Here is a 54,773-nt window from a genome sequence, read left to right on the forward strand (position 1 = left end):
CCCGACACCGCACTCGAGATCGAGGCCATCGGCGGCGGTTTCATCGACATGATCGACGTCTTCCGCAACGGCGCGCTTTTTTCCCGCATCTCGCCCGAACTCGAGCCCGCCCCGGTTGACCCCGGCGACGGGGCCACGACGGAGACCATTCTCTACGTAGAACTCGGCTGGGGCGCGCGCGGCAAGAGCCACGACTGGACTGGAACACTCAACCTCGAAGGCGGCGAGATCCTGAGTGTCGAGCCGCGCTTCCGCGGCGCCGAAATCGTCTCGCCGCTGGAGGGCGAGGATGAGGCGGCGGTGCTGCCGACGCTCGACCTGACCGAAGGCAGGGTAACCTTTTCCGTCACCGCCGCGGCCAACCCCAACAATGTCACATCGGCCACGCAGGGCTTTGCCATTCGGCTGAAAGCGCCGCCGGAAGCAAGACTGAAGGCAGAACTTTCCGGCAAGGCGCTGGACATCGCGATTGAGGACCTTTTCGAAGGCGCGGTCTCGGGCAATCTCGGCCCGATCGACAGTCCCGCCTACCGGTTCCACGCCCTGCCCCGCCCCCACCAGTGGCAGTGGCAGGGCAGAATTCCGCTCGGCGCGTTTGAGGCCGGCGAGAACATCTATGTGCGACTGCGCGAGAAAACCGGCCAGATGGCCTGGACCTCGCCGATTTTCTGCAGAAAGGAGGCGTAATCGGACCAGTCAAACTGCGCGGGTCTTCGTACCGGCGTCAACCAGGCAATCGGGGCGGAATATCGCCGGATTGCCATCAGAAAGGAAAGGCCGACCGAAACAGGCGGTATTCCAACAAGCGGGAACTTTTCAAAACCGGTCCGCACAGCGACCGGAGGGAGAACAGGCAATGAAGCATTTCAAGACATTCACCGGCGTGCTGCTGGCCGCCAGCGCCCTGATGTCCGTTTCGGCGGGCGCCGTCGAACTCAACATCGTCCATGGCGCGATCGGCAAGGACAACGAGGTCCTGCGCAAGGAGCTCGACCGTTACCAGGAGATGACAGGCAACACGGTCAACATCGTCTCCATGCCGGAATCGACGACCGACCAGTTCGGCCAGTACAAGCTCTGGCTTTCGGCCAAGTCGCCGGATATCGACGTTTACCGCATCGACGTCATCGGCGCGCCGCAGCTGGCCGACCACTTTGTCGACCTGACCGAGGCGACCGCCGACATCATCGACCAGTTCGTTCCGGCATCGGTCGAATCCCAGACCGTCGACGGCAAGCTCGTGGCCCTGCCGATGTTCCTCGGCGCACCGGCGCTCTATTACCGCAAGGACCTTCTGGAAAAATACGACCGTCCGGTTCCCGAAACCTGGGACGAGATGACCGAAACGGCCAAGATCATCATGGATGGCGAGCGGGCTGAGGGCAATGGCGACATGTGGGGCTTCGTCTTCCAGGGCGCGCCCTATGAGGGGCTGACCTGCGACGGCCAGGAATGGATCTATTCCTATGGCGGCGGTCGCATCGTCGAGCTCGACGGCTCCATCGCCATCAACAACCCGGAAGCCGCCGAAGCGCTCAACATGGCGAAATCCTGGGTCGGCACGATCGCGCCGCAGGGCGTGCTCAACTACATGGAAGAGGATGCGCGTGGCGTGTTCCAGTCGGGCAACGCCGTCTTCATGCGCAACTGGAACTATGCCTATGCGCTGGCGGACGGTCCGGATTCCCCGGTCAAGGGCAAGTTCGACGTGACCACGCTGCCCGTCGGCGGCGAAGGCGACAGTTCGGCGGCCACGCTGGGCGGCTGGCATCTGGCCGTTTCCAAATATTCGCCGAACCAGGAAGAGGCGATCGAGCTGGTGAAGTATCTCAACAACTTCGAGAACCAGAAGGAACGCGCGATCGAGACCTCGCGTCCGCCGACCGTGACCGCCGTCTACGACGATCCGGAAGTGGCAGAAGCCCAGCCCTTCATCCCGCGCTGGAAGCCGGTCGTGCTCAACGCCCTGCCGCGTCCGTCCGCCGCAACCAAGCGCAAATATAACGAAGTCTCCTCGGAGTTCTGGACCGCCGTGCATGATACGCTTTCGGGCGACGGCACCGCCGAGCAGAACCTCGCCAAGCTGGAAGCAAAGCTGAAGCGCCTGCGCGGCAACGGCTGGTAAGATCGGCCGGCGCCGCGCGGCAAACGGCCGCGCGGCGCCGTCTCAACCAATGACAAGAAGGGAACGGAACATGGCAGAACCGGTCGAAAAATCGACCCTGTCACAACAGCGGGTGATGTCCGCCTGGGTCTTCCTGGCGCCGATGCTCGCGGTGCTTGCCGTGGTCGCGGTCTATCCGCTGGTCAAGACGATCTATTTCGGCTTCACCGACGCATCGATCGATTTTCCCGGCCAGGCGCAATGGGTCGGCTTCCGCAACTATCTCGAATATCTCGATTATGGCGGCGGCGAAGGCGAATATTACGGTCTTCTGGCCGATCCGGACTGGTGGCAGGCCGTCTGGAACACGCTGCGTTTCACCTTCTTCTCGGTGCTGTTCGAAACCATTTTCGGCATGGTCATCGCGCTCGTTCTCAATACCCAGTTCTTTGGCCGCTCGCTGGTGCGCGCCGCCGTGCTGATCCCCTGGGCGATCCCCACCATCGTCTCGGCCAAGATGTGGGCCTGGATGATGCATGACCAGTTCGGGATCCTGAACGACATGCTGATGAAGCTGCATATCATCTCAGAGCCCGTCGCCTGGACCGCCGATCCCGATACCGCAATGCTTGCCGTTTTGATCGTCGACATCTGGAAAACCACGCCCTTCATGGCGCTTCTGATCCTTGCCGGCCTGCAGATGGTGCCGAAGGACATGTATGAGGCGGCAAAGCTCGACGGCATTCATCCCGTCCGCGTGTTCCGCAAGGTCACCCTGCCGCTGATCATGCCGGCCGTTCTGGTGGCGATCGTCTTCCGCGCGCTCGATGCGCTGCGCGTCTTCGATATCGTCTATGTGCTGACCCCCAACAATGCCAATACGGCCACGATGTCGGTGTTCGCCCGAGAGAACCTGTTCGATTTCGATCGTTTCGCCTATGGCTCGGCGGCCTCCACGCTGCTGTTCCTGATCATTGCGCTGCTCACGATCGGCTTCATCCGCGCCACCCGCATGAACCTTGGAGGTGAGAGATGACCATTCCCGCTCCGATCAAGCGCATTGCGTTTTACGCGCTGGTCCTCGTCATCCTCGCCCAGGCGCTGTTTCCCTTCTACTACGCCGTCCTGACATCGCTGGAGAACGGACAGGCGCTGTTCGAGGTCAACTATCTGCCGAAGGCGATCACCTTCGCCAACTACGAACACATGCTGACCGATGGCGTGTTCGGCCACCAGATCTTCAATTCGATCTTCGTCGCCACCGTGGTCGTCATTTTCTCGCTGTTCCTCGGCGTCACCGCAGCCTTTGCCTTGAGCCGTATACGGTTCAGGGGACGCGGCATGCTGCTCTTCACCATTCTTTCGGTGTCGATGTTTCCGCAGATCGCCGTGCTTTCCGGCCTGTTCGAGCTGATCCGCGCCTTCGGCCTGTTCAACTCGCTGTGGTCGCTGGTCTTCTCCTACATGATCTTCACCCTGCCGTTTACGGTCTGGGTGCTGACCACCTTCATGCGCGACATGCCGATCGAGATCGAGGAGGCGGCGATCATGGACGGGGCCTCGTCGTTTACCATCATCCGCCGCATCTTCCTGCCGCTGATGTGGCCGGCAATGGTGACGACCGGGCTTCTCGCCTTCATCCATGCCTGGAACGAGTTCCTGTTCGCCCTCACCTTTCTGTCCACCGACAGCCAGCGCACCGTGCCGGTGGCGATCGCGATGATCTCGGGCCTTTCCGAATTCGAGGTGCCGTGGGGCAATATCATGGCGGCGTCCGTGATCGTCACGGTGCCGCTGATCGCGCTCGTCCTCGTCTTCCAGCGCAAAATCGTTTCCGGCCTGACCGCCGGCGCCGTGAAAGGATAGTCTCATGGCCTCCATCGAACTTAACAAGATCTGCAAGTCCTTCGGCCATGTCGAGGTGCTGAAGGATATCGACCTCACCCTCGAAAAGGGCGAATTCATCGTCTTCGTCGGCCCCTCGGGTTGCGGCAAGTCCACGTTGCTGCGGCTGATCGCCGGCCTGGAGGATATCTCCGGCGGCGACCTGATGATCGATGGCGCGCGCGTCAACAACGTGCTGCCGGCAAAGCGCGGCATCTCCATGGTGTTCCAGTCCTATGCGCTTTATCCGCATATGACGGTCTACGAGAACATGGCCTTCGGCCTGGAACAGGCCAAGCTCGACAAGGCCGAGGCCGACAAGCGCATTCGCGAGGCCGCCGAGATGCTGCAGATCACGCCCTATCTCGACCGCAAGCCCCGCCAGCTTTCCGGTGGCCAGCGCCAGCGCGTCGCCATTGGCCGGGCGATCACCCGCCAGCCGCGCATCTTCCTGTTCGACGAGCCGCTGTCGAACCTCGACGCGGCACTCCGGGTCGATACCCGCATCGAGATCGCGGCGCTCCACAAACGCATGAAGGGCGTGACCATGATCTATGTGACCCATGATCAGGTCGAGGCGATGACGCTTGCCGACCGGATCGTGGTGCTGAACGCCGGCCGGGTGGAACAAGTCGGCACGCCGATGGATCTCTACATGAAGCCCGCCAGCCGTTTCGTCGCCGAATTCATCGGCTCGCCGCGCATGAATGTGATCGAGGGCGAGATCGCGGAGAATTTCGGCGCGGCGGCCTGCGGCATCCGCCCGGAACATCTCGCAATTTCCCGTGAAGACGGCCGCTGGGCCGGCAAGGTTCTGCTGTCCGAAGAGCTCGGCAGCGACACCTTCGTCCATGTCGAGACCGAGGATGCCGGCATGCTGAATGTGCGCGCTCCCGGCGCGCAGGATTTTTCAGCCGGCGAGACCGTCTATGTGACGCCGGACGAGGCGGCGCTGCACCGTTTCGACAAGGCGGGCGTCGCGGTTTAGGAGGCGAGCGATATGAACAGCAGCTTCAGGCCATCCGACGCGCCGTGCCCGATCGCGGTCATCGGCAATGCCAATCTCGACCTCGTCACCGGCAGCGTCGCCGATTGGCCGGAATGGGGAACGGAGGTGTTTCTGGACAAGTCCGATTTCCGCATCGGCGGCTCGGCGGCCAATACCGCGCTCGTGCTGCAGCGCCTCGGCCAGACCGTCGGCCTCGTCTCGGCAACCGGCAGCGATGCCGCGGGCGCAATGATCACGCGGCAGTTCTCCGGCCCGCTCGACAGGGTCGCGACCCGGCCCGGCCCGACCTCGATCTCCGTCGGCGTGCTGCAGACCGGCGGCGAGCGCAGTTTCTTTTCCACCAACGGCCATCTCGACGGGCTCGATGCCGCCTATTTTTCCGGCGCTCTTGAGGACTGGCCGCTGACAGGCGCGATCGCGCTCGTTTCCGGCGGTTTCGCCCTGCCGGGACTTTTCGACGAGCATACGGCCTTTCTTGAGCGCCTGAGGGCGCGCGGCGCGACCATCGCCATTGACCCCGGCTGGCCGGGCGAAGGCTGGAGCGATGCCGCAATCACCAAAGCCCGCGAATGGGTTAGCCTTGCCGACCATATCCTTCTCAACGACAAGGAAGTCCTTGGCCTTTCCGGCGAGAAGACCGTGCATGCCGCCTGCCGCGCGCTCAGCCCCTATATGCGTCCCGACGCCACCCTCGTCGTCAAGCGCGGCGCGGAAGGCGCTGCCTGCTACCATGCCCGGGACTACCTGGTCGAACATGCCGAGCCGCTCGCGGTGATCGACACGGTCGGCGCCGGCGATGCCTTCAATGCCGGCTATCTGGGCGCCGTCGCGGAAGGCGCCTCAGATCGTGCGGCGCTTCGGCGCGGCATTGATGTGGCCGGCGCGGTGATCAGCGAATTTCCCCGCAGTTCCGCCCCCCTCAGCCTTCAACGGAGCCAGCCATCATGCGCAATATCCTCCTTCTGATCGCCGACGATCTGGGGCGCATGACCGGCTGCTACGGCGAGACGGCGATCGCGACGCCCAATATCGACCGGCTTGCGGCAAGCGGCACGCGTTTCGACATGGCCTTCACCTCGACCGCCTCATGCTCAGCCAGCCGGTCGGTGATCTATACGGGGCTCCACACCCACGAAACCGGGCAATACGGCCTCAACCACGACCACCACCATTTCATGACCTTTGACCATGTGGAGACCGCGCCGGCGCTTTTGAACGCCGCCGGCATGAAGACCGGTATCATCGGCAAAATCCATGTCGGCCCGGATGCGGTCTATCCCTGGCAGGTGCGCGCGGAAAGCTGGGAGCGCGACGTACGCTGGGCCGCCGACAAGGCATCGGCCTTCTTCCACAGCGCCAGGGCTGAACAAAAATCCTTCTTCCTCACCATCGGCTTCATCGATCCGCACCGGGATGAAACCCGTGGCGGCTTCGGCAATGACCGCGCCTATCCCGACGTCGAGGATCGCGTCTTTGCGCCGGAAGACGTCACCGTGCCGCCCTTCCTGACCGACCTGCCGGAGGTGCGGCGGGAGCTTGCCGATTATTATCGCTCGATCCATCGCCTCGACCAGGGCGTCGGCGTGGTGCTGGAGGAGTTGGAGCGTTCCGGCCTTGCCGATGAGACGCTCGTCGTCTTCCTGTCCGACAATGGTTCGCCCTTCCTCAATTCCAAGACCACGCTTTACGATGCCGGCGTGCACCTGCCGCTGATCATCCGCAAGCCCGGCGGGCGGGCGGGCGTTCAAAACCCCAATCTGGTCTCCTTCACCGATATCCTGCCAACCTTTCTCGACTGGGCGGGCCACAAGCCCTCGCCCGGCGCGCGTAAGGGCCGCTCGCTGCTGCCGATCCTGGAGGCCGAGACGCTTGAGGACGACTGGCAAGCCGTGTTCGGCTCGCATACCTTCCACGAGGTGACGAATTACTGGCCGACGCGCTTCATGCGGACCACGCGCTACAAATACCACCGCAATGTCGCCTGGCAGCTCGATTTTCCCTTCTCCGGCGATCTTTACGGCTCGCTGACCTGGGAGGGGATCCGCAATCAGGACCCGGCAATGATCGGTGGTCGCTCGGTGAAAGACTATGTCCGCCGTCCGCCGGAGGAGCTTTACGATCTGGAGGCAGATCCGCACGAAGTAAACAATCTGGCCGGCGACCCGGCCCATCGCGACCGGCTGATTGAGATGCGCGCCGCGACCGAGGCCTGGCAGCGCGAAACCGGCGACCCATGGCTCTATCGCGACGGCGTGTCGCTCCGGGCCATCGAGAAACACCTTGAGGCCGGCATGGCCGTGCCCGACCGGTTCGACTTCGACCCGGATAATCCGGCATCGCGCTAGCCGATCTGATTTACAAAGCCATTGCTTTGAAAAGGCGGGGCCGCTATACGGGTCGGGTGACACACAAGACCCGATGAAGCATGGCACGCGACACCGAGACCAATCCCCAGAACAGCACTCCGAGCGCCGGCTATACGACCCGCAGCGCCGGCGACCGCATTCTCATGCAGTTGAAGATGCATGGCGGGCTGACGGCGGCCGAGCTCGGAAAGCGCCTCGGAACCACTGGCGAGGCCGCGCGCCAGCAACTGGCCCGGCTTGCAGAAACGGGGCTCGTTGCGCCCGAAAGCATCCGCGCAGGCGTCGGCCGCCCGCGCCAGGTATGGAGCCTGACGGCGGCCGGAGAGGCGCGTTTTCCCGATACCCATGCGACGCTGACGGTGGAGCTTCTGGAAAGCATTCGCGCCGAACTTGGCGAAGCGGCGCTCGAGACGGTGATCGCCGCGCGCGAACGGCGCGCCGGCAGCCTCTACGAGACCGCGATGGAGGGCTGCGACAGCCTGGATGAGAAGCTCGCCGTGCTGACGCGACTGCGCTCTGCCGAGGGCTATATGGCGGACTGGTACGCGGCGGAAGACGGCACGCGCCGTTTTGTCGAGCATCACTGCCCGATCTGCGCGGCGGCCACCGCCTGCCAGGGCTTCTGCCGCTCGGAACTCGCGATCTTCCGCCAGCTTCTCGGACCCTCCGTCGACATCCGCCGCGACGAGCATATCGTCAAGGGCGGTCGGCGCTGTACCTATGTCGTCAGCGAGACGCGATAGAGATGGGAAAGGAAAGCTGCATGCCCGCCGGAATTCGCGAGGCGCTGGAAAAACAGGTTGCCGAGGGCAAGGACAACGCGCTCTGCCGGCTGACGCTTGGCCGTATTCTGGGCGGCGAGGACCGGCTGGACGAGGCGATCGCCCATCTTGTCCGCGCGCTCGAACTTGATCCCGATTATTCCGCCGCCTATTCGGCGCTCGGCAAGGCCTATCAGCGCAAGGGCGACACCGCGCGCGCCATCGAAACATTCGGGAAGGGCGCCAACGTTGCCACCCGCAAGGGCGATCTGCAGGCCGCGCGGCAAATGCAGGTGCTGCACCGCAAGCTCAACAAGGGCTGACGTTCAGCCGAGACCCCGATAGCCGCGCCCGTGCCAGATCAGCGGCGAAGCCCCCTCCTCCCGCGCGATTTCGGCGATCGAGCCGGCGAAGAGCACATGCGTGCCGGTATTGATCCGGCCGATCACATCGCAATCGAGCGCCGTCATCGCGCCCGCAAGCTTCGGATTGCCGGAGGGCCAAGCCGTCCATGTGCCGCATTTGAAGCGGTAGGCGGGCGCGATGCGGCCGGCAAAGGCGTCCGCCACGGTCCATTGCGTCGCCGCAAGCATGGCAAGCGAGAACGCGCCCTTTTCCGCAATCAGGCCCGCCAGATGCGCTCCTGCGTCGATCGACACGAGAATGGAGGGCGGCGCGCCGCTGAGGGAGAAGACGGCGGTCGCGGTGCGGCCGGAGCGCTCCCCCTCAGAGGCCGCCCCGACGATGCAGACGGTTGCGGCAAGCGAGGCCATCGCATCGCGGAAGTCCTGTTTGTCGATCGGCGTGCGGGCCGGTTTTCCAAGCGGCATGGGCCGCGCCCCGCTTGCGGCAAAGGCATCGACCGTCATGATCCCTCTCCCGGTCTTTCGGAGAAGAGGCCGGCGCAGTCTTGGGTAAAAGCATAAGTCATCGGATCAGCGAACGCCGCGCCTGTTCAACAAAGGCGCGGCGTCCGTCCTTTCATCAGCCGAGATTGGCTTCGGCGAATTCGTAATTGGCGAGGCGATCGAGGAAGTTTCCGACATAATCGGGACGGCGGTTGCGGAAGTCGAGATAGTAGGAATGCTCCCACACATCAAGGCCGAGCAGGACCTTGCCCTCGCCGGTGGCGAGCGGATTGGAGCCGTTCGGGGTCTTCGCCGTCTTCAGCTTGCCGTCTTCGCCCAGCACCAGCCAGGCCCAGCCGGAGCCGAACTGGCCGACAGCGGCCGCCTTGAAGGCGTCCTTGAAGGCATCGACGGAGCCGAAATCTTCCACAATCTTGGCTTCCAGACGACCGGGGATGCCGCCGCCCTTGGGCGAAAGCGCGTTCCAGAAGTGCAGGTGGTTCCAGTGCTGGCCGGCATTGTTGAAGACCGGGGCGAGATCGGCCTCGTCCCTGGAAAAGGCAATGATTTCCTCAAGCGACTTGCCCTGAAGATCGGCATTCTTCTCGACGAAGCCATTGAGCGTCGTCACATAGGTCTGGTGGTGCTTGCCGTGATGCAGTTCCAGCGTCTCCTGCCCCATGCCGCGGTCGGCAAGGGCGGAATGCGCATAAGGCAGAGCAGGCAGTTCAAAAGCCATTTTGTTTCTCCCGTGATCGCGCGCCGAAGCGCGCCGGTTATTTAACAAGCAATACCTTTGAAAATCATCGACGCGAATATGTCAAGCGATGACTAGGAAAATTAGAGGGATGCGACGACGATGCCCGCTCCAGAACGATCTCCCCCTCAGGGGGAGATTGATGACCGCGACGCCAGCGCTTCGCCGCCGCCAGGACAAAAAGCCAACAGCCGGACGCCACCGAAGGCCAAAACGAAACGCGCAAGGAAAACCAATGCAGCAAACACCCATCACTGCAGCGCTGATCCGCACGGTCGTGACCGAATTCTACGCGAAAGCCCGCAAGGACGCGCCCCTCGGCCCGGTCTTCAGACGCGTGGTGCCGGATGAGCGATGGGCCGCGCATATCGCGAAGATCACCGATTTCTGGAGTTCGGTCTTCCTGAAGACGGGGCGCTACCAGGGTCGGCCAATGCCGGAACATCTGGCCATCCCAGAAATCTCCGACGTCCATTTCCGACGTTGGCTGAAACATTTCGGCGAGACGACGGAGGAGGAGTGCCCGCCCGAAACAGCCGCGCTTTTCCGGGAATGGGCCACAAAGATCGCCGACGCCATGCGCATCAATATCGCCATGCAGCGCGGAAAAAGTCTGGTGGAGTTGCGAACGCTGACAGGATGAGAGCCACGATTACGGCATCAAGGCCAACAGCCCGATAACGGCTCGAAACGAATTACCGGAGCGACCGATCCGGAGCATTCCGGACGACCCTCGCGCAATCGGGGTACGCTCCGCATAACCTTTTCAAGGGGGACATGATTCCGCAAGGTCATTCCAGCCCCCTCAACGCCGCAACGACAGAAGCAGGGCGAGACCGGCCGCGACCGCGCCGAATACACATGTTCCCGTCCAGCCCCACGCGGCATAAGCAGAACCGCCAATGCCGGCGCCGACGGCGCCGCCGGCCAGCATGGTTGCCATGAAGACGGTGTTGAGGCGGCTTCTCGCTTCGGGATCGAGCGAATAGGCCAAAGTCTGGTTGGCGACCTGCGACGATTGTACGGCAAGGTCCATTACCAGGATACCGACCACCAGCCCGGCAAGCGATCCCCGCCAGAAGCCGAAAATGACGAAGGCGAGCACGACAAGGCCGGCGCCGAGCGAGGCCACCAGTGCCGGCCCGCGTTTGTCGGCAAGGGCGCCGGCAACAGGCGCGGCCAAGGCGCCCGCAACGCCGACAAGCGCCAGCAGGCCAACGGCCGTGCCACCGAGCTGGAAGGGCGGTTCTGCCAGGAGCAGCGCAAGATTGGACCAGAAGCCGATAAACGCTGCGAAAATGAGAAACTGCACCGCGGCCACGCGTCGCAGAACGGCATGTGTCCGGGCCAATGTCCAAAGAGAGCCGATCAGACGCGGATAGCTCATATCTGTCGTCGGCGGAACGCGCGGCAGCCGGATTGCCAGAGCGATGCCGATCATGACCATAAGGGCTGCCGCAAGCCAGAACACGAAGGCCCAGCCCCAGAGGTCAGATACGATGCCGCTCAGCGTGCGGGCGAGCAGGATGCCGATGAGGATGCCGGCGGTTACCATGCCGAGCGTCCGTCCCTTCTGCGCGGCCGGCGCCAGATGTACGGCAAGCGGAACAATCTGCTGAGCCACGGTGGCAAACAGGCCCACGGCAAGACTGACCGTGGCAAGCCACACGAAACTGGTCGAAACCGCAGCGCCGATCAACGCGGCCACCAGAAAGGCGGTCGTCGCAAGGATCAGCGATTTTCGCTCCAACCGGTCTCCGAGAGGGGCAAGAAACAGCACTCCAAGCGCATTGCCGGCCTGGGTCAGCACCGGCACAATGACAGCCGTTCCGGCCGCAAGGTCGAAATCGATGGTCAGATGTCCCAGGAAAGCCTGGTTGTAGTAGCTGTTGGCAACGGCCGCCCCTGCCCCGATGGCAAGAAGGCGGACAAGGGCGGGGGAAAGCCGCTCGGAGACGGAAGGGTTTGTTTGCATGCGGATATGACATACATGCCCGGTCCGCTCATACAAATCATATCTATTGCTGAACGATTTAGTTTTGCTAAACTGTCTTCATGGTTTCACCCGTCTCCTTCGGCGCATTGCGCGCCTTCGTCGAGGTCGGCCGTCAGGGTAGCATCAAACGCGCGGCGCATGTGCTGAACGTGACCCCGGGCGCCGTCAGCCAGCAGATCAGGACACTTGAAGCGCGCTTTGACGTGACCTTGCTGGAGCGTGGAAACCGCTCGATAAAGCTTTCGCCGGATGGTCTTCGCCTGTTCGGCAAGATTGCGCCGGGTTTTGAGCAGATTGACAGCGCTGTTGCGCTTTTCGGAGATCGACGGACGCGCCCGCTCGTCATTACCACGACGCCCTCCTTCGCCGCATGCTGGCTCACGCCCCGACTCAGCCGCTTTACCACGCGGCACCCGGAGATCGAGGTTCAGATCGGAACCTCGGCGCAACTTGTCGACATGGCGAACGGGATGGCGGATATCGCGATCCGGCATGGTTCCGGAAAATATCCCGGCCTCGATAGCAAGCCGCTGTTCAGGCCCCGACTGATTGTCGTCGCGAGCCCCGAAATTCTGGTCAACGGACCGCCGGCCAGTCCTGCTGATTGTCTGCGTTACCCGCTGCTGCAGGATCGTGACAGGGCCGACTGGTCATTCTGGCTGGACGCCCACGGCGTTGCCCCGACCCGAAACGCGACAAAGGGACCGGGATATGCCGACGACGCTCTGCTGATCCAGGCGGCCATCGCCGGCCAGGGCCTCGCCGTCGTGCGCGACATCTATGCCGCAAACGCGCTGAAAGCCGGCAGCCTGGCGCTGGCGATCGACGCGCCCGTAGACCTGTCAGCAGGCTATTTTGCGGTTGTAAGGCCGGACAAGGCGAGACGCCCCGGGTCCGCTGCATTCATGCAATGGCTCCTCAACGAAGCGCGCGAACAGTAGCTCGATCAAGCACGGAAATGACGAATTCACCCCCGAAACGTCCCGTTCCGCGGAAAGCCTTTGGGTGCGATCCTTCCGGCGGTGGCGCGGTCGCCGCGCCATTCCATCAGTTCATCGACGCTGCGGGTGTGGGTGCGCCCCGCGCTGTCGGTCCAGGTGAGGCCATCTTCCAGCGCGAAGCATTTGGCGTCTGACAGACCGCCATCCTTGTAGCGTTGCAGGCGCACGCCCTTGCCGCGCGCCATCTCGGCGATCTGCGACAGCGGGAAGACGAGGAGCTTGCGGTTCTCGCCGATGACAGCGACGTGGTCGCCCTTGGCCGGCGTCAGCAGCTTCACCTCCACGGGCATCGTCACATTCATCACCTGCTTGCCCTTGCGGGTGTTGGCAACCATCTGGTCTTCGTCGATGACGAAACCGTTGCCGGCGGTGGACGCGATCAGCATCTTGCGGCCGGGCTCGTGCACGAAGGCGGTGACGACGTCCTGGTCGGCATCGATATCGACCATGATGCGCAGCGGCTCGCCATGGCCGCGCCCGCCCGGCAGCTTGTCGGCGCCGAGGGTGAAGGCCTTGCCGCCGGTGGTGACGATCAACAGCTTGTCGGTGGTCTGCGCCGGGAAGGCAAGCTTCAGGCTGTCGCCATCCTTGAACGAAAGGCCGGAGGCATCGACATGGCCCTTGAGCGCCCTCACCCAGCCCTTTTCCGAGATGACGATCGTGACCGGCTCCTTCTCGATCATCGCCTGCTGGATCGCCTCGACATCGGTCTCCGGCGCATCATCGAAGGTGGAGCGGCGGCGGCCGAGCTCGGTCGCCTTGGCGAAGGTCTTCTTCACCTCGCCGATCTCCCAGGCGACCGTCTGCCACTGCTTGTCGTCGGAGGCGAGCAGCGCCTCGATATCGGCCTTTTCCGCCGACAGCGCGTCGAATTCCTTGCGGATCTCGATTTCCTCGAGCTTGCGAAGCGCGCGCAGCCGCATGTTGAGAATGGCTTCCGCCTGCACGTCGGTGATCTCGAAACGCTCGATCATCACCTGTTTCGGCTCGTCCTCCTCGCGGATGATACGGATCACCTCGTCAAGGTTCAGATAGGCGATCAGAAGCCCGCCGAGGATTTCAAGCCGCCGCTCGATCGCCGCCAGCCGGTGGCGCGAGCGGCGCTGCAGCACCTCGCGACGGTGGCCGAGCCATTCGGTGAGAACATCGACGAGGCCCATCACCTTCGGCACCTTGCCTTGGGAAAGCACGTTCATGTTCATGGAAAAGCGGCTCTCCAGATCGGTGAGCTTGAACAGCGATTCCATCAGCAGCGCCGGGTCGACGGCGCGCGATTTCGGCACCAGGACGACGCGGATATCTTCGGCCGACTCGTCCTGGATATCTTCGAGAAGCGGCAGGCGGCGGGCGATCAGCAGTTCGGCGATCTTCTCGATCAGCCGCGATTTCTGCACCCCATAGGGAATTTCGGTGACGACGATCTGGTAATTGCCGCGCCCGAGATCCTCCTTCTCCCAGCGCGCCCGCACGCGAAAGCCGCCACGGCCCGTCTTGTAGGTTTCGACCATGGAGGCGAAATCCTCGACGATGATGCCGCCGGTCGGGAAATCCGGCCCCTGGATCATGTTCGCCTTCGGCCCGTCGGCGTTCGGCAACGTCATCAGGTCTTCGACCGTTGCGTCCGGATGCTTGATCAGGTGGATCGCCGCCTCGCACAGCTCATGAGCATTGTGCGGGGGAATGGAGGTCGCCATGCCGACGGCAATGCCGGTGGAGCCGTTGGCGAGCAGGTTCGGAAAGGCGCCGGGCATGACCACCGGCTCCTCGTCCTCCTCGTTATAGGTGGGGCGGAAGTCGACGGCATCCTCGCCGATGCCTTCCAGCATCAGCGCCGCCACATCGGTCATGCGCGCCTCGGTGTAGCGCATGGCCGCCGCGCTGTCGCCGTCGATATTGCCGAAATTGCCCTGGCCGTCGACCATCGGATAGCGCTGGGCAAAGCTCTGCGACAGGCGCACCAGCGCATCATAGATCGAGGCGTCGCCATGGGGGTGGAACTTACCCATGACATCGCCGACGATGCGGGCGCACTTCTTGTAAGCCGACCCCGGGCGCACCCCGATCTCGCTCATGCCGTGGATAATGCGGCGGTGCACGGGCTTCAGCCCGTCGCGCACATCCGGCAAGGCGCGGTGCATGATCGTCGACAGCGCATAGGCGAGATAGCGTTCTTCCAGCGCCTTGCGCAGGTCCACGGCATCGATGTGGTTGTCGCCGTCATCCGGCGGAAGAATTTCGTTTCCCATGGGGTTTTGTTAGTGGATACAACCGGCTCCCGCAAGGCGCGCGAGGGCCCAATCCCCTGAATTCACGGGCGCTCCGGCAAGTAAAGAGGCAAAGAAGCGCGTCCGCGCGCGGCCCAAGCGGCTTCATCTTTTCTGGCACAATTGCATTTCGGTCATATATGCCGAATAACACGTGTGAGAATCAAAAACCGACCTGGGAGTGACACCATGCGCACATCGCCTTTCCGCCACCTTCTCCTCGCCGGCAGCATCCTCTCGGCAAGCGCGGCTCCCGCCTTCGCGCTCGATGCCGAAGACATGCTCTCAAAGCTCAATGCCGCCGCCACCGCCCAAGGCAGCCTCAGCTTTACCTATGACGATGTCGAGGAGAGCGACGACGGCGATCTCACGGTTTCCGGCGTGGTCTTCGGCCCCGGTGCGGAAATGACGGATGCGTCGATCGAGATGGAACAGGTCGCGCCGGTGACGCTTAATTTCGAGGGCGTGCGGGAAGACGGCAATGGCGGCTACACGATCGACAAGGTCTCAACCTTCGATCTTGCCTTCTCCGCCGATGATTTCGCAATCGATATCGGCTCCTTCACCCAGGGCGACATCAAGGTTCCGGCAAGCCCGGACGCGGATATGATGTCGGGCATGAACTATGCCGGCTCCACGCAAGCCGCCGACATCACCTTCACGACCGACGGCCACCAGGTGGCGAAGATTGAAAACGTCGCCGCCGACCAGACCATCGAGAGCGGCACGAAAGCGAGCTTCCTCGGCACCGTTTCCGGCATCGCGATCGACCTATCCGGTGTCGACGACATGGAGGACGAGGCGCGCGAGACGCTGAGGGCGCTTGACCTGATGGAGATGCATGCAGCCGTGACCGTCAGCGGCGACTGGGACATGCAGTCCGGCGACATGAACTTCTCGACCTATGAGATCGCGGTCGAGGATGTCGGTACGCTCAATATCAGCTTCGGTATGACCGGTCTGACGCTCGAGACCATGGAGACGCTCCAGAAGCTGGCCGAGGAAGGGCAGAAAGCGCAAGAGATCGGCGCTTCAGAGGCCGAAGACGGGCAGAACCCCTCCCAGCAATATCTTCTCGAACTCGGCCAGAAGATCGGGCTTTCCGAACTCCGCTTGAGCTTCACCGACGATTCGATCACCACGCGGGCGCTGCAATATGCGGCCGAAAAGGAAGGCATGATCGCCGAGGAGATGGCTGACAAGATCGAGGTCGATCTCGGCGCGAGCCTTTCGGCGATGAATGTGCCGGGCCTTGCCGACATGGTGACCACCGCCGTCGGCACCTATTTCTCCGATCCGCAGAATATTTCGGTGTCGATCAAGCCGCAGATGCAGATGCCGATCCTGGCCGTCGTGATGGCCGGCGCCGCCGCCCCGCAATCGATCCCGAAACTGCTGAACCTGCAGATTACGGCAAACGAATAGGCCTTGTTGCAAGCCCCGGCAAAAAAACCGCCGGGGCTCAGACTGCTGACAAAGCCTGTTGGAGATGTAAGAAACCTGCTCCCCATTCTCCGTCACCCCGGCCTTGAGCCGGGGTCCAGGGTGCAGAGCAAGGGCCACAAGAAAACCTTTTGCCACAGTGCCCTACGCGCCACGGCCCTCGCTATTTGGCCCTGGATGCCGGCTCAAGGCCGGCATGACGGATGACAGTGAAGCACAGTTTGCTAATAAACTGAGCCCGGCAAAAGACCGCCGGGGCTTTCTTCGGTCAAAGCAGCATGCCCCCCGAGACCTCGATGCGCTGGCCGTTGACCCAGCGGTTGGCCGGTTGAAGCAGGGCCGCGATCATTGGACCGATGTCCTCCGGTTCGCCGGCCCGGCCAAGCGCCGTGTTGCCGGCGACCATGGCGTTGACCTCCGGATTGTCGCGAACCATGCCGCCGGAAAAGTCCGTCGCGATCGCGCCGGGCGCGACGGTATTGGCGGCAATGCCGCGTTCGCCGAGTTCGCGCGCCAGATAGCGGGTCAGCACTTCCACTGCGCCTTTCATTGCTGCATAGGCCGCGCTGCCGGCGAATGAAAAGCGCGTCAGCCCAGACGAGACGTTCACGATGCGGCCGCCGTCATTCATCAGCGGCAGAAGCGCCTGGGTCAGCAGGAACACGCCCTTGAAGTGAATGTTGTAGAGGGCATCAAGTTCGGCCTCGGTCGTGGCCTCGATCGGCTTGTGCAGTCCGGTTCCGGCATTGTTGACCAGATAGTCGAACCGGCCGGCGCCCACTTGGGCGAGCGCGTCGCGGACCTCCTCGAAAAAGCGGACAAAGCCCGCCGGCTCTGCCGTATCAAGCTTAAGCGCGACCGAACGGCTTCCGGCAGCCTCCGCCAGCGCCAGAACCTTGTCCGCCTCTTCGCGGTTTGATCGATAGGTGAAGATCGTCGAGACACCCTGCTTCGCAAGGCTCAGGACGGTGCTGCGGCCAAGCCCTCGGCTACCGCCGGTGATGATCGCGACCGGGCGTCGTCCGTCTGTTGTATTTTCGAAAGTCATGATGTGCTCCTTGTTGTCGGAGCCCGGAAAATACGGCCCGGGGACACGAATTCGAATGTCGGATCGACAGCGCTTCTTGCCTATTCCTGCTCAATCCCTATCTCGAATGAAAACAGGGGAGTTTCTTCGATGCTTGACCAACTGGCGGCGCGGGCCGAGCGCCTGACACGGGACAGGACGCGCGACGGCGTCTACGAAACCGGGATCGAAGGTTTTTGCCTGCTGCGGATCCCGGACGCGGACAAGGCCTCGCACACGATCCACAAGCCCGCGCTCTGCTTCGTGCTGCAGGGCGCGAAATGGACGATGTTCGGCAACAGGCGGTATGACTATCGCGCCGGCCAGGCGCTTGTCGCCTCGGTGACGATGCCCGGCAGCAGCCGCGTGGTCGCAGCCAGTGACGAAGCGCCCTATATCGCCGCCGTCATCGAGCTCGACCCTGATGCCATGCTTGCCATCCTTGAGGATATGGATGACCAGCCCCTGCCTGCCGGCGGTCCGGCGAGCGCCGCCCATGTCGTCGATTGCGGTCCAGCGCTGATCGCCAGCATCTCGCGCGCGCTTGACATTGCCGAAACGCCGGAAGAGGCCGCCATCCTCTATCCCGGCGTCATGCGGGAACTGTGCTACCGCTTGCTCAGAAGCCCGAACGGCGCGGACATCGCCCGCATCCTGCTCGGGCCGGGCCACAAGCGCGGCGTCATCGAGGCGATCCACGCGTTGAGGAACCGGTATGCGGAACCGATCCGCGTCGACGAATTGGCGACAATCGCGCGGCTCAGCCCGTCGGCCTTTCACCGCCAGTTCAAGGCGATCACCGGCATGACCCCGCTGCAATACCAGAAGCAGACGCGTCTTGTGGAAGCGCGCCGGATGATGCTTTCGGAGGGCGTCAACGCAGAGGCGGCCGCCTTTGCCGTCGGCTATGAGAGCGCATCCCAGTTCAGCCGCGAATATGCCCGCGCCTTCGGCGCGCCGCCGCGCCGCGACATCGAGGCGCAACGAAAGACGGCGGCCTGATTGCTCGGGCCGCCGTCGCATGATTTCGCTCTGATCCGAAAAATCAGTCTTTCTTCTGCGGCAGGATGCGCAGGCCCAGCTCACGAAGCTGCGCCGGGCTAGCCTCGGCAGGGGCGGACATCAAGAGGTCCTGCGCCTGCTGGTTCATCGGGAACAGCGTTACCTCGCGCAGGTTCTTCGCGCCGACGAGCAGCATCACGATGCGGTCGATGCCGGCCGCCATGCCGCCATGGGGCGGAACGCCGTACTGGAAGGCGCGGTAAAGGCCGCCGAAACGCTCCTCGACCACATCGGCGCCCAGGCCGGCATGACCGAAAGCGGCCACCATGGTTTCCGGCGAGTGGTTGCGGATGCCGCCGGAGGCGATCTCGAAGCCGTTGCAGACCATGTCGTACTGGAAGGCCTTCAACGCCAGCAGGCCTTCATCGCCGTCCGCCGCCTTCAGCGCCTCCATGCCGCCCTGGGGCATGGAGAAGGGGTTGTGGGCAAAGTCGATCCGCTTCTCGTCCTCGTTCCATTCGTAGAACGGGAAATCGACGATCCAGCACAGCGCGTAGCGGTCCTTGTCGGTCAGGCCCAGCTCGTCGCCCACACGGGTGCGCGCCTCGCCGGCAAAGCGGACGAACTGGTCCGGACGGCCGGCGACGAAGAAGCAGGCGTCGCCGTCTTCCAGGCCAAGCTGCGCGCGGATCGCATCGGTGCGTTCCGGGCCGATATTCTTGGCGAGCGGACCGGCACCAGTTACCTCTTCGCCTTCCTTGCGCCAGAAGATGTAGCCGAGACCCGGCTGGCCCTGGCTCTGCGCCCAGGAATTCATCCGGTCGCAGAAGGCGCGGGAGCCGCCGGTCTTGGCGGGAATGGCCCAGACCTCAACCTTCGGGTCCTTGGCGATCATGCCGGCGAAGACCTTGAAGCCCGAGCCGTCGAAATGCTCGGTCACGGCTTCCATCTCAATCGGGTTGCGGAGGTCCGGCTTGTCGGAACCGTATTTGCGCATGGCAACATCATAGGGGATGCGCGGGAATTCTTCGGTCACCGGCTTGCCGTCGGCAAACGCCTTGAACACGTCGCGCAGCACCGGCTCCATCGTTTCCAGAATGTCGTTCTGCTCAACGAAGCTCATTTCCAGGTCGAGCTGGTAGAATTCGCCCGGCAGGCGGTCGGCGCGCGGATCCTCGTCGCGGAAGCAGGGCGCGATCTGGAAATAGCGGTCGAAGCCGGAGGCCATCAGAAGCTGTTTGTACTGCTGCGGGGCCTGCGGCAAGGCGTAGAACTTGCCCTGATGGATGCGGCTCGGCACCAGGAAGTCGCGCGCGCCCTCAGGCGAGGAGGCCGTCAGGATCGGGGTCGAATATTCGGTGAAGCCAGCTTCTGCCATCTGCTTGCGCATTTCGGCGATGATCTTGGTGCGCTTGACGATATTGGCGTGCAGCGTTTCCCGCCGCAGATCCAGGAAGCGGTATTTCAGGCGCAGGTCTTCCGGATATTCCGGCTCGCCGAAAACCGGCAGCGGCAGTTCCTTGGCGGCCGACAGAACCTCGATTTCCTCGGCGTAAAGCTCGATCTCGCCGGTCGCCATGTTCGGGTTAACCGTCTCTTCGGTGCGTGCCCGCACCTTGCCGTCGACGCGAATCACCCACTCGCCGCGCACCTTTTCCGCGTTGGAGAAAGCGGGCGAATCCGGGTCGGCAACAACCTGGGTCATGCCATAGTGATCGCGCAGGTCGATGAAGAGCACGCCGCCATGGTCGCGCACGCGGTGCACCCAGCCGGAAAGGCGGGCGGTCTGGCCAACGTCGGACTTCTTGAGGGCGGCACAGGAATGGCTGCGATAGCGGTGCATAATCTTATCCGTAAAAGGTTCTGGAAGGCAGGCAGGCGGTATTCCGCGCCGGACTTCGCGGGTGAATTCCGGCGGAAAAGCGCATGGCAGGCCCTCTTTGTCAAGGCAAAGCCCGTTTGGACGCTGCTAAACCACATCGGGCGCGCAACAGCAAGCTTTACCGCCGGCAGGAGGCCCGCAAGCGGCGTTTTCCCTCCGGCATTTTCCGTCGCGCCTTGACATCACCGCCCTAAAGGCCAAGGAAAGATGGCGAAACCAAACGACCGATATGTCCTGATGATCGAAACCACTGCTGCTCTTGAAGAGGCCTGCGCCAAGCTCGCCAAATCCGAATTCGTCACCGTTGACACCGAATTCATCCGCGAAAGCACGTTCTGGCCTGAGCTTTGCCTGATCCAGATGGCAAGTCCGGACCTGGAAGTGCTGGTCGATCCGCTGGCCAAAGGCATCGACCTGAAGCCGTTTTTCGACCTTATGGCCGACCCGTCCGTGGTCAAGGTGTTCCACGCCGCCCGCCAGGATCTCGAGATCGTCTATCATATGGGCGGGTTACTGCCCGCGCCGCTGTTCGACACGCAGGTGGCGGCCATGGTCTGCGGCTTCGGCGATTCGATCTCCTACGACCAACTCGTCTCGCGGCTGACGGGCGCGCATATCGACAAGTCGTCGCGCTTTACCGATTGGCGTGCGCGCCCGCTCGATGACAAGCAGCTGTCCTATGCGCTGGCCGACGTCACCCATCTGCGCGACGTCTATCTGAAGCTGAAGGAAGAGCTTTCCCGCGAAGGCCGGACCGACTGGGTAGACGAGGAAATGGCGATCCTCGAATCGCCTGCAACCTATGACCTGCCGCCCGAACAGGCGTGGACGCGGCTCAAGCTCCGGATCAAGAAGCCGCTCGATTTCGCCGTGATGCAGGAAGTCGCCGCCTGGCGCGAACGCGAGGCGCGCGAACGCAATGTGCCGCGACGGCGCGTGCTGAAGGACGACGCGGTCTACGAGATCGCCCAGCAGCACCCGACGGAGCCGCAGGCGCTTGCCAAACTGCGGATGATCCCCAAGGGCTGGGAACGCTCGCAGCCCGCTTCCGGCCTGATGGAGGCCGTCAAGTCGGCGCTTGCCACCCCGAAGGCCGACCTGCCGCGCATTCCGCGCCAGCCGCAGATGCCCGAAGGCGCCGCCGCTGCCGCCGAACTCCTGAAGGTCCTGCTCAAGATCGTTGCCGAGCAGAACCAGGTCGCCGCCCGCGTCATCGCCTCTTCAGACGATCTGGACAGGATCGCTGCGGAAGGCGAGGAAGCCGATGTGGAAGCGATGAAGGGCTGGCGGCGCAAGCTCTACGGCGAACCGGCGCTGCAACTGCTGAGGGGCGAGGTCGCCTTGCGCTTCGTCGAGAAGAAGGTGGAGATGATCACGGTCTAGCGCATCGGCCCGAAAATCGGAATCGATTTTCGGAAAGCACGATGCGTAGACAAAATAGGTTAGAGCGTCCTTTGTGCGTCCGAATGGACGCACGGCGCTCTAGGTGCTTCAGGGATGCATTTTCGCACCCTTGGAGATTTTGTCCGCGACCTTTCTTTCCGCGCGAAATGCGATGCCGACGAGCTTGGCGTCTTCCCGCGAGAACTTTGCGAAGACGGCGCGATTGGCGGCATCATGGCCGGTGGAAAACATCTCCTCCACATAAACCGAGGCAGGTACGCCGCGCTCAACGGCGCGCTGCAGCGCCTTTGAGAGTATGGCCTGATTTCCGCCGAGCACTATGATCGGCTGGGCGCAGAGCGGGTAATAGACATTGCCGTCGCGGTCCCTGTAGTCTTCCCCCATCAGCCCCTCCTCGGCCGCCGCGATGCCGGTGGACAGGAAAGCGGTGACGTTGAGCTTTTGCCAGACGGCAAGGTCTTCGCGCACGATGATGACGAATTTGGTGTCGAACATGAAAACGAACTCCGGAATGGGATTTGAGGGACCGGACGACACCCTACAGCGCCGGAGGGACGGCGATCTTGAACGTTTGTGCAGAGGCGACGCCATCATCACCGCCCCGGTTGAAGACGGGATCGAGCGGATCGAGGCGCGCTTTTGCGGGAACGGCTTCTCGCCGCATCGCCACGACACCTATGCGCTGGGACTGACAATGTCCGGCGTCCAGACATTTTCCTATCGCGGGGCCACTCGCTTCTCCCTGCCCGGACGGCTGATCATTCTTCATCCGGACGAACTGCATGACGGCGGCGCCGGCGACGACGCCGGTCTGACCTATCGGATGATCTATCTCAGTCCCGAGCGGATCGGCGCGGCGCTTGAAACAATGTCGGGTTTTCGGAACCTGCCGTTCGTGCAGGCGCCGGTGATTGATGACCCGGCCTTACGCGCGACCCTGGCCGACGCGCTTGGTGAACTTGATGCGGAAATGGGAGAGCTGAAGCGCGACGGTCTGATTGCCGATATCGCTGGCCATCTTCTGCGCCTCGGAGATGCCGGAGCGGGATGCAAACCCGGGCCAGTCGCACGGCCGGCACTCCGGCGCTGCCGGGAATATCTTGCCGAAAGCGCCGGGACAGATATCGGCTCCGAAACACTTGAGGCCATCAGCGGTCTCGACCGGTTTTCGCTTGCCCGCCAGTTCCGCGCGGCCTTCGGCACCTCGCCGCACCGGTATCTGGTGCAGAGGCGACTGGAACGGGCAAAGGCGATGATTGCCGCAGGAGAAACGCTCGCAGGCGCAGCACTCTCCGCCGGTTTCGCCGACCAGAGCCATATGACCCGGCATTTCCGGAAGACCTACGGCATGACGCCGGGACGGTTTCAGACGCTGGCGGCACGACACAGGCCCTCCACTTTGTCGAAGCCTTCGACATAGCTATGGCATGCCGCGCGGGCTTCCTCGCGTGGAATGACCGGTTTGGCCAAACAGAACGGATTTCATTTAAACCTGAAGGGCTCTAAGCCCTTCGCGCTGCGGCACGCCGGCAGAACCTACTCGCCCTCGTCAAACAGCCGGAACTGGTCGATTTCCTTCGGCGGGTTGAGACCGAGATGTTTCCAGGCGGTGGCGGTCATCACCCGTCCGCGCGGGGTGCGCTGAATAAAGCCCTGCTGGATCATGTAGGGCTCGATGATATCCTCGATCGCATCGCGCGGCTCTGAAAGCCCCGCCGCGATCGTCTCGATGCCGACCGGACCGCCGCCGAAATGCTGGCAGATCATGTTGAGATAGCGCCGGTCCAACTGGTCGAGACCCATATGGTCAACTTCCAGCCGCGTCAGCGCCTCGTCGGCGATCGTGCGCGAGACTTCGGTCGCGTCGGCCACCTCGGCGAAATCGCGCACGCGCCGCAACAGCCGGCCGGCGATACGCGGCGTTCCGCGCGCGCGACGGGCGATTTCGCGCGCGCCGTCATCGCTCATGCCAAGCCCCATCAGACGCGCGCCCCGACGGATGATGCTCTCAAGCTCCTCCACCGTGTAGAAATTAAGCCTGACGGGAATGCCGAACCGGTCCCTGAGCGGCGTTGTCAGAAGCCCAAGCCGGGTGGTGGCGGCCACGAGCGTGAATTTGGACAGGTCGATCTTGACCGAACGCGCGGCGGGGCCCTCGCCGATGATCAGATCGAGTTGAAAATCCTCCATCGCCGGATAGAGGATTTCCTCCACCGCCGGGTTCAGCCGGTGGATTTCGTCGATGAACAGCACGTCGCGTTCTTCGAGATTGGTCAGGAGCGCCGCCAGATCCCCGGCCTTGGCGATCACCGGGCCAGACGTGGCGCGGAAATTGACGCCGAGTTCCTTGGCCATGATCTGCGCCAGCGTCGTCTTGCCAAGGCCCGGCGGGCCGACGAAGAGAACGTGATCCAGCGCCTCTCCGCGCCGTTTGGCCGCCTCGATGAAGATCTTCAGGTTCGCCCGCGCCTCTGCCTGTCCGGTGAAATCATCCAGCGTCTGCGGCCGCATGGCCGCATCGAGGTCTTCGACGCGGGCGTCGGGCGATATCAGGCGTTCAGGTTCGCTCATTTCAAAAGTTCCATTCCCGGAATTGCGGCCGCGGCGGCCTTGTCCAGCGTCATCGTGACGCGACATCCCGCGTGTTCGTTCCTGAGCGCGATCAGGATATCGGCAAATTCGGCACTCGTCTGCCGCATCAAATCAAGGGCGCTCTCGACCAGACGTTCATCTTCCATTTCAATGTCGCCCGCCTCGAGAAGGTCGCCGATCGCCAGCGAGACATCACCGCGCGAAATGCCAAGGCGCTTGCGCAGAAACCAGGCAAACTCCATCAGCGTGATGCAATTGATAAAGCCCGGCCCCTTCTCCGGCAATTGCCGGATGAGGTCGTTCACGGCCTGCGACTGACTTTCGTCGTCCTGCAATACAAGCCTCAGGAGGACATTTGTATCGAGACCGATCATGAACGCTCGGCCACATGCGTTGCAATTGCCTCTCCGACGATATCCTCCATCTCTTCCGCCGAAATCGTCACCCTTTCGGGATCGTGAAACCGGCCCTTGAGGTCGATCGCCCGCTTGTTCTTGGCCTTCATGACGATCTCGCCATCACGCACCACATAGCGTATGCGGTCGCCGGGGTTGAGATTGAGGATCGCCCGGATCTCGGCGGGAACAGTCGTCTGCCCCTTCGATGTCATAGTGCCGTAGTAGACGCTCATCGCCACGTGTCCTTACATCTAATGCCCTGCAAGGAAAACACTAGCATGAAAGGATTAACTCGCCAATTCCTTCAGACCCAGACGGATAAGGACGGCGCTGTCTGCCCCCTCGCCCGCCTTCTTCAGCGCGGCCGAGACCGCGCCGGCGGCCTGATCGCGCGAGTAACCAAGATTGGAGAGTGCCGAAATCGCATCCGAGACGGCGGCAGGCGCGGCCCCCTCGCCCACCTCCTGGCGAAAGGCAATCTCCGCGCTGTCGCCCATGGAGAGCCCGGCGGGCACCTTGTTCTTCAGTTCTGTGACGATACGGGTGGCGACCTTTGGCCCGACACCGGGCGCACGCGAAACGGCCGTCTTGTCGCCCAGCGCAATGGCATTGGCGATCTCGCCGGCGGTCAGGGTGGAGAGAATGGCGAGCGCAACGCGCGTGCCGACCCCCTGCACGCTTTGCAACAGATTGAACCAGCCGCGCTCCTCGGCGCTGATGAAGCCGTAAAGCTTCAGCTGGTCCTCGCGCACGAAGGTCTCGATCACCAGCGTCACCGCCTCGCCGGGCGAACCGATGCGCGAGAGCGTGCGCGCCGAACAGAAGGCCACATAGCAGACGCCATGGACATCGACGAGCACATGGTCATCGCCGATCTCGTCAATCACGCCCTTCAACTTGCCGATCATGCTGCCTAATTCCTATCCGGCCAACGCCGCTTTCATCATCCGGTTCGCACCACGGTTATGCGCGTGACAGATGGCGATCGCCAGCGCATCCGCCGCGTCGCTGCCCTTGAACTGAACCTTTGGCATCAGGACCTTCAACATCATGTGGATCTGCGCCTTGTCGCCATGGCCGACGCCGATCACCGCCTTCTTCACCGCGTTCGGCGCATATTCGGAAACATGCAGGCCGGCAAGAGAGGGCACCAGAAGCGCGATGCCGCGCGCCTGGCCAAGCTTCAGCGTCGCCACCGCATCCTTGTTGACGAAGGTCTGCTCCACCGCCGCCTCGTCCGGCCGCTGGCTGTGCACAACTTCTGAAAGCCCGTCGTGCAGTTGCCTGAGACGCGAGGCGAGATCCATCTGCCCATCCGTCGTCACCGTGCCGGAGGCGATGAATTTCAGCGAATTGCCAAGCGTCTCGATCACGCCCCAGCCGGTGCGCCGGAGGCCCGGATCAATGCCAAGAATACGAATCGTCTTTTCCATGCGCTTCACCCTATCGATGTTGGTGCAAGCCTTCCAGACAAAAGTGAACAAAACAAAAACATCCACAAAGACCGCCCGCCGCCCGGACTTTAAAAGCGAACCGCCGCGCACTATCTGGCCCCTCACATCAGGGTTTGGAAATGCGTGCCGGCCGCCGGCCGGAAGGAAAGACGATTGACGACATTCTATCTCGCGGTGATGATCTTTTCCGCGCTTGTTCTGCTTGCCGCGCTTTCCAGCGCGCTTGCCTTTCGCTTCGGCGCGCCGCTCCTGCTGCTCTTCCTCGGCGTCGGCCTTCTCGGCGGAACCGACGGTTTCGGCATCGAATTCAACAATGACGCGCTGACCTTCTATGTCGGCTCCCTCGCCCTTGCCGTGATCCTGTTCGACTCGGGCTTCGGCACCGCGTTCAAGACCTTTCGCGCCACGGCGGCGCCGGCGATCCTGCTCGCGACCCTCGGGGTTCTTCTCACCGCCGGGCTGGTTGCGGTCGCGGCAACCTTCATTCTCGGCTTCACCCTGCTCGAGGGGTTCCTGCTCGGCGCCATCGTCGCCTCCACGGATGCGGCAGCGGTGTTCTTCCTGATGCGGATCGGCGGCATTCACGTGGTCGACAAGGTGAGCTCGACGCTCGAGGTGGAATCCGGCATCAACGACCCGATGGCGATCTTTCTGACCATGACGCTCGTCTCCATGCTCTCGGTGCAGGGCTCCGGCGCCGAAGAGACGCTCACCATGGTGCTCCATTTCTTCCGCGAGATCGGCTTCGGCCTGATCTTCGGACTTGCCGGCGGCGTGCTGACCATCCTGATCGCCAATTCCTTCGGCCTCAATCGCGGCCTCGCGCCGATCCTGGTGCTCACCGTCGCGCTTCTGGTTTTTTCCGCAACGGGGGCTGCCGGCGGCAGCGGCTTCATGGCCGTCTATATCGCAGGCCTCGTGGCCGGCAACCAGCGGGTGCGCTATTCCGGCTCGATCCGCCGTTTCCAGGAGGGGATGACCTGGCTTGCGCAGATCATCATGTTCCTGCTCTTGGGCCTTCTCGCCACGCCGCGCAATTTTCCGGAAATCCTTGTTCCCGCGCTCGGGCTGGCACTGTTTCTCGTCTTCATCGCCCGGCCTATCGCCGTCTGGATCTGCCTTTCCTTCTTCGACTACCGCCCGCGCGAGACGAAATTCATCGCCTGGATCGGCCTGCGGGGCGCTGCCTCGATCCTGCTTGCCATCCTGCCGGCGATCTACGGGCTGGAGAATGCCGGCCTCTATTTCAACATCGTCTTCATCATGGTGCTGGTCTCCCTCATCCTGCAGGGCTGGCTGCTCGGACCGGTCGCCCGGCTCCTGAAGCTTGTGCGGCCGAAGGCGAGCGGCGCACTGGAAACCGTCGAGATCGACCTTCCCGGCAATGCCAAGCACGAGCTTCTCGTCTATCGCCTGGCCGAAGGCGCGCCGGTGTTGAAAGGCGCGCTCATTCCGCGCTGGGCGATCCCCTCGCTCGTCGTGCGCGATGGTCTTTCCATGCGCTATTTCTACGCCGGCGACCTGAAGGCCGGGGATTACCTCTATCTCTTCGTTGTGCCGGGCATGTCCTATCTGCTGGACCAGATATTCGCTGATCCGCAAATGGTGGGCGAAAAGGGCGAGGAGCCGATGCTTGGCACGGACGTGCTGATGCCCGACCGTCCGCTGCGCGAGCTTGGCGCGATCGATCCCGAGGTCGCCATTCCGCCCGGCCAGGAAGAAACAGCGCTTGCCGACTTCATGAAGGCCAGGCTCGGCGGCAAGCCGGAGGTTGCCGACCGGCTGCATCTCGGCCCCCTGTCGCTGATCGTGCGCGAGACCGACGACCAACACAATGTGGTTTCCGTCGGAGTCTGGCGGGAGCCCCTGGAAGACGACGCGCCGCAACTTCTGCCGCCCTTCTGGCAGCGGGCCATGCGCCGTCTTCTGCGCAAGGGGCTTTGACGAAGAGGGGCTCCTGCCGGCCCGGGTTTTCCGCTGCGCTTTTCTGACCTCTGTCATTGCCGCCTGAAGCGTTTTTGACTAGGAGTCGAAGCGCCCAAGATGATTTCTGGCGGTGCATCATGCACCCGACGTCAAGGACCGGCATGCCGAGGCCTGGGAAAAGGCCTCCGCCGGCCCGCAAAATCCCGAAGCGCCGGCCTGCCGGCCCTTCCAACCGCAAAAGAGGAAGACACCATGCCTGCCTTCAAAACTCTCGATGACCTTTCGGACCTGACCGGCAAACGCGTCCTGGTCCGCGTCGACCTGAACGTGCCTGTCAGCGAAGGCCGGGTCACCGACACGACGCGTATCGAACGGGTCGCCCCCACCATCCTGGAACTCTCCGGCAAGGGCGCCAAGGTCATCCTGATGGCCCATTTCGGCCGTCCGAAGGGCCAGGTCGTTGCCGACATGTCGCTGAAGCTGATCGTGCCGGCCGTCGAGGAAGTGCTCGATCACGCCGTGAAATTTGCAGACGACTGCATCGGCCCGGACGCCGAAAAGGCCGTCGCGGCCATGCATGACGGCGATATTCTGCTTCTGGAGAACACCCGTTTCCACAAGGGCGAGGAAAAGAACGATCCCGAATTCGTCGCCGAACTGGCGAAGAACGGCGATATCTACGTCAACGACGCCTTCTCCGCCGCCCACCGCGCCCATGCCTCGACCGAGGGCCTCGGCCACCACATGCCCGCCTATGCCGGCCGCACCATGCAGGCCGAGCTCGAGGCGCTGGAAAAGGGCCTCGGCGCTCCCAAGCGCCCGGTCGTCGCCATCGTCGGCGGCGCCAAGGTGTCCACGAAGATCGATCTCCTGGAAAACCTGATCGAGAAGGTCGACGCGCTGGTCATCGGCGGCGGCATGGCCAACACCTTCATCGCCGCCAAGGGCATCGATGTCGGCAAGTCGCTGTGCGAGCATGATCTAGCCGATACGGCGCGCGCGATCATGGCGAAGGCAGAGAAGACCGATTGCGCGATCGTTCTGCCGGTCGACGGCGTTGTCGCCCGCGAGTTCAAGGCGCATGCGGCAAACGAGACGGTGGCCATCGACGCCATTCCGGCTGATGCAATGATGCTCGATGTCGGCCCCGAATCGGTCAAGGTCGTCAACGAGTGGATCGGCAAGGCGGAAACGCTGGTCTGGAATGGCCCGCTCGGCGCCTTCGAGATCGAGCCCTTCGACGCTGCCACGGTCTCGGCCGCGAAATTCGCCGCCGAACAGACCAAGGCCGGCAAACTCACCTCGGTTGCCGGCGGCGGCGATACCGTCTCCGCGCTCAACCATGCCGGCGTCAAGGATGAATTCAGCTATGTCTCGACCGCCGGCGGCGCCTTCCTCGAATGGATGGAAGGCAAGGTCCTGCCGGGCGTCGACATTCTGAAGAAGTGAGCGTCACGACAGACAATGGCATGACGTATGGGGCGGCCCGCGCGGCCGCCTTTTTTTGGCCTCAGGACGGACGGATCATCAGGACCAACACCATCATCGCCAGGGCAAAGGGCGCGATCTTCCAGAAATCCATGCGCTTCTTCAGGCCCGGCAGGCCGAGCGGCTTGATGATCTGAACCGCCATGGCGGCAACGAGAAGCAGCGAAATCAGCTTTGCCATCAACGTCCCTGTCCGCCCGGTCGCGGGCGGTTTGTCGTGAGCCTTACCACTCTTAGCGCGCCCGAAACGGCGCGTCACCCGTAACGGATTGATTTCTTCAGTGCATTCCCGCTACGCGGTGGTAATATTGGCGGAACATGCGCAGGCCGTGCTGCGTTGCGCCTAAGCTCCCTTTATGTCTTTCATTCACCCAGGCGACTTGATGAAACGTAATCTCTTCCCTGTTTTCGCGCTGCTTCTCGGCACGCTCTTCCTTTTCTTCGGCAACGGTCTCCATGGTCTTCTTCTGCCGCTGCGCGGCACGGCGGAAGGCTACAGCGACACGGCGCTCGGCTTCATCGGCACGTCTTGGGCATCCGGTTTCGTGCTCGGCTGTCTGTTCGCGCCGAAGCTGATCATGCGCATCGGCCATGTGCGTGCCTTCGCGGGCTTCATTGCGCTGATTTGCATGGTCGCGCTGATCACCGGCGTGTTCGTCAACCAGTATGCCTGGATCGGGCTCAGGGCTGCCACCGGCTTTGCCATGGCCGGCACGCAGATGATCATCGAAAGCTGGCTGAACGAGCGGGTCGACAACAAGAGCCGCGGCACGGTCTTCACCTTCTACACCGGCATCACGCTGTTCGGCGTCGTCGGCGGCCAGCTCGCCGTCGGTTTCGGCAATCCCAACGCGCCGATCCTGTTCATGGTCGCCGGCATTGTCTACTGCATCGCAATGCTGCCGACGACGGTGTCGAACGCCGCCTCGCCGCGACCGCTTCAGGCCGTGCGGATCGACCTGAAACTGCTCTACCGCAATTCGCCGGTCGCCTTTTTCGGCGTTCTGCTCACCGGCATCGCCAATGGCGCCTTCGGCACGCTGGTGGCCGTATTCGCCGCGCGCGCTGGGCTTCCCGACAATCAGGTCGCCTTTCTGGTGACTGGCGCCATTCTCGCCGGCGCGCTGGCGCAGGTGCCCGTCGGCCGGCTGTCGGATCGGATGGATCGCCGCCACGTGATCGCGGGACTTGCCGGCATTGCCGCCGCCGCCGCCATCGCCGTTCTCATCCTCAAGCCCGGCAGCACGACGCTGATCGTCCTGATCGCGATCTACGGCGCGACGGCCAACGTGCTTTACCCGATCACGGCGTCCCATGCCAACGACTTCGCCCGGCCGGAAGACTATGTGAAGATCGCCAGCGGCCTGCTGTTCCTGTTCGGCGTCGGCACGATCATCGGCCCGACGGTCGGCGGCCCGGTGATGTCGAGCTTCGGGCCTTACGCCCTGTTCTTCGTCACGGCCACCGCGCATGTGCTGATCCTTGCCTATGCCATCATCCGCTCACGCATCCGCGCCGCCATACCCGTCGACGAGCGCGACGCCTTCACCGCGATGCCGGATGCCGCCACGCCGGTTTCAACGCCGGAAGGCGTTGCCATGAAGAACCCGAACCGCGATGCTCCCGCGCAAGAAGATCAGGACAGGAGGGAAGACCATGCCGCTTGACGACGACAACGAGGCACGCAAACCGCCGAAGGGACAGTATATCATCGGCGCGGACCTCGAAGAACATTCCGTCGAGGCGCTGGAAGGCTTTGTCGCGGATCTGCGCCGCGAGATCGAACGCCTTGAGGCAGCCATCACCAAGAAGGGCAGCGGCCGCGAGACCGCCGAAAGCTTCTTCAGAAAGAAATGACACGCGCCCGGCAGACTCCGTTAAACAGATATTAACCTTTCCAAGGTGTTATAAGGCATCCGCCATGCGGAGTCGGGATTTCTGTCTTTATTCCGATCATCACCCTTTGACTTATGAGCCGCCCATCGCGGCTCTTTTTTTTTGGGGTTGCGCGCAATCGGCGGTGGGTATTAACCCTTCATTAAGAAACGGGTTGCGGAAATACGCTACAGGTATAAGTGTTGTCGACGTTGTTGAAGACCTGCCGCACAGGCGTATCGCGGCGGTCGGCGTAGCCAGAGTATGCAGATGACCAGTACCGGGGCAAATCCGATCAATTTCGCGGGACGGGCCGCCAACTCACCCCAGTTCGAGGCCCTCTATGCCGAAGGCATGACGCTGGTCGAAGAGACGGCCGCCTATCTGGACGGCCCCGGACGGGCCGCCTCGAAACATTTGAACGCCAAGGCCGCCTCGCTCTATTCCGCTGAATCGATCCGCCTGACCACGCGGCTGATGCAGCTGGCCTCCTGGCTTCTGCTTCAGCGCTCACTCAATTCCGGCGAAATGACGCGCGAACAGGTGGTGCAGGAGCGCCGCAAGCTGAGGCTCGGCGGCGGCGGAAACGAGGACGAAATCTCCGCCTGGAGCGAACTGCCGCCGGGCTTCCGCGACCTCGCCGACCACGCGACCCGGCTGGAAACCCGCATCCGCAAGCTGGACGAAAGCCTGATGCGCGAGAACGCAACGCCCGAACCCGCGAACAACCAGGTCATCGCCCAGATCGACCTGTTGCAGACGGCCTTTGCGCGGCGATAAAGAGCGGATTTCAGGGCAACGCTTTTCTCACCCAGGCGTCGCGGTTGAACACCCCCCCTCCCTACCTATATCGGGTCATGCTCGGGCTTGACCCGAGGATCCAGGCCGCACGACAAACAGCTGCAAAAACTGTCCTGGATTCAATCATCTGAACCGCCTGGATGCTCGGGTCAAGCCCGAGCATGACGCAGGTGGAAGGATGGAGACCAAAAAGAAAACCCGACTGATGGCTAAACCGGACACCAATGGCTCAAGGCCTGGGTGACGGAGAATGGGAGCAGGCTCTTTGCTCCTTCAACGGGCTTTGTCAGCAGTTTGAGGCCGGGCGATTTCGCGTCCGGCCTCTTTCTTTTTGAATCGGTGTTAGCCGACCTCAGAATGTCTGCGTCAGCGAGATCTTGAAGGTCCGACCGGGCTCCGAATAGAAGCTCTGCGGCTGGTCCATCGTCACGTCCTGCAGTTCCAGGGCATCGTAATAGGTCTGGTCGAAGAGGTTGTAGACGCCGGCCTGCAGCGTCATGCCCTCGAAGCGTTCCGGCGCCCACCAGGCGGTGACGTCGACAATGCCGTAGCCGGGCGCCTTGAAGTCGGCTGTGGAGCCATCCGGCACCTTGGCGGAGAGGATCCAGTTCGAGTTCACGCCCCAGGTCTCGTCATTGTAGCCGCCGCCGATGACGGCCTTGAGCGGCGCCACGGACCCCAGGATTTCGTTTGTGTCCATGTTGAAGCCGCGGGCGAAGGCGAGCGAGGCACGGACGTCCCAGTTGTTGATGAACGACTTCTGGACGCTTGCCTCGACGCCGGCAATCTCGACATTGTCGATGTTGACGGTTTGGGTGATGCCGAAGGGATAAAGGCCAGAGGCGATGCCGACATCGCCGGGCTCGACGGACTGGGTGTCGATGAAGTCCTTGTAGCGGCTGTAGAAGGCCGAGATCCGGCCGCCGTCGTCGTCATCACCAAAATTGGCTCCGAGCTCGAAGCCCCAGCTCGTTTCCGGCTTGAGGTCGGGATTGCCGATCCTGAGGTAAGTGCCCGGACCGCCGTAATCGACATAGAGCTCGCCCGGCGTCGGCGCGCGGAAGGCGGTGGAGAACTGACCGTAGAGCTGGGTGAAGTCGGTCAGGTCGTAGGTGGCGAGGATCTTCGGCGAAATCCGCCAGTCGCTCTGCCCGTCCGGCAAGCCGTTGTAGTTCGGATTGTTGGTATAGGCTTGCGTTTCCTTCGGGTCATACTGGTACCAGTCGAAGCGCACGCCGGGGGTCAGCGCAAAGCCGCTGTCGCCGAAGATGATCTCGTCATGGGCGTAAAGGCCGAGGACATAGCCGTCCACATCCGGCGTATCCGCCTGGTTGGTGTGGAGGAAGTTGCAGGCGCTATAGGGCGAATAGGGCCCGGGACCGCAATTGTCCTCGCCGCTCGAATACTGGCTCGTCTGCGAATAGTAGAAATCGCCGCCGATGGTGAAATTATGGAAGAGCGAACCGGTCTCGATGCCCTTGGCGGCCCAGCCCGACCAGCCGTAACGCTCGTCATCGGTCCTCGACGTGCGCGAATAGGGGCCATAGGGCGGGGTCGGCCGCGCGCCCGGCAGACGGGTGCCGCTGGTGCCGCTCTCGCGCTCGCTCTTCAGCCAGTAGAATGTGCTGAAGGCGCTGTCGAACAAGCCATCGGCGGCGATTGCCTCGTAATTATAGTCGATCGAGACGCGGTCGCGATGCTTGATCTCGCTGCCGTTCCAGTCATCCTGCGCATAGGTGTCGCCCTGCTCGGTCAGGAGGTCGATATCCTTGTCGCGGTCATAGCGCTCCAGGGTGAGACCCAGCGTGTGGGCGCCCATGAACTGCTGGCGCAGCTTGAACAGGAGATTGTTCTCGTCAAAGCTTGCCGGGTTGGGCTCGCTGCGGGTCGCGCCATAGCCGCCGACCGTACCTTGGTTCTCCGTCTCGCTGCCCGCGCCGAGGTCGCCCTGAAACAGCATCGAGGTGTTGCCGGAGCGAATGGCGAAGGCGCCCTGCGCGTTGATGCTCTGGTCCGTGCTGTCATACATCAGCCCAGTTCGTCCGCCCCAGCCCTTTTCCGGGTCGATCAGGTCTTCCGGCTCCAGCGTGCGCAGCACCACCGTGCCGCCGAGAGAACCGCTGCCGGAGCGCGAGGAGTCCGAACCGCGAACGATGTCGATCGTCGCGATCGAATCGAAGCTGAAACTGTCCATATTGCCAACGGCATCGCCGCGCGCGGCGTCGTCGAGATAGGGAAGCTGAATGCCGTCGATGACGGTCGAGACGCGCGGCCCCTGCATGCCGCGAATATTGACCGAGCCCGAATCATCGCCGACAAAGGTGACGCCCGGCTCAAGCACGCGGGTGAAATCACCGAAATCGGAGACGATATTGGCGTCGAGCGCGTCGCGCGTCGTTTCGGTGGCAAGCGGCGTGTCGGCAATGCCGTCCTTGCCGCCGGTCGTCGTCACATTGACCGCCGGAAGCAGCGTCGTCGCATCATCGCTCGAAGCATCCTGCGCGAGTGCAGAATGTGTCAAAACAGCCGACGCCAGTGCGGTGCACGACGCCAGCAAAAAGGTGCGGGAAAGTCCCATACGCATCACCCAATCCTCTTGTTCTCTTCAGAACCTGGCTGGCTGACGCCGGGAAAATCCCGAAACGAACTGGCTGGCTGGGTATTCCGGTCCGGCGGGGCGCCGGCTTCTCGTGCCTACGGGCTATAAAACATGAGTATTATTGTCAACATAAATTGCCTGATTTCTGTCATATTTTCCGCACTGCGACAGCATGTCGGTGGATATCCCCCATCACCCGGGCTAAGTTTCGCCGAAATGCGGGCGTTAGTGGTCCGATCGCAATTCTGGAGTGAAGATGGATGGACGCAAGGGCCGTTTTGAAGCGTTGTGCTTGGTCAGCCGGAGCACTGGTGCTCGCCGCCGGAATTTACCTCGGCGGCCTGCAGCTCACCGGTAATTTTCATGAGGTCCACGCAGGCGAGCTTTATCGTTCGGCACAACCGAGCGCCGATGATCTCGCCGACTATGCGAGACGGCACGGCATCAAGACGGTGATCAACCTGCGCGGCGCGCATCCGGGCCGGGACTGGTATGATCAGGAAATCGCAGCAAGCGAGGCGCTCGGGCTCACCCATGTCGATTTCGGCATGTCCGACAGCCGGGAATTGCCGCTCGATCGCAGCCTGGAACTTCTGGCGCTGATGCGCGACGCGGAAAAGCCGCTTCTGATCCACTGCAAGGCGGGCGCCGACCGCACGGGGCTGGCTGCGGTCATGTATCTGCAGCAACTGGCAGGCATTGACGAGGAAACGGCCGAATGGCAGCTTTCCCCGATCTACGGCCACCTCAATATTCCGATGACCGGCCCGTGGGCCATGGACCAGACCTGGGAAAGGCTGGAAAAGGATTTCGGCCTGCCCAGTTGAGTTTCTTTATGCTTCATCGGCGATGAACCGCCTCCTCTCTTCCCGGAACCGCCGGGAGAGAAAGGCGCGTACCAGCGCAATGCGCGCCAGATTGCCCGTATCGGGGTGTGACAGCAGATAATAGGAGCGTCGGAACCGGATATCCGGCAGAATGCTGGCCAGCCCCGGACTGTCTCGCACGACGAAATCATGCAGGATGCCGATGCCGATGCCCGCGCGCACGGCCTCGACCTGGCCGGCAACGCCGGCGCAGCGAAACAGCCGGCCTGCGGACCGGCCGAGATGATTGGCATAGTTCAGCGAGGAGGCATAGGCATAGTCCTCCACCCCCGTCACCGCAACATGGCCGACAAGCGCGTGCTCGTCATCCGGCGTCCCGAACCGCTCCAGATAGGACCGCGCGGCATAGACGCCGAGCGTATAGTCCGTCAGCTTGGAGACGACCAGCCTGCCCTCCTCCGGCGGATCGAGCGTGATCGCAAGGTCCGCCTCGCGCTTCGACAGCGAGAATGTGCGCGGCAACGGCACAAGTTCGACGATAAGGGCGGGATGTTCCTCCTGCAGGCGGCCGAGTTCGCCCGCCAGGAAATAGGTGCCGAGGCCATCCGGCGCGCCGACCCGAACGGTGCCGGCAAGGCGCGCACCGCGCGCCCGCGTATCCTCCGCGATCCCGAGAATTTCCGTTTCGACCCGCTCGGCGACGGCAAGCAGCCGCTCGCCCGCTTCCGTCAGTGCCGAACCGGCAGGCGTGCGCTCGAACAGCGGCTCGCCGAGCGCCTCCTCCAGCGCATTGATGCGCCGCGAAACCGTGGCGTGGTTGAGCGCCAGCGCCCGGGCCGCCGCGAGGAACTGGCCATGGCGGGCGACCGCCAGAAAAACGCGCAAATGATCCCAGTCCATCGATGTCCTATAATTTCCGCACAACGGATTTGTATACTATCCTGTTTATTTGCAGAAATTAATAGGCAAGAGTGCAAATGATCGTCAAACCAAGACGTGACAGCATTCTTCCTTGCTTGTGTCACCCTTGGGCTTGACCCGAGGGTCCAGGCGGAACTGCTCCGCGACAATGGATCCTCGGGTCAAGCCCGAGGATGACGCCGAAGAGGACGGCGTGCCTGTCGCCAGTAAACACCGGAGGAACCACCATGAAATCCATCCAGCACTTCATCAACGGCACGATCGTGGCAGGCTCCGGAAGCCGCACGGTCCCGACCTACAATCCGGCCACCGGCGAACAGAGCGGCGAACTGTCGCTCGCAAACGCGGCAGATGTGCGCGCTGCCGTCGAAGCCGCAACGGCCGCCTTCCCGGCATGGGCGGAAACGACGCCGCTGCGGCGCGCCCGCATCCTCAACAAGTTCCTCGGCATTCTCGAGGACCGGACCGATGAACTGGCGAAGGTTATCACCGCCGAACACGGCAAGGTCCATTCCGATGCGCTCGGCGAAATCCAGCGGGGCATGGAAGTGGTCGAGTTCGCCACCGCCGCCCCGCAACTTCTGAAGGGCGAGTTCACCGAAAATGTCGGCACCGCCGTCGACAGCTGGTCGATGCGCCAGCCGCTCGGCGTCGTCGCCGGCATCACGCCGTTCAACTTCCCGGCCATGGTGCCGATGTGGATGTTCCCCGTGGCGCTTGCCTGCGGCAACTGCTTCATTCTGAAGCCGTCCGAACGCGACCCCTCCGCCGCCCTCTTGATTGCCGAATGGCTGAAGGAAGCGGGCCTTCCCGACGGCGTGTTCAACGTCGTCCAGGGCGACAAGGAAGCCGTCGACGCGATCCTCGCCGATCCGGATATCCAGGCCGTGAGCTTCGTCGGCTCGACCCCGATCGCGCGCTATATCTACACGACCGCAACGGCGAGCGGCAAACGCTGCCAGGCGCTCGGCGGCGCGAAGAACCACATGATCGTGATGCCCGACGCCGACATGGACCAGGCCGCAGACGCGCTGATGGGCGCGGCCTATGGCTCGGCCGGCGAGCGCTGCATGGCGATCTCGGTCGCCGTTCCCGTCGGCGACGAGACGGCCGACCGGCTGATCGACAAGCTGAAGCCCCGCATCGCCGCGCTCAAGGTCGGCCCCGGCACCGATCCGGACGCCGATATGGGACCAGTGGTGACGGCGGCCGCGCGCGACAAGATCCTCGGCCTGATCGATTCGGGCGTCGAGGAAGGCGCGGACCTCGTTGTCGACGGTCGCGGGCTGAAGCTGCAGGGCTATGAGGATGGCTATTTCGTCGGCGCGACGCTCTTTGACAAGGTCACGACCGACATGAAGATCTACAAGGAAGAGATCTTCGGACCGGTCCTCTCGGTTGCCCGCGCTTCAAGCTATGACGAGGCGGCGCAGTGGATCAACGACCACGAATATGGCAACGGCACGGCGATCTTCACCCGCGACGGCGATGCCGCGCGCGAATTCGCCCACAAGATCAAGGTCGGCATGGTCGGCATCAACGTGCCGATCCCGGTTCCGATGGCATTTCATTCCTTCGGCGGCTGGAAGGCCTCGCTCTTCGGCGACCATCACATGCACGGGCCGGAAGGCGTGCGCTTCTACACCCGCATGAAGACCATAACCAGCCGCTGGCCCAAGGGCATCCGCTCGGGCGCCGAATTCTCCATGCCGACGATGAAGTAAGCGAAAACTCTCATATCCGCCACAATTGAAAATCCGCCCTTACCGGGCGGATTTTTTCTGTTATACCGGCTGTCACAAGAGCGACAGGGGCGCCCGCTAAAGCGGGCTGAGAAGCACCCTTGGAACCTGATCCGGATCATACCGGCGGAGGGAGTCACTCGGGCCTTCTCCTCTCCGGCCCGTCCGGCTTTCCCGCTGAAACACGAAAAGGGAGACCGGCATGGCGGACGCCGATATTCTGCTGAGCGAAATGCGCGAGAAAGCGCCGCTGGTGCACTGCATCACCAATCATGTGGCGATGAACATCGCCGCCAATGTCCTGCTTGCGGCCGGCGCATCCCCAGCGATGGTTCTGGCAGAGGAAGAGGCGGGCGAATTTGCCGGGCTCGCCGATGCCTTGACGATCAATATCGGCACGCTCACATCCGAGAGACTTGCAAGCATGAAGGCGGCCACTGCCGGTGCAAGGAACAGCGGCAAACCCTGGGTTTTCGATCCCGTTGCCCATTTCGCCACCGGCTTTCGTAGACAAGCCGCGCGCGACATCCTCGATCTTGGCCCGACCGTGCTGCGCGGCAATGCCTCCGAAATCCTCGCCTTCTCCGATGCCCCGGCGAGCGGCAAGGGCGTGGACGCCGGCGACGGCGTGGAAGCCGCGGAAGAGACCGCGCGCCGCCTTGCCGCCGAGGGCAATATGGTGGTGGCGGTCACCGGCGAGACCGATTTCGTCACCGATGGCCGCCGCGCCGCGCGGGTTGCGGGCGGCTCTCCCCTGATGCCGAAGGTCACCGCGCTCGGCTGCGCGCTGACCTGCCTTGTCGGGGCCTTTGTCGGCACGCGCCCGGCCGATCCCTTTTCGGCGACGGTCGCCGCCTTCGCGCTTTACGCCGTCGCCGGCGGCAAGGCGCATCCCATGGCGCAAGGCCCCGGCTCCTTCGCCGTGCAGTTTCTCGACGCCCTCGCGGCAACGACACCGGCGGAACTGAAGGCCGGGGCCAGGGTTACGCATCTATGAGGCGGGGTATGAGCGGTTTTACCGGGGCAAGGCGCCCCGGCATCGGCCGATTGAAACACGGGAAGCCCCTTTCCACATGTCCCTCAGGCGGCCCGGCCGCCGAAAATACCAACAGGCAGCGATGGCTCTTGACCATCGGGAAGGCAAAGACATGATTGCGAATATTCTCTCGATCGCCGGATCCGATCCCTCTGGCGGCGCGGGCATTCAGGCCGACCTCAAGGCGTTTTCGGCGCGGGGAACCTACGGCATGGCGGCGATGACGGCGCTGACGGCGCAGAACACGCAGGGCGTGACCGGCGTGCACGAAGTGCCGTCCGCCTTCGTCGCCGAGCAGATCGCCGCGATCTTTGACGACATCTCCGTCAGCGCCATCAAGATCGGCATGATCGCCAACGCCAATATCGCCGTCACCATTGCCGACAGCCTGCGCCACCACGTCGAGGTCCCGGTCGTGCTCGACCCGGTGATGGTGGCTAAGGGCGGACACCGGCTCCTGCCGGAAGACGCGGTGGAAGCACTGAAGGACCACCTCCTGCCGCTGGCCGCCCTCCTGACGCCGAACCTGCCGGAGGCCGCGGCTCTCCTCGATGAAGAGGTTGCAAGCGATCGCGAGGCGATGATCGCCCAGGGTAAGGCGCTGCGCGGGCTCGGCGCCCAGGCGGTTCTGATGAAGGGCGGACATCTGGAGGGCGAGGATTGCCCGGACCTGCTGGTGTCCGCCGAAGGCCATCAATGGCTGGAAGGCGCGCGGATCGACACGGAAAACACCCACGGCACGGGCTGCACGCTGTCGAGCGCCATCGCCGCCGAAATCGGCAAGGGGACCGCGCTTTCCGAGGCCGTCAGCATCGCCAAGGACTATGTCGCCGGCGCGATCGCGGCATCGGACGCGCTGTCGGTCGGCTCGGGTCATGGCCCCACCCATCACTTCCATGCTCTGTGGCCGTGATTTCAACAAATAGTGATGGCTAACATCAGCGGACTTGCCGATTTGATCTTTCGCGGCGCGCTTACCCTACTGGCTTCCTGCCGGCGGCTGGATATACTGCTGGCGAGAAGAGAAGGAGGTCTCGATGAAGAAAAACTATCTGATCGCCGGCGCGCTGGCGCTCTGTCTGGGCGCGGGTTCGGTTATGGCACAGGACGCCCCGCAAATGCTTCGCCAGGATGACATGAAGGCCATCGGCCAGGCCATGGGCCAGCTCGGCGCCATCGCCAAGGGCCAGAAGGATTACGATCCGGTCGTCGTAGAAGGCGCTCTCTCGTCGATCGCCGATCATGCCAAGGACTTCCCGACTCATTTCCCGCCCGATTCCAAGACCGGAAACGACACGGAAGCTAGCCCGGCGATCTGGGAGAACATGGACGATTTCACCGGCCGCGCTGACAAGCTTGCCGCTGACGCGACCGCGCTTCTTGCCGACCTTCCGGCCAATCAGGCCGCCGTCGGCAAGGCGATGCAGACACTCGGCGCCAATTGCGGCTCTTGTCACGAGATCTATCGCGCCAAGAACTGACCCTGGCTGCCCTGAGCCGGGGATGAAAACGGGTATTCAAGGAGCCGAAGCGTGAGACCACGCATCACGATCGGAGTGCTGGTTGTCGCCGCGCTGTTCATGGGCGCGGCGTTCATCGTTGCGCTCACGCCGCCCAGGCTTGATCCCGTTGCGCTCAGAAGCGCCGCGGTCGCCGATACGCAAAACGGAGAGAAGATTTTCTGGGCGAGCGGCTGCGCCGGCTGCCATGCCGCTCCCGGCTCGGAAGGCGACCAGAGGCTGGTGCTCGCCGGCGGTCTGCCGATCGAGAGCGACTTCGGCACGTTTCATGCCCCGAACATCTCGCCGGACGAAGGCTATGGCATCGGCGACTGGACCTTTTACGAATTCGCCAATGCGCTGAAGAAGGGCATCGGGCGCCATGGCGAGAACCTTTACCCCGCCCTGCCCTACACATCCTATGTGCGCATGACCAACCAGGATGTGCGCGACCTGCACGGCTACATCATGACGCTGCCGAAAAGCAGCGAGCCAAGCAAGCCGCACGATATCGCCTTCCCGTTCGACATCCGACTGGCGCTTTCCTTCTGGAAGCGGCTCTATTTCTCAGATCAGCCGCGCGTCGCGCTTGCCGATGCCACGCCCGAGGTCATGCGCGGGCAATATCTGGTGGAAGGCCCGGGCCATTGCGGCGAATGCCACACCCCGCGCAATGCGCTTGGCGGCCTGAAATACAGCGACTGGCTTGCCGGCGGGCCCAATCCCGACGGCGAGGGCATGATCCCCGACATCACGCCGGGCTCGACGGCGATCGGCGACTGGACGGCGGGTCAGATCGCCGACTATCTCGAGACCGGGTTCACGCCCGATTACGATACGGTCGGCGGCTCGATGGTCGAGGTACAGCAGAATGTCTCGCACCTCACGCGCGCCGACCTCGAGGCGATCGGCGCCTATCTGAAGGCCGTGCCGGCAAAGTGAGGCCGGCCGGTTTCAGGCGAGCGACTGCAGATAGCGCATGCCCGTCACCGGCCGGGCGACAAACTCCATCTGCTGATAGAACTGGTGCGCCTTGGTGTTGCCCGTGGCGGCACTGACGGAGAGATAGGCGCAGCCGGCAGCCTTGGCGAAGTCGCGCGCGCGGGCAATCAGATGCTGGCCGACGCCATGGCTGCGATGACCGTCGCGCACGAAGAGATGATGCAGGTCCATGCCGCGCTTGCCCTGCTGGGCGCGGTAGAGAGGGGTCAAAAGCGCATAGCCCAGAAGCTGCGCTCCGCTGTCGGCGACAAGCGCCGTCACCCAGGGCGCCGGCCCGAACAGGTCGCGCTTCAGCCCTTCGGCGCTCGCCTCCACGGCGTCACCGTGAAAGGCGGCCAGAAGGCCGATCATTTCAAGCAATTGGGGAATATCGGTTTCGACCGCCCTTCTGATGGTCATCAGAGCGGGTCGTTCCAGCGAAATTTCATCGTGATCGTCAGTCATTGTCGTCCCTGGCCTTCGTTTCGAGCACCGCCGGGGACTTTGCTTCAACACCTTAGCCGCCCCCTGGCGGCCGGTGATGAACATGATCAATCGCGGCCGCTCCTATCGGAACAGCCAAAAATACGTGTGGTTGTGGGTCACGGTCTTGATCATGGATTTTCAGATGCGCCGAAACGGCAGACTTGTCAATTGAAAAATCACGCATGCTCCTCCGCGCACAGGCCGTGGTCGGCGAGCGAGCGGATGACGTAGCATTCGCCGACAGCGTCGGCGTCGCAATGACCGGCGATCCGCGCCAGTTCCGTCTCCAGCCGTTTCAGCCGCGCGATCTTCTCGCGTACGAGGGCGAGGTGGTCGCGGGCAATCGCATCGGCGCGATCACACGGTGTTTCGGGATGGGCCGACAGCTCCAGCAATTCGCGGATCGCATCAAGCGAGATGCCAAGGTCGCGGGCATGACGGATGAAGGCGAGCCGGCCTTCCTCGTCTCGTCCGTAGCGGCGCTGGTTACCCTCGGACCGTTCCGCCGGCGCAATCAGCCCGCTCTGCTCGTAATAGCGGATGGTCGGCACCTTGACGCCGGTGCGCCGGGAAAGTTCGCCGATGGAAAACATGCTTCAGAAAACCTCTTGAACCTATAGTCGCTGGAGCAATTATGGTGACCGGCATCGACAATTACAACGGGTGCGGACAATGAGCGCATGCTGCGGACAAGCCACTTTCGACGGCATGTCGGAGGCCTACAAGAAAAGACTGAAGATCGTCATCTTTCTCAATGCGGCGATGTTCGTCGTCGAAATGGCGGCGGGCCAGGCCGCACGCTCGCAGGCGCTGCAGGCCGACGCGCTCGACTTCCTCGCCGACGCACTGACCTATGGCATCTCCATGGCGGTGATCGGCGCGTCCCTCAGGACCCGGTCGATGGCCGCGGCCTTAAAGGGCGCGAGCCTGTTGCTGATGGGTCTCTTTGTGTTCGGGTCGACCGTATGGCGGGTTTTCGCCGCCGGCGTGCCGGAAGCGCCGGTGATGGGCGTGATCGGCCTGATGGCGCTTGCCGCCAACCTCGCCACGGTGCTGCTGCTCGTTCGCTACAAGGATGGCGATGCCAATGTCCGCTCCGTCTGGCTGTGCTCGCGCAATGACGCGATCGGCAATGTGGCTGTGATGGTCGCGGCGCTGGGGGTATGGGGCTCGAGCGCCGCCTGGCCTGATCTTGCGGTCGCCTTCATCATGGCAAGCCTTTTCCTCTCCTCCGCCTTCCAGATCCTGACCCAGTCATGGCGGGAGTTCCGCGCGGGGGAAGCGGAGGCGGGCGCGCTTGCCGAAAACGCATGCCGCGAAAAAGCTTGCTGCGACAGTCGAGACGATAGCGAAAGCCGGCCCGCCTGAAACAAAAAAGCCCGGACGCGCGCGTCCGGGCTTCCTGACGATCCGCCGGGCGCGGCCTATTTGCAGTTTGCCCGTGCCCAGTCCATGTAGAGTTCCATCGCCTTCTTCGCCATCGGGCCGAGATCATAGTCACGGTCATCGAGCTTGGTGACGGGGACCACCTTGTTGTAATTGCCGGTCATGAACAGCTCGTCGGCTTCCATGAAGTCCTTCACCGTCAGCGTGCGCTCCTCGGCGGCAATGCCGTTCTCGCGGAAGAGCTTGAGGATGCGGCGGCGAGTGATGCCCGCCAGGAAGCAGCCATTGTCGGCCGGCGTCATCGGGATGCCGTCCTTGACGAGGAAGATGTTGGCGGAGGCCGTTTCGGCGACATTGCCGTTCATGTCGCAGGCGAGCGCATTGTCAAAACCGCGAGCCCGGGCTTCCAGCATCATCCGGCCTGAATTCGGATAAAGACTGCCGGCCTTGGCATGGGTCATCGCCACTTCCGGCGAAGGGCGGCGGAAGGGCGACAGCGTGAGGCGCACCGGCACGGTGGAGCGCATCGGCGTCTCGAACAAGCAAAGCGCGAACCGCGTGGAGGCCGGATCGGGCGGCACGAGGCCGGCAAGACCGTGCTCGGCCCAGTACATCGGCTTGATATAGACGGCTTCCGCGCCCTTGAAGCGCTTCAGGCCTTCCCAGACCAGGGCTTCGATCTCCTCCGGCGTATGGGTCGGCTCAAGGCCGAGCGCCCGCGCCGAGCGGTTGATGCGCTTGCAGTGCTCATCGAGATCCGGCGCCATGCCCTCGAAGAAACGCGCGCCGTCGAAAACGGTCGAGGCAAGCCACATCGCATGCGAGGTCGGGCCGATCAGCGGCGGATTGCCGGGAAGCCATTCGCCATCCACATGGGTCCAGGTTTCCGATGACGGGGAAGTATCGACTGCCATTTCATTCTCCTTGCAACGCCGCCTGTCTTCACAATGCGCCTCGCAAGATCGGTCACTGGAAAAGGGGCCGGAGCGGCAGCTTGCGCCTGAAGGCGGGCGGCGGAAATTCAACGCCGCCAATCAAGACTTCGCCCGGCTGAAGGTCAAGCGGAAAATCCTGACAGATGCGCTTTCCCGGCGAATGGGCAAGATGACGGGAAGGTGCTATGGCAACTATGGCAAGATGCGGAGGAAAACGGGATGGCCTGGTCGGCAACGCAATATCTGAAATTCGAGGACGAACGCTCGCGCCCGGCGCGCGACCTGATCAACGCGCTGCCCGACATCCCGCCGGGACCGATCATCGATCTCGGCTGCGGGCCGGGAAATTCGACGGAGCTGCTGAAGGCGCGGTTTCCCGAAGCCCCGATCTCAGGGGTCGATCTCGACACGGACATGCTGGAAAAAGCCCGCACGCGTCTTCCGGATATCCCGTTCGAGCAGGCCGACCTTGCCGCATGGCAGGCGCCGGGAGAACCGGCCCTGCTCTTTTCCAATGCGACCTTCCAGTGGGTGCCAGACCACCTGGGCCAGCTCGCAAAGCTTCTCGGCGGATTGCCGTCTGGCGGCGTGCTGGCGGTGCAGATGCCCGACAATTTCAAAGAACCAAGCCATGTCGCGATGGAAGACACGGCCCACCTGGCCGATTTCGCGCCGTTCTTTTCCGGCAAGTCGCCGGCGCGCGCGCCCCTGCCGGCGGCGGAGACCTATTACGACAGGCTCCATCCGAAGAGCAGCCGCCTCGATATCTTCCGGACCACCTATCATCACCCGCTCGCGGATGCAGACGCCATTGTCGAATGGGTGAAGAGCACGGGTCTCAGGCCCTATCTCGACTGTCTTCCGGATGACCGGCAGGAGGATTTCATCGCCGCCTACCGCAAACGCATCGCGACAGACTATCCGGCAATGGGCGACGGACGCGTGCTGCTGCGCTTCCCGCGCCTCTTCATTGTCGCCACGGCGGCATGAAAAAGCCGGCGGGCAAACCGCCGACCTTGTGATCTGCCGCTGACCTTATTCGGCGAGCGAAACCGGAACCTCGTAGTTCACCCTCAGCGCGTGGCTGTAAGGGCAGACGATATGGGCCTGATGGACGAGGTTTTCCGCCGTCTCGCGGTCGAGTCCCGGAATGGCGATGGTCAGTTCCGCGGTAATGCCGAAGCCCTCGCCGTCATCACGCGGACCGACGCCGACGGTCGCCGATACGGTGGTTTCCTTCGGAAGCTCGACCTTCTTCTTGGCGGCGACATTGTGAAGCGCAGAATTGAAGCAGGCGGCATAGCCGGCGGCGAAAAGCTGTTCGGGATTGGCGCCGTCGCCGCCCGGACCGCCCATTTCCTTCGGCAAGGCGAGATTGACTTCGAATGCGCCGTCCTCGGTGCGGGCGGTGCCTTCGCGGCCGCCGGTCGAAATGGCCTTGGTGGTGTAAAGCGTCTTGATCATGGCATTGCTCCTTGTTGAGGCGGAAACCGCCTTTCTTGAGAAAACTTCCATTTCTTATACGACGCGGCGGAGCCCGATCGGTTCCGTTCCGTATCGCGTGACATCTAAATAGTGCACAATTAAATTGTTTACAATATTATTTTGCGATTTTTATCGCGCCTATTATATTGCGCCAATGACCCATGAAGACGACCGCCAGCCCCGGCTCGATGACCAGCTCTGTTTCGCCGTCTACGCGACCGAGCACGCATTCGCGCGCGCCTACAAGCCGCTCCTGTCAAAACTCGGCCTGACCTATCCGCAATATCTGGTGATGATGGTGCTGTGGGAGCATCGGACGCTGTCGGTCAACGCCATCGGCGCGCGGCTGGGGCTCGACAGCGGCACGCTGTCGCCCCTTCTGAAACGGCTGGAAACGGCGGGCCTTGTCGTAAAGCGCCGGGCAGCCGACGACGAGCGCCGCGTGGAAATCACGCTGACGCCGAAAGGCGCGGACATGCGCGAGGATGCCGAGACCGTCGGCAGGGCGATCGCCGTGAAAACGGGATGTACGGCAGAAGAGGCCCGCGCGCTTCACGCCCGGCTGAACGCGCTGAGGCAGCATCTCCTGGAGAGCGAGGAATAGCGCATCGTGCTTTCGCCTCAGGGCAGGACGGCGCGCACCCTGCCGACGTCCGTGCCGTTCCAGTTCTTCAGCCCGGAATCGGCCATCAGCCGCAGGCGCTCCGAAAGCGCCGCGTCATCGGCAAGAAGCCTTGCGAGAACGGCCGCCACCATGGCCTCGGCGGCGCGCGTCGTGCCGTCCTCGCATTTGAGCGCAATGCCGAGGCCCTGCTCCGGCAGTACCGCGCAGAAAACGCCCTCCGCCCCGGTCTTGGCGAAGATGCGGCCGGGCGCCATCTCCATCAGCGCGGTGCAGGCCCGGCCCGTGCCGGCGACATAATAGGGCTCGGCCATCGCCGCATCGATGATGCGCCGGGCAGCGCGGGCGCGGGTCGGCGAAAGCCCCTCGCCCGTCGCCATGCGGGCAAAGCCTCGGGCGAGCGCCTTCAGCGGCACCGCATAGGTGGGAATATTGCAGCCGTCGACGCCGCAGACATCAGTACCGACGAGGGCGCCGGTCACATCCGCCATCGCCTCTCGGATCTGCGCCTGAAGCGGATGATCGTAGCCGGTATAGCCTTTCGGATCGATACCCTGGTGGCAGCAGGCGCAGACGAAGCCGGCATGCTTGCCCGAGCAATTGTTGCAGAGCGCATCCGGCATCTCACGCGTGCGGGCCTGGTGGATGAGGACAGGCTGCTGGAACGACCAGTGCGCCCCGCATTCCAGATCCTCGACGCCGCGTCCTGCCCTCCCAAGCATTTCTGCCGCAAGCGCCGCATGGGCGTCTTCGCCGGAATGGGAAGAGGCTGAAAGCGCGATCTCGCGATTGCCGAAGTCATAGGCATCCGCCGCCCCGCTTTCGACAAGCGGCAGCGCCTGGATCGCCTTGCAGGCCGAACGCGGAAACACCGCCGCCTCGATATCGCCGGCGGCATAGACCAAGCCGCCCGCCGCATCGGCGACCGCGATCATGCCGCGATGGCGGCTTTCGACGAGCGCACCGCGCGTCACCTCAACCAGAACAGGATTGACCATCAGCCCGAACCTCCCCCGCAACCCGTGATGTCAGTCGAATGTCAGAACGATCTTGCCGATATGATCGCCGGCCTCCATGCGCCGGTGCGCATCGGGAGCCTCCTCGAAGGCAAAGACGCGATCGATCAGCGGCTTCACGCGGCCCTCGGCAATGAGCGGCCAGACCTTCTCGGCAAGATCGTCGCGCACGGCCTTCTTCTCGGCATCGGTGCGCGGACGCATGGTTGAGCCGGTCACCTTGAGCCGTTTGACCATGATCGGCGTCAGATTGACGTTCTCGGCCTTCGGCCCGCTCAGGAAGGCGATCATCGACAGGCAGCCATCCCTGGCAAGGGCGGAAAGATTGCGCTGGAAATAGGCCGCTCCGACCATGTCGAGGATGATATCGACCCCGCGTCCCTCCGTCGCCGCCTTCACCACCTCGACGAAATCCTGCTCATGATAGTTTATTGCGACCGTCGCGCCGAGCTTCACACAGGCATTGCATTTCTCCGTGGTGCCCGCCGTGGCGAAGACCCGGGCGCCGAACGCTTTTGCAAGCTGGATGGCCGTCGTGCCGATGCCGCTCGAGCCGCCGTGGATGAGCACATCCTGACCGTCCCGAAGGCCCGCCATCTGGAAGAGATTGGCCCAGACGGTGAAGAAGGTCTCCGGGATCGCGGCGGCGGAAACGTCATCGATGCCGTCGGGCACCGGCAGAACCTGGCCTGCCGGAAGCAGGCAGTATTCCGCGTAGCCTCCGCCATTGGCAAGGCCGCAGACGCGCGCGCCGATCTCGATGCCCTCGACATCGTCGCCCCTGGCGACGACCGTGCCGGCCACCTCCAGCCCCAGAACCGGGCTTGCGCCGGGCGGCGGCGGATAACTGCCCTGCCTCTGGGCGACATCCGGCCGGTTGACGCCGGCGGCGGCAACCTTGACCAGAACATCGTTCGCCCCGGGCTTCGGGCGCGGTCCCGTTGCCACCGACATGACCTCCGGGCCGCCAAAGCCGCTGATCGTGATGTAGCGCATCGAACCGTCTGAAGACATTGCTCTCTTGCCTCGGTTGCTCGAATTCCAGAAACCAAGAGGCCCGGCCGCGTCCGCCCGGGAACGCCGACCGGGCCTTCCTTCAACTCAACCGTTGCTGCCGGGACGCAGCGCAAGCGCGAAGACCACCATCGACACGCCGTAGACCAGGAAGTCGGCCGCGACGAACAGGCCGAGCAGCCACAGGCTGTTCTGCGGAAAGTTGGAGGCGATCAGCACGGCGGCCAGTATGAGAACCAGGCCGGAGAAGATCATGAAGCCCCAGCCCTTCAGCGGGCGCATGGTCATGCCGAGATAGAGCCTGAAGCCGCCGGCAACGGCCAGCGAGACGCCGACGATGATGGTGAACAGGCTGGAGGCCAGAACCGGATTGCGCATCAGAACGATGCCGGCCAGCACGTAAAGAAGCCCTGAGATCACCCAGAAGGCGACATGACCCTTCGAACGGTTGTAGAACAGCTGCAGAAGATGGACGACACCGGCGACGATCAGCATCGCACCGAAGAAGACCACCGAGGCGACGGTCGTCGCCACAAGATTGCCCAGAAGAATGAGGCTCAGCAGCACGAGCAGCAGGCCAAAGGCCATGACCCAGCCCCAGCGTCCCCTGATCTTGTCAATATCCGGGCCCTGATCTCCGAAAGTCGTCATGGTGGAATATCCCCTTCATCACCGCGTAAAATCGATGCGACGATAGTGATGAAGCTGAATATTAGCAACTATTCTTCGCGCGCGGGCGCGTTTTCCAAAGGGCGCCTCAATGCGCCTGGTGGCGCACCGCAGGTCGCAGATAGATGACCCAGTAGGCGATCCCGACGAACAACGCGCCGCCGATAATATTGCCGATGGTGACCGGGATCAGATTGGCAAGCACGAAATTGCTCCAGGTCAGATCGGCAAAGTCTGCCGGATTTGCACCCGATGTCGCCCAGAACTCCGGTCCGGCAAGCGTCCTGGTCAGGATCGCCATCGGGATCTGGAACATGTTGGCGACGACGTGTTCGAAGCCTGAGGCGACGAACATGGCGACAGGCAGGATGACGGCCAGGATCTTGTCGGTCGCCGTGCGTCCGGCATAGGTCATCCACACGCCGAGGCAGACAAGGACGTTGCACATGATGGCCAGCGCCACCGCCTGCAGGAAGGTGTGGTGCAGCTTGTGCTGGGCGATGTGCATGTAGTTGATGCCGAGAAGACCGCCATCACCCTCATAGTGCCGGGCAAGCTGCATGATTCCGACAAGCGTGATCGCGCCGATGAAATTGCCGACATAGACCGTCGCCCAGTTGCGAGCGAGCGCGCCCCAGCTGATCTGCCCCGTCGCCTTGCCGATGATGGTCAGCACGGTGCTGGTGAAAAGGTCGGCGCCGGTGAGCACGACGAGAACCAGCCCGAGACTGAAGGCGAGGCCGCCGATGAACTTGTTCGCGCCCCAGCCGATATCGCCATTGCCGGTTGTCACGACAGTGTAGAAGATGAACGCTATGCCGATGAAAGCGCCGGCCATCATTGCGGAGACGAGCAGCGACACGGGATCCTTTTTGACCTTTGCAATGCCCGCGGCTTCGGCCTTTTCGGCCATGACATGGGGCGGGAAGGCATCGAAATTGAAATGCTGCATGGTCAGAAAACTCCGTCGGTGGACGCTTGGGAGGCGCGTGGCCGATACCTAGCAGCCCGGAAAGTCCTTGCGTTGATCTTGATCAGTCCGACAAGGACGGCAAATCTGGGGCTGATCGCCAGGCGCGACATCTGCATAATGGCAATCATTACCGAATCATACCGGAAGGACCGTGACATGCTGAAAATATGGGGCCGCGCGACATCATCCAATGTACAAGCGTTGATGTGGACTGTCGGCGAGCTTGGACTTGAACACGAACGGTATGATGTCGGCTTCAAATTCGGCGGCACCGACACGCCGGAATTCCTGGCGATGAACCCGAACGGACTGATCCCTGTCGTCAAGGACGGCGACGATGGTGAGGCCCTGTTCGAGACAGGCGCCATCTGCCGCTACCTCGCCGCCCGCTATGCACGTGACAGCTTCTGGCCGAAAGATCCGGCAGCGCGCGCCCATGTCGACAAATGGGCCGAATGGGGCAAGGTCACCGCCGCTGCCGCCTTCACCATGCCGATCTTCTGGCCCGTGGTGCGCACGCCGGAGCAAGACCGCGACCCGGAAGCGATCGCCGGCGCGATAGCCGCCTTCGACAGGCTCCTGGGCATTGCCGAGGCCGAGCTCCAGAAACACGCCTTCCTTGCGGGCGACGACTTCACGCTGGCCGACATCATGTTCGGCCACATTCTCTACCGCTACTACACGATGGAGATCGACCGTGCCGCGCGACCGGCGGTCGAGGCCTATTATGCGGCCATGACCGAGCGGGCGGCCTATCGCGCCCATGTCATGGTTTCCTATGAGAGCCTGCGTCCCTGATGGCCGGGGAAGCAAAGAGCGGCGAAGCCCGGCAAACCGGCAACGCCCTGGCGAAGACCGTGCTTGTTGCCGGCGCGACAGGCTATCTCGGACGACATCTGGTCGCAGCGTTTCACAAATCGGGTTATCGGGTGATCGCCCTTGTGCGCGACGGAAACCGCGCGGCGCGGCTCCTGCCCGAGGCAGACCAGTTGATCGAGGCGGAAGCGACGGAGGCCGAAAGCCTCTCCGGCATCATGAACAATGTCGATATCGTGATATCCGCCCTCGGTATAACCCGGCAAAAGGACGGGCTCACCTATCACGACGTCGACTACGGCGCCAATTGCAATCTGCTGGCGGAGGCTGAACGCGCCGGCGTCTCGCGTTTTGCCTATGTCCACGTTTTCAAGGGCGATCAGTTTGCCGACGAGAGCGCGCTGGCCCGCGCCAAGCAGGATTTTGTCGACAGACTTGAGGAAAGCGCCCTGCCCTCCACGGTCATAGCCCCCACCGGTTATTTCTCGGATATGGGCGACGTCTTCAACATGGCCGCGCGCGGCCGCGTCTTTCTTTTCGGCGATGGCCAAGTGCGCGTAAACCCGATCGCCGGCGCGGACCTTGCGGCGGCATCGGTCGATGCGATCGAAAACGGGACGGCGCATGTCGATATCGGCGGCCCGGACGTTTTCACCTTCGACGACATCGGTCGGCTTGCCTTTGCCGCGTTGGGAAAACCGCCCCGTTTTCTTCATCTGCCGCAGTTCATAGCCGACGGTCTGCTTTTTATCCTCAAAAGGATCACCGGACCCGCCACATGGGGACCGTTCGAGTTCTTTCTCGTTGTCTCCCGCCGTGACATGGCCGCGCCGTGTTACGGCACGCAAACGCTTCAGGCGCATTTCGAAGAGCTTGCGCAAGACAGGACAAATAACCGTGGGTGAACGGAAATTGCGTTACGCGGCCTTGAAATCAACCAACGGCAAGAGGATAACGGGTTCAACCGCCCCGCTTCCTGTACTTTGATACCGGGCCCCGGACCGGGATATTTTTAAAACACCAAAGAGATTGCCGCGAAAGCCAGGTCATGCGCCCCTATTACAAGAACGTCAAAATGGTCCGTCGCACACGGGTGATGTGGGGATCATGGCGCATATGGCAACCAAGGCTGGTTTTCTGGGTCGGGGCCCTCATGATCGGGGTGATCAGCGTGTTTTTCGCGCGCGCTGCCGATTTCGCCTATGAACTGTTCGAGCACATGCGGCAATCGACCGCCTATTCGCCCTATCTCCCGCTGATCCTGACGCCGCTCGGCTTCATGCTCTGTTCCTATCTGAGCACGCGCTGGTTTCCCAATTCCCAAGGGTCGGGCATCCCGCAGGCGATCGCCGCCCGGCATTTGCACAACACCGAAAGCCAGCACCGGCTGCTCAATCTCAGGGTCGCCGCCGGCAAGATCCTGATCACCGTGATTGGCCTCTTCTGCGGCGCCTCGATCGGCCGCGAGGGCCCGACCGCGCAGGTCGGCGCCTCGATCATGATCCAGACCGCGCGCTGGGGAAAGATGATCCAGACCAAGGGGTTGATCGTCGCCGGTTCGGCCGCCGGCATCTCGGCCGCCTTCAACACGCCGCTCGCCGGCATCGTCTTCGCCATCGAGGAAATGAGCCGCGCCTACGAATCGCGCGCCAACGGCCTTGTTGTCTCCGCCATCATCCTTTCCGGCCTTGCGGCGATCGGGCTTGCAGGCAACTACACCTATTTCGGCCAGGCCTCGGCCATCGCCGTCAGGCCAGAGGAATGGGTCGCGGTGTTCGTCTGCGGCATCGGCGGCGGCCTGCTGGGCGCCATGTTCTCGCTCTATTCGCTGAAGGTGGCGCGGCGCGTCAAGCGCTGGGCGCAGCCTGCGCCGATCAAGCGGATGGCGCTTGTCGCCGGCGGCTGCGGCCTGGCCGTTGCCGTCATCGGCATTCTCTTTGGCGGCGCGACCTTCGGCACCGGCTATGAGCAGGCCAGAACCGTGATCGAGGGCGGATCAATCAGCCCCTTCTTCTTCGTCGGCAAGCTGGCGGCAACCTTCCTTTCCATGGCGTCGGGCATTCCCGGCGGCCTGTTCGCGCCATCGCTCTCGGTCGGCGCAACGCTCGGTTCCTCGGTCGCCCACCTGCTCGGCGTCAGCATCGGTCTTGGCGCCATCCTCGGCATGGCGGGCTATTTCGCCGGCGTCGTGCAGTCGCCGATGACCGCCTTCGTCATCATTCTGGAAATGACGGACAATCATGACGGCATCATCACCTTGATGGCGACCTCCATGCTCGGCTATATCGCCTCGCGCATGATCTCGCGCGAACCGCTCTATCATGGCCTGTCGCGCGCCTTCATCGCCGACAGCATCAAGTTCCAGCGCGCCCGCAACCGCGAGTCGGCGCTGGAAGAACGCGGCACCGCCGACGAGATGCGTGAGGAAACCCGTCGTTATAATGACAAGGGCGCCATATAGAACCGGTCCGGGCAGCGCGTTCTAGCAATCGAAGGTTTTACGCCAAGCTTTTGTCGCCGCCGCCTCGATTTCGACAAGCCGGTTCCTCGCGCAAAGCCGGCTTGAACGCGATACTGCAGCAAACGGACATGATGCGAGTTTGATGATGACGCTTTCCTCAAAGATCGACCTTGAAGACACCCTTGCCGCGCTGGACCTTGAAGGAAGGCTGCGGCTCGTGGCCGAATCCGGCCGACCTGCCGTTTTCACCACCAGCCTCGGCATCGAGGATCAGGTGCTGACCGGCGCGATCGCCATGGCCGGCCTGCCGATCAGGATCGTCACGCTCGACACCGGTCGACTGTTTGACGAGACCCTGCAGCTAATCGAGGACACCGAAGCCCGCTTCGACATCACAATCGAACGCTACCGTCCCCGCCAGGAGGCCGTGGATACCTACGTGGCCGAACATGGCCGTAACGGTTTTTACGAGAGCGTTGAGGCGCGCCACGCCTGCTGTCACATCCGCAAGCTCGAGCCGCTCGCGCAGGCGCTCGAAGGCGCTGCCTACTGGATCACGGGTCTGAGGCGCGGCCAGTCCGGCAATCGGGCGACGACACCCTTTTCCGAGGAAGACAAAGCGCGGCATCTGACAAAGATCAACCCGCTCGCCGACTGGAGCATCGAGGACATCCGCGCCTTCGCCAAGACGCATGAGGTCCCCCTCAACCCGCTGCATGAGCGTGGCTATCCCTCCATCGGCTGCGCCCCCTGCACGCGCGCGATCAAGCCCGGCGAACCGGAGCGCGCCGGGCGCTGGTGGTGGGAGAATGACGCCAAGCGCGAATGCGGCCTGCATGTCGCGCGCGCCGCACGCTGACGGCTCTGCCCGTTACCGCCGGGTCGAATTGCCCTCGATGATCTCGAACGGCAGTTCGACGGCGGCCTCCGGGCGTTCGCCCTCCGTCAAATAGCGCATGATCAGTTCGGCCGCCTTGAAGCCGA

57 protein-coding genes and 1 riboswitch (2 of these 58 cut by a window edge) are annotated in these 54,773 nt (G+C 63.0%); of the genes, 33 read left to right on the forward strand and 24 right to left on the reverse strand.

All coding sequences use genetic code 11. The features are described from left to right. The 9 genes from FF124_RS07840 to FF124_RS07880 all read left to right on the forward strand — a co-directional run. A protein-coding gene (locus FF124_RS07840; RefSeq protein WP_138747943.1) for a PHP domain-containing protein crosses the window boundary here: on the forward strand, window positions 1-687 show its 3' portion. It extends 873 nt beyond the left edge of the window; 687 of the gene's 1,560 nt are visible here — the last part of the coding sequence; its start codon lies off the left edge, out of view; its stop codon occupies window positions 685-687. Window positions 688-856: 169 nt separating this feature from the next. Beyond that, window positions 857-2,125, forward strand: coding sequence for an ABC transporter substrate-binding protein (locus FF124_RS07845; RefSeq protein WP_138747944.1), 1,269 nt, complete (start codon window positions 857-859; stop codon window positions 2,123-2,125). 70 nt (window positions 2,126-2,195) lie between these two features. Continuing rightward, the gene (locus FF124_RS07850) at window positions 2,196-3,140 is read left to right on the forward strand and encodes a carbohydrate ABC transporter permease (protein WP_138747945.1); all 945 of its coding nucleotides are present in this window, start codon (window positions 2,196-2,198) and stop codon (window positions 3,138-3,140) included. After that, window positions 3,137-3,970, forward strand: coding sequence for a carbohydrate ABC transporter permease (locus FF124_RS07855; RefSeq protein ID WP_138747946.1), 834 nt, complete (start codon window positions 3,137-3,139; stop codon window positions 3,968-3,970). Before FF124_RS07850 ends, FF124_RS07855 begins: the two co-directional genes overlap by 4 nt. 4 nt (window positions 3,971-3,974) lie before the next feature. Next, a complete protein-coding gene (locus FF124_RS07860) occupies window positions 3,975-4,976 on the forward strand; it encodes an ABC transporter ATP-binding protein (RefSeq protein WP_138747947.1) in 1,002 nt (333 codons plus the stop codon). A gap of 12 nt (window positions 4,977-4,988) precedes the next feature. Then, on the forward strand, window positions 4,989-5,963 hold the full coding sequence (locus FF124_RS07865) for a carbohydrate kinase family protein (RefSeq protein ID WP_138747948.1): 975 nt from the start codon (window positions 4,989-4,991) through the stop codon (window positions 5,961-5,963). Next, window positions 5,942-7,342 (forward strand): sulfatase family protein, encoded by a 1,401-nt coding sequence (locus FF124_RS07870; protein ID WP_138747949.1) that lies wholly within the window; start codon window positions 5,942-5,944, stop codon window positions 7,340-7,342. Before FF124_RS07865 ends, FF124_RS07870 begins: the two co-directional genes overlap by 22 nt. Window positions 7,343-7,422: 80 nt before the next feature. Then, entirely contained in the window at window positions 7,423-8,106 is a 684-nt protein-coding gene (locus FF124_RS07875) for a helix-turn-helix transcriptional regulator (RefSeq protein ID WP_138747950.1), read from the forward strand. Between the two features lie 20 nt (window positions 8,107-8,126). Then, window positions 8,127-8,447: a tetratricopeptide repeat protein gene (locus FF124_RS07880; protein ID WP_138747951.1), complete on the forward strand. Its 321-nt coding sequence runs from the start codon at window positions 8,127-8,129 to the stop codon at window positions 8,445-8,447. A 3-nt stretch (window positions 8,448-8,450) separates the two neighbouring features. On the opposite strand, the gene FF124_RS07885 is transcribed toward FF124_RS07880, so the two are convergent. Next, on the reverse strand, window positions 8,451-8,993 hold the full coding sequence (locus tag FF124_RS07885) for a flavin reductase family protein (protein ID WP_138747952.1): 543 nt from the start codon (window positions 8,991-8,993) through the stop codon (window positions 8,451-8,453). A gap of 115 nt (window positions 8,994-9,108) precedes the next feature. Continuing rightward, complete coding sequence (locus FF124_RS07890) at window positions 9,109-9,711, reverse strand: superoxide dismutase (protein ID WP_138747953.1); 603 nt, start codon at window positions 9,709-9,711, stop codon at window positions 9,109-9,111. 253 nt (window positions 9,712-9,964) lie between these two features. On the opposite strand from FF124_RS07890, the gene FF124_RS07895 reads away from it, so the two are divergent. After that, window positions 9,965-10,372, forward strand: coding sequence for a group III truncated hemoglobin (locus tag FF124_RS07895; protein ID WP_138747954.1), 408 nt, complete (start codon window positions 9,965-9,967; stop codon window positions 10,370-10,372). 162 nt (window positions 10,373-10,534) lie between these two features. Here the strand turns inward: FF124_RS07895 and FF124_RS07900 are convergent, their stop codons facing one another. Beyond that, on the reverse strand, window positions 10,535-11,704 hold the full coding sequence (locus FF124_RS07900) for an MFS transporter (protein WP_138747955.1): 1,170 nt from the start codon (window positions 11,702-11,704) through the stop codon (window positions 10,535-10,537). A gap of 80 nt (window positions 11,705-11,784) precedes the next feature. Here FF124_RS07900 and FF124_RS07905 point away from each other — a divergent pair, with 80 nt between their 5' ends. Beyond that, window positions 11,785-12,666 (forward strand): LysR substrate-binding domain-containing protein, encoded by an 882-nt coding sequence (locus FF124_RS07905; RefSeq protein WP_138747956.1) that lies wholly within the window; start codon window positions 11,785-11,787, stop codon window positions 12,664-12,666. 26 nt (window positions 12,667-12,692) lie between these two features. Here FF124_RS07905 and parC read toward each other — a convergent pair whose 3' ends face one another. Further along, window positions 12,693-14,972 carry a DNA topoisomerase IV subunit A gene (parC, locus tag FF124_RS07910; RefSeq protein WP_138747957.1) on the reverse strand — a complete coding sequence of 760 codons (2,280 nt, stop codon included), beginning with the start codon at window positions 14,970-14,972 and terminating at the stop codon, window positions 12,693-12,695. 207 nt (window positions 14,973-15,179) lie between these two features. Here parC and FF124_RS07915 point away from each other — a divergent pair, with 207 nt between their 5' ends. Continuing rightward, entirely contained in the window at window positions 15,180-16,415 is a 1,236-nt protein-coding gene (locus FF124_RS07915; RefSeq protein ID WP_138747958.1) for a hypothetical protein, read from the forward strand. 286 nt (window positions 16,416-16,701) lie between these two features. Here FF124_RS07915 and FF124_RS07920 read toward each other — a convergent pair whose 3' ends face one another. Further along, the gene (locus FF124_RS07920) at window positions 16,702-17,481 is read right to left on the reverse strand and encodes an SDR family NAD(P)-dependent oxidoreductase (protein ID WP_138747959.1); all 780 of its coding nucleotides are present in this window, start codon (window positions 17,479-17,481) and stop codon (window positions 16,702-16,704) included. Window positions 17,482-17,610: 129 nt separating this feature from the next. On the opposite strand from FF124_RS07920, the gene FF124_RS07925 reads away from it, so the two are divergent. Then, window positions 17,611-18,501, forward strand: a complete 891-nt coding sequence (locus tag FF124_RS07925) for an AraC family transcriptional regulator (protein ID WP_138747960.1) — start codon at window positions 17,611-17,613, stop codon at window positions 18,499-18,501. Between the two features lie 43 nt (window positions 18,502-18,544). On the opposite strand, the gene aspS is transcribed toward FF124_RS07925, so the two are convergent. Then, window positions 18,545-20,344: an aspartate--tRNA ligase gene (gene aspS / locus FF124_RS07930; protein ID WP_138747961.1), complete on the reverse strand. Its 1,800-nt coding sequence runs from the start codon at window positions 20,342-20,344 to the stop codon at window positions 18,545-18,547. A 276-nt stretch (window positions 20,345-20,620) separates the two neighbouring features. Between aspS and rnd the strand changes: the two genes are divergently transcribed. Continuing rightward, window positions 20,621-21,766 (forward strand): ribonuclease D, encoded by a 1,146-nt coding sequence (rnd, locus tag FF124_RS07935; protein ID WP_138748192.1) that lies wholly within the window; start codon window positions 20,621-20,623, stop codon window positions 21,764-21,766. Between the two features lie 108 nt (window positions 21,767-21,874). Here rnd and FF124_RS07940 read toward each other — a convergent pair whose 3' ends face one another. Then, complete coding sequence (locus FF124_RS07940) at window positions 21,875-22,282, reverse strand: DUF2000 family protein (protein ID WP_138747962.1); 408 nt, start codon at window positions 22,280-22,282, stop codon at window positions 21,875-21,877. Between FF124_RS07940 and FF124_RS07945 the strand changes: the two genes are divergently transcribed. Continuing rightward, entirely contained in the window at window positions 22,281-23,207 is a 927-nt protein-coding gene (locus FF124_RS07945) for an AraC family transcriptional regulator (protein WP_138747963.1), read from the forward strand. The two genes, FF124_RS07940 and FF124_RS07945, sit on opposite strands and share 2 nt — an antisense overlap. A 116-nt stretch (window positions 23,208-23,323) precedes the next feature. Here FF124_RS07945 and ruvB read toward each other — a convergent pair whose 3' ends face one another. From ruvB to ruvC, 5 genes are read right to left on the reverse strand one after another with little or no spacing between them, the layout of a single operon-like run. Further along, window positions 23,324-24,358: a Holliday junction branch migration DNA helicase RuvB gene (gene ruvB, locus FF124_RS07950; protein ID WP_138747964.1), complete on the reverse strand. Its 1,035-nt coding sequence runs from the start codon at window positions 24,356-24,358 to the stop codon at window positions 23,324-23,326. Beyond that, window positions 24,355-24,753: a type II toxin-antitoxin system VapC family toxin gene (locus FF124_RS07955; protein WP_138747965.1), complete on the reverse strand. Its 399-nt coding sequence runs from the start codon at window positions 24,751-24,753 to the stop codon at window positions 24,355-24,357. The genes ruvB and FF124_RS07955 overlap by 4 nt, the downstream gene beginning before the upstream one ends. Next, a complete protein-coding gene (locus FF124_RS07960) occupies window positions 24,750-25,010 on the reverse strand; it encodes an AbrB/MazE/SpoVT family DNA-binding domain-containing protein (RefSeq protein WP_138747966.1) in 261 nt (86 codons plus the stop codon). The genes FF124_RS07955 and FF124_RS07960 overlap by 4 nt, the downstream gene beginning before the upstream one ends. Before the next feature lie 54 nt (window positions 25,011-25,064). Beyond that, window positions 25,065-25,685 (reverse strand): Holliday junction branch migration protein RuvA, encoded by a 621-nt coding sequence (ruvA, locus tag FF124_RS07965; protein WP_138747967.1) that lies wholly within the window; start codon window positions 25,683-25,685, stop codon window positions 25,065-25,067. A 12-nt stretch (window positions 25,686-25,697) separates the two neighbouring features. Continuing rightward, window positions 25,698-26,210 carry a crossover junction endodeoxyribonuclease RuvC gene (gene ruvC, locus FF124_RS07970; RefSeq protein WP_138747968.1) on the reverse strand — a complete coding sequence of 171 codons (513 nt, stop codon included), beginning with the start codon at window positions 26,208-26,210 and terminating at the stop codon, window positions 25,698-25,700. Window positions 26,211-26,384: 174 nt separating this feature from the next. On the opposite strand from ruvC, the gene FF124_RS07975 reads away from it, so the two are divergent. Both FF124_RS07975 and FF124_RS07980 read left to right on the forward strand, forming a co-directional pair. Next, window positions 26,385-28,175: a potassium/proton antiporter gene (locus FF124_RS07975; protein ID WP_138747969.1), complete on the forward strand. Its 1,791-nt coding sequence runs from the start codon at window positions 26,385-26,387 to the stop codon at window positions 28,173-28,175. Between the two features lie 234 nt (window positions 28,176-28,409). Next, complete coding sequence (locus FF124_RS07980; RefSeq protein WP_138747970.1) at window positions 28,410-29,606, forward strand: phosphoglycerate kinase; 1,197 nt, start codon at window positions 28,410-28,412, stop codon at window positions 29,604-29,606. 61 nt (window positions 29,607-29,667) lie between these two features. Here the strand turns inward: FF124_RS07980 and FF124_RS20530 are convergent, their stop codons facing one another. Then, window positions 29,668-29,826 carry a hypothetical protein gene (locus tag FF124_RS20530; protein WP_187326861.1) on the reverse strand — a complete coding sequence of 53 codons (159 nt, stop codon included), beginning with the start codon at window positions 29,824-29,826 and terminating at the stop codon, window positions 29,668-29,670. A 202-nt stretch (window positions 29,827-30,028) separates the two neighbouring features. On the opposite strand from FF124_RS20530, the gene FF124_RS07985 reads away from it, so the two are divergent. The 3 genes from FF124_RS07985 (at window position 30,029) to rcdA (ending at window position 32,300) form a co-directional block, all read left to right on the forward strand. Next, window positions 30,029-31,312 (forward strand): MFS transporter, encoded by a 1,284-nt coding sequence (locus tag FF124_RS07985; protein WP_138747971.1) that lies wholly within the window; start codon window positions 30,029-30,031, stop codon window positions 31,310-31,312. Beyond that, window positions 31,302-31,502, forward strand: a complete 201-nt coding sequence (locus FF124_RS07990; RefSeq protein WP_187326862.1) for a DUF1192 domain-containing protein — start codon at window positions 31,302-31,304, stop codon at window positions 31,500-31,502. Before FF124_RS07985 ends, FF124_RS07990 begins: the two co-directional genes overlap by 11 nt. A 288-nt stretch (window positions 31,503-31,790) precedes the next feature. After that, window positions 31,791-32,300, forward strand: a complete 510-nt coding sequence (rcdA, locus tag FF124_RS07995) for a protease adaptor protein RcdA (RefSeq protein ID WP_138747973.1) — start codon at window positions 31,791-31,793, stop codon at window positions 32,298-32,300. A 373-nt stretch (window positions 32,301-32,673) separates the two neighbouring features. Here rcdA and FF124_RS08000 read toward each other — a convergent pair whose 3' ends face one another. Beyond that, on the reverse strand, window positions 32,674-34,842 hold the full coding sequence (locus FF124_RS08000; RefSeq protein WP_246072295.1) for a TonB-dependent hemoglobin/transferrin/lactoferrin family receptor: 2,169 nt from the start codon (window positions 34,840-34,842) through the stop codon (window positions 32,674-32,676). Between the two features lie 338 nt (window positions 34,843-35,180). Here FF124_RS08000 and FF124_RS08005 point away from each other — a divergent pair, with 338 nt between their 5' ends. Beyond that, window positions 35,181-35,747 carry a dual specificity protein phosphatase family protein gene (locus tag FF124_RS08005; protein WP_138747975.1) on the forward strand — a complete coding sequence of 189 codons (567 nt, stop codon included), beginning with the start codon at window positions 35,181-35,183 and terminating at the stop codon, window positions 35,745-35,747. A 6-nt stretch (window positions 35,748-35,753) separates the two neighbouring features. Here FF124_RS08005 and FF124_RS08010 read toward each other — a convergent pair whose 3' ends face one another. Next, window positions 35,754-36,647 carry a LysR family transcriptional regulator gene (locus FF124_RS08010; RefSeq protein WP_138747976.1) on the reverse strand — a complete coding sequence of 298 codons (894 nt, stop codon included), beginning with the start codon at window positions 36,645-36,647 and terminating at the stop codon, window positions 35,754-35,756. A 248-nt stretch (window positions 36,648-36,895) separates the two neighbouring features. On the opposite strand from FF124_RS08010, the gene FF124_RS08015 reads away from it, so the two are divergent. The 5 genes from FF124_RS08015 (at window position 36,896) to FF124_RS08035 (ending at window position 41,887) form a co-directional block, all read left to right on the forward strand. Continuing rightward, window positions 36,896-38,392, forward strand: coding sequence for a CoA-acylating methylmalonate-semialdehyde dehydrogenase (locus FF124_RS08015; RefSeq protein ID WP_138747977.1), 1,497 nt, complete (start codon window positions 36,896-36,898; stop codon window positions 38,390-38,392). 75 nt (window positions 38,393-38,467) lie between these two features. Further along, a riboswitch (TPP riboswitch) is annotated at window positions 38,468-38,562 on the forward strand. Between the two features lie 50 nt (window positions 38,563-38,612). Further along, window positions 38,613-39,407 carry a hydroxyethylthiazole kinase gene (thiM, locus tag FF124_RS08020; protein WP_138747978.1) on the forward strand — a complete coding sequence of 265 codons (795 nt, stop codon included), beginning with the start codon at window positions 38,613-38,615 and terminating at the stop codon, window positions 39,405-39,407. Between the two features lie 151 nt (window positions 39,408-39,558). Then, window positions 39,559-40,359 (forward strand): bifunctional hydroxymethylpyrimidine kinase/phosphomethylpyrimidine kinase, encoded by an 801-nt coding sequence (thiD, locus tag FF124_RS08025; protein WP_138747979.1) that lies wholly within the window; start codon window positions 39,559-39,561, stop codon window positions 40,357-40,359. 124 nt (window positions 40,360-40,483) lie between these two features. Further along, window positions 40,484-40,927, forward strand: a complete 444-nt coding sequence (locus FF124_RS08030; protein ID WP_187326863.1) for a c-type cytochrome — start codon at window positions 40,484-40,486, stop codon at window positions 40,925-40,927. A gap of 99 nt (window positions 40,928-41,026) precedes the next feature. After that, on the forward strand, window positions 41,027-41,887 hold the full coding sequence (locus FF124_RS08035) for a c-type cytochrome (protein ID WP_138748194.1): 861 nt from the start codon (window positions 41,027-41,029) through the stop codon (window positions 41,885-41,887). Between the two features lie 12 nt (window positions 41,888-41,899). Here the strand turns inward: FF124_RS08035 and FF124_RS08040 are convergent, their stop codons facing one another. After that, window positions 41,900-42,391: a GNAT family N-acetyltransferase gene (locus tag FF124_RS08040; protein WP_246072297.1), complete on the reverse strand. Its 492-nt coding sequence runs from the start codon at window positions 42,389-42,391 to the stop codon at window positions 41,900-41,902. Window positions 42,392-42,588: 197 nt separating this feature from the next. After that, window positions 42,589-43,005: a MerR family transcriptional regulator gene (locus tag FF124_RS08045; protein ID WP_138747980.1), complete on the reverse strand. Its 417-nt coding sequence runs from the start codon at window positions 43,003-43,005 to the stop codon at window positions 42,589-42,591. Window positions 43,006-43,084: 79 nt separating this feature from the next. Here FF124_RS08045 and FF124_RS08050 point away from each other — a divergent pair, with 79 nt between their 5' ends. Next, entirely contained in the window at window positions 43,085-43,780 is a 696-nt protein-coding gene (locus tag FF124_RS08050; protein ID WP_138747981.1) for a cation efflux transmembrane domain-containing protein, read from the forward strand. A gap of 56 nt (window positions 43,781-43,836) precedes the next feature. Here FF124_RS08050 and FF124_RS08055 read toward each other — a convergent pair whose 3' ends face one another. Then, complete coding sequence (locus FF124_RS08055; protein ID WP_138747982.1) at window positions 43,837-44,712, reverse strand: branched-chain amino acid aminotransferase; 876 nt, start codon at window positions 44,710-44,712, stop codon at window positions 43,837-43,839. Window positions 44,713-44,952: 240 nt separating this feature from the next. Here FF124_RS08055 and tam point away from each other — a divergent pair, with 240 nt between their 5' ends. Next, window positions 44,953-45,723, forward strand: coding sequence for a trans-aconitate 2-methyltransferase (gene tam / locus FF124_RS08060; protein WP_138747983.1), 771 nt, complete (start codon window positions 44,953-44,955; stop codon window positions 45,721-45,723). 45 nt (window positions 45,724-45,768) lie between these two features. Here tam and FF124_RS08065 read toward each other — a convergent pair whose 3' ends face one another. Next, the gene (locus FF124_RS08065; protein WP_187326883.1) at window positions 45,769-46,194 is read right to left on the reverse strand and encodes an organic hydroperoxide resistance protein; all 426 of its coding nucleotides are present in this window, start codon (window positions 46,192-46,194) and stop codon (window positions 45,769-45,771) included. A 178-nt stretch (window positions 46,195-46,372) separates the two neighbouring features. On the opposite strand from FF124_RS08065, the gene FF124_RS08070 reads away from it, so the two are divergent. Next, window positions 46,373-46,822, forward strand: coding sequence for a MarR family winged helix-turn-helix transcriptional regulator (locus FF124_RS08070; RefSeq protein WP_138747985.1), 450 nt, complete (start codon window positions 46,373-46,375; stop codon window positions 46,820-46,822). A gap of 17 nt (window positions 46,823-46,839) precedes the next feature. On the opposite strand, the gene FF124_RS08075 is transcribed toward FF124_RS08070, so the two are convergent. The 4 genes from FF124_RS08075 to focA form a co-directional block, all read right to left on the reverse strand. Next, window positions 46,840-47,838 carry an asparaginase gene (locus FF124_RS08075; RefSeq protein WP_138747986.1) on the reverse strand — a complete coding sequence of 333 codons (999 nt, stop codon included), beginning with the start codon at window positions 47,836-47,838 and terminating at the stop codon, window positions 46,840-46,842. A 30-nt stretch (window positions 47,839-47,868) separates the two neighbouring features. Continuing rightward, window positions 47,869-48,870, reverse strand: a complete 1,002-nt coding sequence (locus tag FF124_RS08080) for an NAD(P)H-quinone oxidoreductase (protein WP_187326864.1) — start codon at window positions 48,868-48,870, stop codon at window positions 47,869-47,871. Between the two features lie 87 nt (window positions 48,871-48,957). Further along, entirely contained in the window at window positions 48,958-49,521 is a 564-nt protein-coding gene (locus FF124_RS08085) for an HdeD family acid-resistance protein (RefSeq protein ID WP_138747987.1), read from the reverse strand. A gap of 106 nt (window positions 49,522-49,627) precedes the next feature. Next, window positions 49,628-50,491 carry a formate transporter FocA gene (focA, locus tag FF124_RS08090; RefSeq protein ID WP_138747988.1) on the reverse strand — a complete coding sequence of 288 codons (864 nt, stop codon included), beginning with the start codon at window positions 50,489-50,491 and terminating at the stop codon, window positions 49,628-49,630. A gap of 177 nt (window positions 50,492-50,668) precedes the next feature. Here focA and FF124_RS08095 point away from each other — a divergent pair, with 177 nt between their 5' ends. The 4 genes from FF124_RS08095 (at window position 50,669) to FF124_RS08110 (ending at window position 54,648) form a co-directional block, all read left to right on the forward strand. After that, the gene (locus tag FF124_RS08095; protein ID WP_138747989.1) at window positions 50,669-51,310 is read left to right on the forward strand and encodes a glutathione S-transferase family protein; all 642 of its coding nucleotides are present in this window, start codon (window positions 50,669-50,671) and stop codon (window positions 51,308-51,310) included. Beyond that, window positions 51,310-52,233 (forward strand): SDR family oxidoreductase, encoded by a 924-nt coding sequence (locus tag FF124_RS08100; RefSeq protein WP_138747990.1) that lies wholly within the window; start codon window positions 51,310-51,312, stop codon window positions 52,231-52,233. Before FF124_RS08095 ends, FF124_RS08100 begins: the two co-directional genes overlap by 1 nt. Window positions 52,234-52,376: 143 nt before the next feature. Beyond that, window positions 52,377-53,789, forward strand: a complete 1,413-nt coding sequence (locus tag FF124_RS08105; RefSeq protein ID WP_138747991.1) for a chloride channel protein — start codon at window positions 52,377-52,379, stop codon at window positions 53,787-53,789. Window positions 53,790-53,934: 145 nt separating this feature from the next. Continuing rightward, on the forward strand, window positions 53,935-54,648 hold the full coding sequence (locus FF124_RS08110) for a phosphoadenylyl-sulfate reductase (RefSeq protein WP_425462517.1): 714 nt from the start codon (window positions 53,935-53,937) through the stop codon (window positions 54,646-54,648). A 12-nt stretch (window positions 54,649-54,660) separates the two neighbouring features. On the opposite strand, the gene FF124_RS08115 is transcribed toward FF124_RS08110, so the two are convergent. After that, window positions 54,661-54,773 carry the 3' end of a LacI family DNA-binding transcriptional regulator gene (locus FF124_RS08115; protein ID WP_187326865.1) on the reverse strand. 916 nt of this gene lie beyond the right edge of the window, so the window shows 113 of its 1,029 coding nt (coding positions 917-1,029); the start codon falls outside the window, past its right edge — the gene reads right to left on this strand; its stop codon occupies window positions 54,661-54,663.

The sequence above is a fragment of the Martelella lutilitoris genome (genome assembly GCF_005924265.1).
GTDB classification, from domain to species: domain Bacteria; phylum Pseudomonadota; class Alphaproteobacteria; order Rhizobiales; family Rhizobiaceae; genus Martelella; species Martelella lutilitoris.

Excerpts from the sequence above, each read along its gene's own strand:
- FF124_RS07845 (WP_138747944.1), top strand. The coding sequence starts at position 857 with ATGAAGCATTTCAAGACATTCACCGGCGTGCTGCTGGCCGCCAGCGCC.
- FF124_RS07850 (WP_138747945.1), top strand. The coding sequence starts at position 2,196 with ATGGCAGAACCGGTCGAAAAATCGACCCTGTCACAACAGCGGGTGATG.
- FF124_RS07855 (WP_138747946.1), top strand. The coding sequence starts at position 3,137 with ATGACCATTCCCGCTCCGATCAAGCGCATTGCGTTTTACGCGCTGGTC.
- FF124_RS07860 (WP_138747947.1), top strand. The coding sequence starts at position 3,975 with ATGGCCTCCATCGAACTTAACAAGATCTGCAAGTCCTTCGGCCATGTC.
- FF124_RS07865 (WP_138747948.1), top strand. The coding sequence starts at position 4,989 with ATGAACAGCAGCTTCAGGCCATCCGACGCGCCGTGCCCGATCGCGGTC.
- FF124_RS07870 (WP_138747949.1), top strand. The coding sequence starts at position 5,942 with ATGCGCAATATCCTCCTTCTGATCGCCGACGATCTGGGGCGCATGACC.
- FF124_RS07875 (WP_138747950.1), top strand. The coding sequence starts at position 7,423 with ATGGCACGCGACACCGAGACCAATCCCCAGAACAGCACTCCGAGCGCC.
- FF124_RS07880 (WP_138747951.1), top strand. The coding sequence starts at position 8,127 with ATGCCCGCCGGAATTCGCGAGGCGCTGGAAAAACAGGTTGCCGAGGGC.
- FF124_RS07885 (WP_138747952.1), bottom strand. The coding sequence starts at position 8,993 with ATGACGGTCGATGCCTTTGCCGCAAGCGGGGCGCGGCCCATGCCGCTT.
- FF124_RS07890 (WP_138747953.1), bottom strand. The coding sequence starts at position 9,711 with ATGGCTTTTGAACTGCCTGCTCTGCCTTATGCGCATTCCGCCCTTGCC.
- FF124_RS07895 (WP_138747954.1), top strand. The coding sequence starts at position 9,965 with ATGCAGCAAACACCCATCACTGCAGCGCTGATCCGCACGGTCGTGACC.
- FF124_RS07900 (WP_138747955.1), bottom strand. The coding sequence starts at position 11,704 with ATGCAAACAAACCCTTCCGTCTCCGAGCGGCTTTCCCCCGCCCTTGTC.
- FF124_RS07905 (WP_138747956.1), top strand. The coding sequence starts at position 11,785 with ATGGTTTCACCCGTCTCCTTCGGCGCATTGCGCGCCTTCGTCGAGGTC.
- parC (WP_138747957.1), bottom strand. The coding sequence starts at position 14,972 with ATGGGAAACGAAATTCTTCCGCCGGATGACGGCGACAACCACATCGAT.
- FF124_RS07915 (WP_138747958.1), top strand. The coding sequence starts at position 15,180 with ATGCGCACATCGCCTTTCCGCCACCTTCTCCTCGCCGGCAGCATCCTC.
- FF124_RS07920 (WP_138747959.1), bottom strand. The coding sequence starts at position 17,481 with ATGACTTTCGAAAATACAACAGACGGACGACGCCCGGTCGCGATCATC.
- FF124_RS07925 (WP_138747960.1), top strand. The coding sequence starts at position 17,611 with ATGCTTGACCAACTGGCGGCGCGGGCCGAGCGCCTGACACGGGACAGG.
- aspS (WP_138747961.1), bottom strand. The coding sequence starts at position 20,344 with ATGCACCGCTATCGCAGCCATTCCTGTGCCGCCCTCAAGAAGTCCGAC.
- rnd (WP_138748192.1), top strand. The coding sequence starts at position 20,621 with ATGATCGAAACCACTGCTGCTCTTGAAGAGGCCTGCGCCAAGCTCGCC.
- FF124_RS07945 (WP_138747963.1), top strand. The coding sequence starts at position 22,281 with ATGAAAACGAACTCCGGAATGGGATTTGAGGGACCGGACGACACCCTA.
- FF124_RS07940 (WP_138747962.1), bottom strand. The coding sequence starts at position 22,282 with ATGTTCGACACCAAATTCGTCATCATCGTGCGCGAAGACCTTGCCGTC.
- ruvB (WP_138747964.1), bottom strand. The coding sequence starts at position 24,358 with ATGAGCGAACCTGAACGCCTGATATCGCCCGACGCCCGCGTCGAAGAC.
- FF124_RS07955 (WP_138747965.1), bottom strand. The coding sequence starts at position 24,753 with ATGATCGGTCTCGATACAAATGTCCTCCTGAGGCTTGTATTGCAGGAC.
- FF124_RS07960 (WP_138747966.1), bottom strand. The coding sequence starts at position 25,010 with ATGAGCGTCTACTACGGCACTATGACATCGAAGGGGCAGACGACTGTT.
- ruvA (WP_138747967.1), bottom strand. The coding sequence starts at position 25,685 with ATGATCGGCAAGTTGAAGGGCGTGATTGACGAGATCGGCGATGACCAT.
- ruvC (WP_138747968.1), bottom strand. The coding sequence starts at position 26,210 with ATGGAAAAGACGATTCGTATTCTTGGCATTGATCCGGGCCTCCGGCGC.
- FF124_RS07980 (WP_138747970.1), top strand. The coding sequence starts at position 28,410 with ATGCCTGCCTTCAAAACTCTCGATGACCTTTCGGACCTGACCGGCAAA.
- FF124_RS20530 (WP_187326861.1), bottom strand. The coding sequence starts at position 29,826 with ATGGCAAAGCTGATTTCGCTGCTTCTCGTTGCCGCCATGGCGGTTCAG.
- FF124_RS07985 (WP_138747971.1), top strand. The coding sequence starts at position 30,029 with ATGAAACGTAATCTCTTCCCTGTTTTCGCGCTGCTTCTCGGCACGCTC.
- FF124_RS07990 (WP_187326862.1), top strand. The coding sequence starts at position 31,302 with ATGCCGCTTGACGACGACAACGAGGCACGCAAACCGCCGAAGGGACAG.
- rcdA (WP_138747973.1), top strand. The coding sequence starts at position 31,791 with ATGACCAGTACCGGGGCAAATCCGATCAATTTCGCGGGACGGGCCGCC.
- FF124_RS08005 (WP_138747975.1), top strand. The coding sequence starts at position 35,181 with ATGGACGCAAGGGCCGTTTTGAAGCGTTGTGCTTGGTCAGCCGGAGCA.
- FF124_RS08010 (WP_138747976.1), bottom strand. The coding sequence starts at position 36,647 with ATGGACTGGGATCATTTGCGCGTTTTTCTGGCGGTCGCCCGCCATGGC.
- FF124_RS08015 (WP_138747977.1), top strand. The coding sequence starts at position 36,896 with ATGAAATCCATCCAGCACTTCATCAACGGCACGATCGTGGCAGGCTCC.
- thiM (WP_138747978.1), top strand. The coding sequence starts at position 38,613 with ATGGCGGACGCCGATATTCTGCTGAGCGAAATGCGCGAGAAAGCGCCG.
- thiD (WP_138747979.1), top strand. The coding sequence starts at position 39,559 with ATGATTGCGAATATTCTCTCGATCGCCGGATCCGATCCCTCTGGCGGC.
- FF124_RS08030 (WP_187326863.1), top strand. The coding sequence starts at position 40,484 with ATGAAGAAAAACTATCTGATCGCCGGCGCGCTGGCGCTCTGTCTGGGC.
- FF124_RS08035 (WP_138748194.1), top strand. The coding sequence starts at position 41,027 with ATGGGCGCGGCGTTCATCGTTGCGCTCACGCCGCCCAGGCTTGATCCC.
- FF124_RS08040 (WP_246072297.1), bottom strand. The coding sequence starts at position 42,391 with ATGACTGACGATCACGATGAAATTTCGCTGGAACGACCCGCTCTGATG.
- FF124_RS08045 (WP_138747980.1), bottom strand. The coding sequence starts at position 43,005 with ATGTTTTCCATCGGCGAACTTTCCCGGCGCACCGGCGTCAAGGTGCCG.
- FF124_RS08050 (WP_138747981.1), top strand. The coding sequence starts at position 43,085 with ATGAGCGCATGCTGCGGACAAGCCACTTTCGACGGCATGTCGGAGGCC.
- FF124_RS08055 (WP_138747982.1), bottom strand. The coding sequence starts at position 44,712 with ATGGCAGTCGATACTTCCCCGTCATCGGAAACCTGGACCCATGTGGAT.
- tam (WP_138747983.1), top strand. The coding sequence starts at position 44,953 with ATGGCCTGGTCGGCAACGCAATATCTGAAATTCGAGGACGAACGCTCG.
- FF124_RS08070 (WP_138747985.1), top strand. The coding sequence starts at position 46,373 with ATGACCCATGAAGACGACCGCCAGCCCCGGCTCGATGACCAGCTCTGT.
- FF124_RS08075 (WP_138747986.1), bottom strand. The coding sequence starts at position 47,838 with ATGGTCAATCCTGTTCTGGTTGAGGTGACGCGCGGTGCGCTCGTCGAA.
- FF124_RS08080 (WP_187326864.1), bottom strand. The coding sequence starts at position 48,870 with ATGTCTTCAGACGGTTCGATGCGCTACATCACGATCAGCGGCTTTGGC.
- FF124_RS08085 (WP_138747987.1), bottom strand. The coding sequence starts at position 49,521 with ATGACGACTTTCGGAGATCAGGGCCCGGATATTGACAAGATCAGGGGA.
- focA (WP_138747988.1), bottom strand. The coding sequence starts at position 50,491 with ATGCAGCATTTCAATTTCGATGCCTTCCCGCCCCATGTCATGGCCGAA.
- FF124_RS08095 (WP_138747989.1), top strand. The coding sequence starts at position 50,669 with ATGCTGAAAATATGGGGCCGCGCGACATCATCCAATGTACAAGCGTTG.
- FF124_RS08100 (WP_138747990.1), top strand. The coding sequence starts at position 51,310 with ATGGCCGGGGAAGCAAAGAGCGGCGAAGCCCGGCAAACCGGCAACGCC.
- FF124_RS08105 (WP_138747991.1), top strand. The coding sequence starts at position 52,377 with ATGCGCCCCTATTACAAGAACGTCAAAATGGTCCGTCGCACACGGGTG.
- FF124_RS08110 (WP_425462517.1), top strand. The coding sequence starts at position 53,935 with ATGACGCTTTCCTCAAAGATCGACCTTGAAGACACCCTTGCCGCGCTG.